The 43,236-nt window shown below is 49.2% G+C and carries 45 protein-coding genes, 1 tRNA gene and 1 other annotated feature (1 of these 47 only partly in view); of the genes, 43 read left to right on the top strand and 3 right to left on the bottom strand.

The genetic code is table 11. The features are described from left to right. From WMO65_RS06650 to WMO65_RS06580, 15 genes are all read left to right on the top strand, one after another. Window positions 1-134, top strand: a 134-nt coding sequence (locus WMO65_RS06650; RefSeq protein WP_349063884.1) for a hypothetical protein, incomplete at its 5' end; no start/stop codon positions are given. A 242-nt stretch (window positions 135-376) separates the two neighbouring features. Next, entirely contained in the window at window positions 377-1,027 is a 651-nt protein-coding gene (locus tag WMO65_RS06645; protein ID WP_033142554.1) for a DUF3786 domain-containing protein, read from the top strand. A 73-nt stretch (window positions 1,028-1,100) separates the two neighbouring features. Continuing rightward, on the top strand, window positions 1,101-1,628 hold the full coding sequence (locus WMO65_RS06640; protein ID WP_148392153.1) for a GNAT family N-acetyltransferase: 528 nt from the start codon (window positions 1,101-1,103) through the stop codon (window positions 1,626-1,628). Continuing rightward, complete coding sequence (locus WMO65_RS06635; protein ID WP_103731293.1) at window positions 1,625-2,320, top strand: HD domain-containing protein; 696 nt, start codon at window positions 1,625-1,627, stop codon at window positions 2,318-2,320. Before WMO65_RS06640 ends, WMO65_RS06635 begins: the two co-directional genes overlap by 4 nt. 2 nt (window positions 2,321-2,322) lie before the next feature. Next, window positions 2,323-2,694 (top strand): ACT domain-containing protein, encoded by a 372-nt coding sequence (locus WMO65_RS06630; RefSeq protein WP_033142556.1) that lies wholly within the window; start codon window positions 2,323-2,325, stop codon window positions 2,692-2,694. A gap of 8 nt (window positions 2,695-2,702) precedes the next feature. Continuing rightward, complete coding sequence (locus WMO65_RS06625) at window positions 2,703-3,587, top strand: SPL family radical SAM protein (RefSeq protein WP_148392155.1); 885 nt, start codon at window positions 2,703-2,705, stop codon at window positions 3,585-3,587. 203 nt (window positions 3,588-3,790) lie between these two features. Next, entirely contained in the window at window positions 3,791-4,387 is a 597-nt protein-coding gene (locus WMO65_RS06620; protein ID WP_033142558.1) for a methyltransferase family protein, read from the top strand. Window positions 4,388-4,443: 56 nt separating this feature from the next. After that, a complete protein-coding gene (locus WMO65_RS06615) occupies window positions 4,444-5,373 on the top strand; it encodes a GNAT family N-acetyltransferase (RefSeq protein ID WP_349063879.1) in 930 nt (309 codons plus the stop codon). A gap of 53 nt (window positions 5,374-5,426) precedes the next feature. Further along, window positions 5,427-5,867 carry an NUDIX hydrolase gene (locus tag WMO65_RS06610; protein WP_148392158.1) on the top strand — a complete coding sequence of 147 codons (441 nt, stop codon included), beginning with the start codon at window positions 5,427-5,429 and terminating at the stop codon, window positions 5,865-5,867. Next, window positions 5,864-6,544: a TIGR00266 family protein gene (locus tag WMO65_RS06605; protein WP_033142559.1), complete on the top strand. Its 681-nt coding sequence runs from the start codon at window positions 5,864-5,866 to the stop codon at window positions 6,542-6,544. Before WMO65_RS06610 ends, WMO65_RS06605 begins: the two co-directional genes overlap by 4 nt. A gap of 50 nt (window positions 6,545-6,594) precedes the next feature. Further along, on the top strand, window positions 6,595-7,617 hold the full coding sequence (locus WMO65_RS06600) for a DUF7309 domain-containing protein (RefSeq protein ID WP_148392160.1): 1,023 nt from the start codon (window positions 6,595-6,597) through the stop codon (window positions 7,615-7,617). A 201-nt stretch (window positions 7,618-7,818) separates the two neighbouring features. Continuing rightward, complete coding sequence (locus WMO65_RS06595; protein WP_148392162.1) at window positions 7,819-8,925, top strand: GntR family transcriptional regulator; 1,107 nt, start codon at window positions 7,819-7,821, stop codon at window positions 8,923-8,925. Between the two features lie 12 nt (window positions 8,926-8,937). Beyond that, window positions 8,938-10,608: a ribulokinase gene (locus tag WMO65_RS06590; RefSeq protein ID WP_148392164.1), complete on the top strand. Its 1,671-nt coding sequence runs from the start codon at window positions 8,938-8,940 to the stop codon at window positions 10,606-10,608. Window positions 10,609-10,611: 3 nt separating this feature from the next. Next, window positions 10,612-11,301, top strand: coding sequence for an L-ribulose-5-phosphate 4-epimerase (locus WMO65_RS06585; RefSeq protein WP_033142563.1), 690 nt, complete (start codon window positions 10,612-10,614; stop codon window positions 11,299-11,301). A 23-nt stretch (window positions 11,302-11,324) separates the two neighbouring features. Further along, complete coding sequence (locus WMO65_RS06580; protein WP_148392166.1) at window positions 11,325-12,932, top strand: xylulokinase; 1,608 nt, start codon at window positions 11,325-11,327, stop codon at window positions 12,930-12,932. 76 nt (window positions 12,933-13,008) lie between these two features. Here the strand turns inward: WMO65_RS06580 and WMO65_RS06575 are convergent, their stop codons facing one another. Next, the gene (locus WMO65_RS06575) at window positions 13,009-13,479 is read right to left on the bottom strand and encodes a DUF1648 domain-containing protein (RefSeq protein ID WP_148392168.1); all 471 of its coding nucleotides are present in this window, start codon (window positions 13,477-13,479) and stop codon (window positions 13,009-13,011) included. Between the two features lie 186 nt (window positions 13,480-13,665). Here WMO65_RS06575 and WMO65_RS06570 point away from each other — a divergent pair, with 186 nt between their 5' ends. From WMO65_RS06570 to WMO65_RS06470, 21 genes are all read left to right on the top strand, one after another. Next, window positions 13,666-14,466, top strand: coding sequence for an MBL fold metallo-hydrolase (locus WMO65_RS06570; protein WP_033142566.1), 801 nt, complete (start codon window positions 13,666-13,668; stop codon window positions 14,464-14,466). Between the two features lie 236 nt (window positions 14,467-14,702). After that, window positions 14,703-14,990, top strand: coding sequence for a DUF2325 domain-containing protein (locus WMO65_RS06565; RefSeq protein ID WP_033142567.1), 288 nt, complete (start codon window positions 14,703-14,705; stop codon window positions 14,988-14,990). A gap of 6 nt (window positions 14,991-14,996) precedes the next feature. Beyond that, window positions 14,997-15,548, top strand: coding sequence for a DUF3793 family protein (locus tag WMO65_RS06560; RefSeq protein WP_148392170.1), 552 nt, complete (start codon window positions 14,997-14,999; stop codon window positions 15,546-15,548). 41 nt (window positions 15,549-15,589) lie between these two features. Then, window positions 15,590-16,015, top strand: a complete 426-nt coding sequence (locus WMO65_RS06555) for a flavodoxin (RefSeq protein ID WP_148392171.1) — start codon at window positions 15,590-15,592, stop codon at window positions 16,013-16,015. Window positions 16,016-16,357: 342 nt separating this feature from the next. Beyond that, window positions 16,358-17,134, top strand: a complete 777-nt coding sequence (locus WMO65_RS06550) for a ZIP family metal transporter (RefSeq protein WP_033142570.1) — start codon at window positions 16,358-16,360, stop codon at window positions 17,132-17,134. Window positions 17,135-17,161: 27 nt separating this feature from the next. Continuing rightward, entirely contained in the window at window positions 17,162-18,190 is a 1,029-nt protein-coding gene (locus WMO65_RS06545) for a DUF2804 domain-containing protein (protein ID WP_033142571.1), read from the top strand. A gap of 175 nt (window positions 18,191-18,365) precedes the next feature. Beyond that, a complete protein-coding gene (locus WMO65_RS06540) occupies window positions 18,366-18,629 on the top strand; it encodes a metal-sensing transcriptional repressor (RefSeq protein ID WP_033142572.1) in 264 nt (87 codons plus the stop codon). Window positions 18,630-18,725: 96 nt separating this feature from the next. Beyond that, the gene (locus WMO65_RS06535; protein ID WP_148392173.1) at window positions 18,726-21,323 is read left to right on the top strand and encodes a heavy metal translocating P-type ATPase; all 2,598 of its coding nucleotides are present in this window, start codon (window positions 18,726-18,728) and stop codon (window positions 21,321-21,323) included. A gap of 283 nt (window positions 21,324-21,606) precedes the next feature. Then, on the top strand, window positions 21,607-22,140 hold the full coding sequence (gene ispF, locus WMO65_RS06530; RefSeq protein ID WP_279238053.1) for a 2-C-methyl-D-erythritol 2,4-cyclodiphosphate synthase: 534 nt from the start codon (window positions 21,607-21,609) through the stop codon (window positions 22,138-22,140). 26 nt (window positions 22,141-22,166) lie between these two features. Further along, window positions 22,167-23,720 (top strand): ABC-F family ATP-binding cassette domain-containing protein, encoded by a 1,554-nt coding sequence (locus WMO65_RS06525; protein WP_054352568.1) that lies wholly within the window; start codon window positions 22,167-22,169, stop codon window positions 23,718-23,720. A gap of 222 nt (window positions 23,721-23,942) precedes the next feature. Beyond that, window positions 23,943-25,277, top strand: a complete 1,335-nt coding sequence (gdhA, locus tag WMO65_RS06520; RefSeq protein ID WP_148392177.1) for an NADP-specific glutamate dehydrogenase — start codon at window positions 23,943-23,945, stop codon at window positions 25,275-25,277. Between the two features lie 251 nt (window positions 25,278-25,528). Then, on the top strand, window positions 25,529-27,619 hold the full coding sequence (locus tag WMO65_RS06515; protein WP_033142577.1) for a two-component system response regulator: 2,091 nt from the start codon (window positions 25,529-25,531) through the stop codon (window positions 27,617-27,619). Window positions 27,620-27,670: 51 nt separating this feature from the next. Next, window positions 27,671-27,884 (top strand) — a binding site (T-box leader). A gap of 63 nt (window positions 27,885-27,947) precedes the next feature. Next, window positions 27,948-28,619: a serine O-acetyltransferase EpsC gene (gene epsC, locus WMO65_RS06510; protein ID WP_103732416.1), complete on the top strand. Its 672-nt coding sequence runs from the start codon at window positions 27,948-27,950 to the stop codon at window positions 28,617-28,619. 4 nt (window positions 28,620-28,623) lie between these two features. Then, window positions 28,624-30,030: a cysteine--tRNA ligase gene (gene cysS / locus WMO65_RS06505; protein WP_033142579.1), complete on the top strand. Its 1,407-nt coding sequence runs from the start codon at window positions 28,624-28,626 to the stop codon at window positions 30,028-30,030. Next, entirely contained in the window at window positions 30,015-30,464 is a 450-nt protein-coding gene (locus WMO65_RS06500) for a Mini-ribonuclease 3 (protein ID WP_033142580.1), read from the top strand. Before cysS ends, WMO65_RS06500 begins: the two co-directional genes overlap by 16 nt. Then, the gene (gene rlmB, locus WMO65_RS06495; RefSeq protein ID WP_148392180.1) at window positions 30,439-31,188 is read left to right on the top strand and encodes a 23S rRNA (guanosine(2251)-2'-O)-methyltransferase RlmB; all 750 of its coding nucleotides are present in this window, start codon (window positions 30,439-30,441) and stop codon (window positions 31,186-31,188) included. Before WMO65_RS06500 ends, rlmB begins: the two co-directional genes overlap by 26 nt. Before the next feature lie 3 nt (window positions 31,189-31,191). After that, the gene (locus WMO65_RS06490; RefSeq protein WP_148392182.1) at window positions 31,192-31,776 is read left to right on the top strand and encodes a sigma-70 family RNA polymerase sigma factor; all 585 of its coding nucleotides are present in this window, start codon (window positions 31,192-31,194) and stop codon (window positions 31,774-31,776) included. Between the two features lie 273 nt (window positions 31,777-32,049). Next, window positions 32,050-33,363, top strand: coding sequence for a hemolysin family protein (locus WMO65_RS06485; RefSeq protein ID WP_033142583.1), 1,314 nt, complete (start codon window positions 32,050-32,052; stop codon window positions 33,361-33,363). A 56-nt stretch (window positions 33,364-33,419) separates the two neighbouring features. After that, window positions 33,420-34,394 (top strand): D-2-hydroxyacid dehydrogenase, encoded by a 975-nt coding sequence (locus WMO65_RS06480; RefSeq protein ID WP_148392184.1) that lies wholly within the window; start codon window positions 33,420-33,422, stop codon window positions 34,392-34,394. 197 nt (window positions 34,395-34,591) lie between these two features. Then, window positions 34,592-34,664, top strand: a tRNA-Thr gene (locus WMO65_RS06475). Window positions 34,665-34,758: 94 nt separating this feature from the next. Further along, on the top strand, window positions 34,759-35,067 hold the full coding sequence (locus tag WMO65_RS06470; protein ID WP_148392186.1) for a nucleoside triphosphate pyrophosphohydrolase: 309 nt from the start codon (window positions 34,759-34,761) through the stop codon (window positions 35,065-35,067). Window positions 35,068-35,115: 48 nt separating this feature from the next. Here the strand turns inward: WMO65_RS06470 and WMO65_RS06465 are convergent, their stop codons facing one another. Continuing rightward, window positions 35,116-35,820 (bottom strand): FadR/GntR family transcriptional regulator, encoded by a 705-nt coding sequence (locus WMO65_RS06465; protein WP_148392187.1) that lies wholly within the window; start codon window positions 35,818-35,820, stop codon window positions 35,116-35,118. 81 nt (window positions 35,821-35,901) lie between these two features. Further along, window positions 35,902-36,624: a FadR/GntR family transcriptional regulator gene (locus WMO65_RS06460; RefSeq protein ID WP_103733231.1), complete on the bottom strand. Its 723-nt coding sequence runs from the start codon at window positions 36,622-36,624 to the stop codon at window positions 35,902-35,904. A 271-nt stretch (window positions 36,625-36,895) separates the two neighbouring features. Here WMO65_RS06460 and WMO65_RS06455 point away from each other — a divergent pair, with 271 nt between their 5' ends. The 7 genes from WMO65_RS06455 to WMO65_RS06425 all read left to right on the top strand — a co-directional run. Continuing rightward, window positions 36,896-37,975 (top strand): TRAP transporter substrate-binding protein, encoded by a 1,080-nt coding sequence (locus tag WMO65_RS06455; RefSeq protein ID WP_033142598.1) that lies wholly within the window; start codon window positions 36,896-36,898, stop codon window positions 37,973-37,975. Between the two features lie 18 nt (window positions 37,976-37,993). After that, window positions 37,994-38,506: a TRAP transporter small permease gene (locus tag WMO65_RS06450; protein WP_033142599.1), complete on the top strand. Its 513-nt coding sequence runs from the start codon at window positions 37,994-37,996 to the stop codon at window positions 38,504-38,506. Then, window positions 38,503-39,786 (top strand): TRAP transporter large permease, encoded by a 1,284-nt coding sequence (locus WMO65_RS06445; protein ID WP_207727950.1) that lies wholly within the window; start codon window positions 38,503-38,505, stop codon window positions 39,784-39,786. The genes WMO65_RS06450 and WMO65_RS06445 overlap by 4 nt, the downstream gene beginning before the upstream one ends. 42 nt (window positions 39,787-39,828) lie before the next feature. Further along, window positions 39,829-40,650: a transketolase gene (locus tag WMO65_RS06440; protein WP_033144144.1), complete on the top strand. Its 822-nt coding sequence runs from the start codon at window positions 39,829-39,831 to the stop codon at window positions 40,648-40,650. Next, window positions 40,650-41,582 carry a transketolase family protein gene (locus tag WMO65_RS06435; protein WP_148392189.1) on the top strand — a complete coding sequence of 311 codons (933 nt, stop codon included), beginning with the start codon at window positions 40,650-40,652 and terminating at the stop codon, window positions 41,580-41,582. Before WMO65_RS06440 ends, WMO65_RS06435 begins: the two co-directional genes overlap by 1 nt. 65 nt (window positions 41,583-41,647) lie before the next feature. Continuing rightward, window positions 41,648-42,511, top strand: a complete 864-nt coding sequence (locus WMO65_RS06430) for a phosphogluconate dehydrogenase C-terminal domain-containing protein (RefSeq protein WP_033142941.1) — start codon at window positions 41,648-41,650, stop codon at window positions 42,509-42,511. Between the two features lie 35 nt (window positions 42,512-42,546). Beyond that, window positions 42,547-43,236, top strand: partial view of a D-2-hydroxyacid dehydrogenase gene (locus WMO65_RS06425; protein WP_033142942.1) — the 5' portion only. Its footprint extends 276 nt past the window's final position; only the first 690 of its 966 coding nucleotides appear in the window; it begins with the start codon at window positions 42,547-42,549; its stop codon lies off the right edge, out of view.

Below are 43,236 nucleotides of genomic sequence, written 5' to 3'. Positions count from 1 at the left end.
CAAAAGAATTATACGGTATCGACAACTTCACAGACATGGTTGGTGATGAGACCATCGCAACAGATCCGGAAGAATTAATTACATTCTTAACAGAGAAGGGACATCCGGCTCTGGAGCTTGATCCGATGATGTGATCTTGTAAAATGTTTTAACTGAAAAAGGGCGTGTACCTCCCAAAGAATAGGGGGTATGCGCTTTTTAGCGTGCTGCGCTTTCAAAAGGTGAGGCTGCCGGCAGTCTTTTTCCGGTATTTAGGGCGAGGTAAAGGCGCACCGGGATTTGATTGTAATCATCCACAGAATCCGTTATAATGAGAAAAAGGAAACCGGCAGATTGCCGTCTGCCCCGGAGAAACAGGACAGAAAGGAGAAATAATATGCAGAAGACACAGCAGTCCAATTATGATAAGCTCTGCGAAGACTGGAGAGAAAAATTTCTGCAGATGGACCAGGAGATATTGATGAGAAAGCTGCCGGAAATAAAGGCTGAGGGAGAATATCTGACCATTGTCCATTTCGGAAAAAAGTACGGAATCCACAGAAAAGAAGGATATATCAGAGCAATGGAGGATGACATTCCTCTGCGCAACGGAACGAAAATGAATATTTACAATCTGTTCTGGTATTCCAAAGAGAATGTCAGCCTCCAAGAGCGCTGGGTGCCCTTCAGGGACGTGAGAAACGCGGGACCCTTTGCGCCGGCTTTTGAGAGCAACATACTGAAACCTTTTGCCATGACCTTTGAAGGGAAAACAGAAAAGCTCAGGCGTGCAGCCGAAAAGATGGGCGGACAGCCTGTACGGCAGGGCGATGCAGGATATATCGTCCATGCGTTTTCCTGTATCCCCATGCAGTATCTGTTCTGGGACGGGGATGAGGAGTTTCCGGCCCAGGGAAATATATTATTTGATTACAGTGTGACGGATTTTATCCATGTGGAGTCCACCGTGACGCTGGCGGAGGAGGGGATCATCCGGCTGGCAGAACTGGCAGGCATTGAGTTAAAGAAGAAAATGTTCGGAATGTAAAGCCTGGGGCGCGCAGATTGTCGGAATGAATTTTCAAATATGCTCTAAGCACAGGATGAAAAAAGGAGAACAGATGCAGATAGAGACAGAACGATTGATCATAAGGCCGTTTCGGGCAGAGGATGAACCAGCATTGTACGAATATCTTTCGGATGCGGAAGTAGTGCGTTATGAGCCGTATCACCCCATGAGTATGGAGGAGGTCAGGGCCGAGGCAGTCAGAAGAGCGGAGGATAAAAGCTTTTGGGCGGTCTGCAAAAAGAATGGAACGCTAATTGGAAATTTGTATTTCGACAAAGGTGACCTTAATACCTGGGAGCTGGGGTATGTGTTTAACCGCAGGTACTGGAAACAGGGATATGCGTATGAGAGTGCGTGGGCACTGCTTGACCTGGCCTTCAGGGAATGGGATGTCAGGCGGGTGACAGCCATGTGTGACCCGGAAAATACGGCATCCTGGCGGCTGATGGAGCGCCTTGGCATGCGCAGGGAAGGGGAATTGAAGCAGAATGTATACTTTTTCTGTGATGAGGCGGGAAATCCAATCTGGAAAGATACTTATGAATATGGTCTGCTCAGGGAGGAATGGAAACAGAGATGACGAAAAAGACATATGAACAGCTTGAAGCTTATATGAAATCCTGTATGCAGGACAGTGCCCACGATATGGAGCATATTTACCGGGTCCTGTATACCGCGCTGGATATTGCGGATCATGAAAAAGACGTGGATTACGATGTTTTGATATGTGCCTGTCTCCTGCACGATATTGGCAGGAAAGCGCAGTTTGAAAATAAAAAAGTCTGTCATGCTAAGGCCGGGGCGGCAATGGCCGTAAGATATCTGACGGAACAGGGTTTTGACAAAGATTATACTGCGAAGGTGGAACACTGCATACTGGCACATCGGTTCAGAAAAGGAAAGGGGAATCAGCCGGACAGCACAGAGGCAAAAATCCTGTTTGACGCGGATAAAATAGACGTTACCGGCGCGGTGGGCGTTGCCAGAACGCTTCAGTATGGCGGCCATGCATCCGAACCCATATACACGCGTCTGCCTGACGGACGCATCGCCGATGGGGAGGAGGAGTCAGCTGATTCCTTTTTTCATGAATACAGACATAAACTATGTAATATCCATGAAAAACTCTATACGAAAAGAGGCCGTGAAATTGCCGGGGAGCGAAAAGCCGCGGCAGAGGCATTTTATAAAAGTCTGTACAGAGAAGTCACCGGTGCTTTTCAAACCGGACCGGAATTATTGGAGCGCAGCTTAAAAGCAGGAGGACAATAGAAATGGAGCTTAAAATCATTGACCAGGATTTTTCCGTCTGTAAAATAAAGGAATTTTCGCCGGATCTGCTGAAAGACGGCTTTTGTTTTATCGGCAGGACAGACGAAGAGCTTTCACTTGTATGTGCTGCGAAACATGTGCCAAAAGACGCACTGGAACGCGATGACGGCTGGAGGGCGTTTCGGATCCAGGGGGTTCTTGATTTTTCCCTCATAGGCATCCTGTCCGCAATTTCCGCTGTTCTGGCGGAGAATCATATAGGTATCTTTGCAGTCTCCACTTATAATACGGACTATATCCTCACAAAAGAGGAAAATTTCCAAAAGGCCGTAGAGTGTCTGAAACAGGCCGGTTACCGGTTCGCCGCGTCATAGGAGGAGATATGCATAAGGTAAATGCAAAATCCATTTTGTCTGCCCAGAACGGCATGAATCTGTACCGCGGCTGCAGCCATGGCTGTATTTACTGCGATTCCAGGAGCACATGCTATGGAATGAAGCATCCGTTTGAGGATATAGAGGTGAAAATAAATGCTCCGCAGCTTTTGGAAGCAGCCCTGAGAAGCAGACGGAAGAAATGTATGATCGGCACAGGTGCCATGACCGACCCCTATCTGCCGCTGGAAAAGGAACTCTGCCTGACCAGAAAATGCCTGGAATTGATTGAACACTACGGATTCGGCGCAGTGCTGCAGACGAAATCCGATCTGGTGCTGCGGGATTTGGATCTGCTGAAGAAGATCAATGAGAAGACAAAATGCGTGGTGCAGATGACGCTGACCACAGCAGATGAGGAGCTGTGCCGTATTCTGGAACCCAATGTGTGCACCACAAAACGGCGGGCAGAGGTGCTGGATATCCTTCGGGACGAGGGGATTCCCACGGTTGTCTGGCTTTGCCCGATTCTGCCCTTTATCAATGACACAGAAGAAAACATAAGGGGTGTTATGGATTACGCGGTCAGAGCAAAGGTGTACGGTGTCCTGAATTTTGGCATGGGCGTTACCCTGCGGGATGGGGACAGGCAGTATTTTTATGAGAAGCTGGAGCAGCATTTTCCGGGACTTCGCAGGAAATATATAGAAAACTACGGAAATGCCTATGAGGTGGACAGCCCCAGCGGGAAAAAGCTGATGTCCGTCTTTTACCAGATCTGCAGGGAAAATGGTCTGGAGTGCAGCATAAACAGGATTTTTGCATGGCTGCACACATTTGAAGAGAAAAATACAGCCAGTCAGATAGAGCTTTCAGATTTCATGGAGCTGTAGCGATAAGAAGAGACCGGCCGGACGCTGTTTCGGCCGGTTGGCTGTGTGTTATAAAAGCCCGGAAATGACCGGCAGCCGCGGACAGCAACTAACAATTGCAATCCCGGAGCATGTAGGGTATACTGTATTGAAAGAATTCAGCTATGTTTGTAACAGGACAGAAAGTGGATTCGGACAATAACATAACAGAGGAGATACCACAAATGGACAAGTTTCAGTCAGGCAGCATTGTTATCATGCTTGTATTTTATGGCATCTATTTCGGCAAAATGCTGGGTCAGAAAAAGAAAGGGATCAGGACGAACCAGATTGCTAAGGGGGACAAAGCAGAGGAGCTTCTATACATAGAGTTCATCATGAAAATAGCAACCATCGGCGTACCTGTTTATGAATTGGTATCTATCTTTTGGGGAATTAATCAGGCATCTGAAAATGTGCGGATCGCGGGTCTGATTATTGCCACAGCAGGTGTTATGGTATTTGCACTTTCCGTATATACCATGCGCGACAGCTGGCGTGCAGGCATTCCGGAGCACGGCAGAACAAAAATGGTGTCAGAGGGAATCTATTCTGTCAGCAGAAATCCTGCGTTCTGCGGATTTGATCTGACGTATATCGGCATTTTACTTATGTTTTTCAATATTCCGCTGCTGGCATTTACCTGCTTTGCTATTTTTACCCTGCATCTGCAGATCCGGCAGGAAGAAAAATATCTGGAAAAGGTGTTTGGCAGGGAATACAGGGAATACAGAAGAAAAGTTTTCCGCTATGTGGGCAGAAATTTCCGGGCGGACCGATAGGCGGATAAAGTAAGGCGGGGTACACCCTGCAAAGGGAAAAGGAGCAGTGGAAGGATATGGCATTCGTGATCAGGGAGTTTACCCCCAAAGACATACAGGCGTTAATGGAAATCTGGCTGCAGGCCAACTGCCGGGCGCACAGCTTTATCCCTTCTTCCTATTGGGAAGAAAATTATGAGTATGTGAGCCGGGAGCTTTTGAAGGCGGAAATCCTTGTGTGTGAGGTTGAGGAGCAGATTGCGGGTTTTATCGGCATGCAGGAGGACTTCCTTGCGGGTCTTTTTGTCCGGATAGAGAAGCAGGGACAGGGAATCGGCACAGCGCTTTTAAAGGAAGCATGCAGGCGCCATGAGGAGCTGTCGCTCAGAGTGTATGAAAAGAATGAAAATGCGGTCCGTTTTTATAAAAAATACGGTTTTCTCCTCCGGGAGTCAGACACCGATGCGGAAACCGGGGAAACGGAATATCTTATGCGATATACAGGAAAGAAAGAACTCCTGTTTGAACAGATAACCTTACAGGATGGCAGGCGGGTGGAGGAATTGTCACAACTGGCGTCCTCTGTGGTAAAGGAAGTGTTCGACCCCATGATCGGGGCAGAACAAAATGATTATATGATACATTTATTCCAGACGGTTCCCGCCATAAAAGGACAGCTTGAAAACGGATACACATATTATATGGTAAAGGACGCATCCGGGGATGTGGGATTTCTGGCCTTTTATCCCAGGGACGGAATGCTTTATCTGAGCAAATTCTATCTGAAAAGCAGTGCAAGAGGCAGAGGATATGCGGGCCGGATGTTTGATTTTGTAAAGGAAAAGGCAGTTGAGGCGGGATATGGAAAAATTTTTCTGAATGTAAATAAAAAGAATCCGGCAGCAGCTGTCTACAGGCATATGGGATTTCAGCTTCTGCGGGAAGAGAAAAATGATATCGGCAATAGATTTTATATGGATGATTATGTATTTCTGTATCAAATCTGAGGCGGCAAAGCGGTGCGGTTTAAAAGCCAGGGCGCTGAAGGGGGGAAGCTTTTGTGCTGGAGGTAAAGTTTTACAGTGAGGCCGAGGACCGGCTTTTAAAATTCGCGGTGATCTACGCCGTAGCAGGAGAGAAAATGGTCCTGGTCAAACACAGGGAACGCCGGACTTATGAGATTCCGGGCGGTCACAGGGAGCCGGGAGAGACCATAGAAGAGACTGCGGCAAGGGAGCTTAAGGAGGAGACAGGTGCAGAGACATTTACCTTGAAGCCGGTGTCTGTCTATTCTGTCACAGGCCGAAACCGGGTCAATGATACGGGGGAGGAGACTTACGGAATGCTGTTCTATGCTGAGATCACTTCTTTCGGGAAAATCGAAAGCGAGATTGAACAGATCGGCTTTTTCGACAGTCTGCCGGAGGCTCTGACTTATCCGGAGATACAGCCGAAACTGGCTGAGAGAGTAAGGAAAGAAAAGGAGGCGTATGTATTATGAGATATAAGCTGGAGGGCAGTGTTATGCCGGCAGTGGAAGTGCTGCTGAACAGAGGAGAGAGTATCTATACACAGACCGGAGGTATGTGCTGGATGAGTGACGGCATCAGCATGAGCACCAATGCCAGAGGCGGTTTTATGCGCGGCCTGGGCCGTATGTTTTCCGGGGAATCCTTTTTCATGACAAGTTACCAGGCGGAGATGGACGGTGCCATGGTTGCGTTTTCTTCAACCGTACCCGGAGAGATCGTCCCGGTGGACTTAAGGGAATACAGAGGATTTTACTGCCAGAAAGGATCTTTTCTCTGTGCGGAAAGCGCAGTGGAGACAAAAGTGGCATTTACAAAGAAGGTATCTTCCGGATTCTTTGGCGGTGAGGGATTTATCCTTCAGGAGATGCAGGGGAACGGCATGGTATTTTTGGAAGTGGACGGTAATAAAGTGGAGAAAGAACTTCTTCCGGGAGAAGTGATCAAGGTGGATACCGGAAATGTGGTGGCCTTTGAGGGCAGTGTGCAGTATGAGATCGAGATGGTAAAAGGCGGCATGAACATTTTTCTGGGCGGTGAAGGACTGTTCCTCACAAAGCTGACCGGACCGGGCAAGGTGATTCTGCAGACCCAGAACTTCGGGGAATTCTGCGGCAGGATACGCCAGTATATACCATCCCACGACTGAGTTCCAGTAAGTAAGACAGAAGGGCCGGGAGGATAAGAGGAGGATCGTGTATGAGAGAAGAGGCATCGCCAAAGCAGTGGGAGAAATTGTATGAGGTAACCTGTAATCTGAAGGCCCTGGAGCCGTGGAAATATTTCTGGGATACCCAGCTTGTGGCTATATTTTTAAAGGACAGTGAGGAGCCTGTTTTCGCAAGTATTATGGGATGCGGCGGAAACTGTTACGGAATCAGTGTCTACGAAGGGCTGGAGGGGCTCAGGGATTTTGATATGATCGCTTCCACGGAAGAGACCGGTCTTCCTCCCGATTATGCAATGCTGGAACAGCATTCTCTTACCTGTTATTTCGGAGACCGGGAAGAGGTTCCCCCGGACCAGAAAAAGATGATCAAAGAACTGGGATTCCGGTTTCGGGGACGCGGGGAATGGCCTTTCTTCCAATCCTGTGTGCCCCGGTTCGTGCCCTGTACGCCGGATGCCAGGGAGGTGGAGGTGCTTACGGGAACCTTTCAGAATCTATTCATGGCTGTGCGGGCCGTGATAGAGGAAAAAATCTTTGTAGACTGGGATAAGGGGGAGATACTCTTTCGGGCCTACAATGAGAAAACCGGGATGTGGAATATGTTTGCAGAGTCCATTCCCATGGTGGAGAGGGAATATCCGGTGGTTCAGCTTCAGGACGAGGTACTGAGAAGGCGCCTGAAAAAAAGGCCCAAGGTTGGGACAGAGATATCGGTTGACTTTGCCTACGTCCATGCAGGCATAGAGATGGAAGAATATGAGCGCCCCATCAGCCCTCTTCTGTTTGTTACCCTGGACCATGCATCCGGGATGGTTCTGGATATGAAGATGGTGAATCCGGAGGAATCCGAGATTGATGTTGTTCTTGATTTCTTTGTGGATTATCTGCAGAACAAGGGCAGGATGCTGCGCATCAAAGCCAGAAACCCATGGGTGTTTGCCGCCATTCAGGACATCTGCAGGGAGTGCGGTATCCAATTGGTAAGAGATGAGATGGAGGAGATGGACCAGATCATCAGTGAGATCAGGGAGCATATGTTTGAACATTTTTGACAGAAATCCGCTGCCCCGGGCAGTTGTGGTTTGAAATTTGAGTCCGGTTTACCGGGCTCTTTTTAGTTTCGGCACCGGCTCCGGTTCACTCTGTGCCAAGCAGCATACTTCGCGCATGTGCAGCAAAAGGTATTTTTATACGGAAACAACTTGTGAAGAGAACCATACAAGTTGTACAATGAAAACCATAAGGAGGGGCATATGACAAACGAAAACGGAAAGACAAAATATTATGTGCTCATGGAGGAATTAAAGCAGTCCATACTGAGCGGAGAAATCAAGCCGGGGGAGAAGCTGCCCTCGGAAAATGAACTGTCTGCCCGCTATCAGATCAGCCGCCATACGGTGCGCAAGGCCCTGTCGATTCTCATAAACGAAGGCTATATCGAGGCGGAACACGGCCGCGGAACCTTCTGCTCCCAGCGCATGGGGCATATGAAGAATTCAAGGAATATCGCGGTTGTTACAACCTACATATCCGACTATATTTTTCCCCGCCTGATACAGGGCATGGACAAGGTGATGACAGCCAACGGATACAGCATCATCCTGAAGAACACAGCCAACAGCCGGACCAAGGAAGAGCGTGTCCTGGAGGATATTCTGACCAAGGATATTGAGGGACTGATCATTGAACCCAGCAAGAGCCAGATTTTCTGCAGACACATGAACTTGTATGCAATGCTGGACCAGTATGAGATCCCCTATGTATTTATCCAGGGGGTATACCCCCAGATGATGGACAGGCCCCATATCCTCATGGATGACTGCAGGGGCGGTTATCTTGTCACGAAACATCTGCTGGATCTGGGGCACAGTAGGATACTGGGTATCTTCAAGGCAGACGATTTTCAGGGAAAAGAACGGCACAAGGGGTATGTAAAAGCACTCCAGGAGGCCGGGCTGTCCTATGATCCCGATATGGTGGTGTGGTTTCACACAGAGGACCGGAAAATGAAGCCGGCGCAGATGATAGAGATCCTTCTGAAGCAGCAGGTGGAGATGGACGCAGTTGTATGCTATAACGACCAGATCGCGCTGGAGGTCATCCGTTCCCTGCAGAAGAACGGGAAACGGGTGCCGGAAGATATTTCTGTGACAGGGTATGACAACTCCGTCATCGCGGAGGGGACCGTAGGGTTGACAACCATTGCGCATCCCCAGGAAAAGCTGGGCGAGATGGCAGCGGAGCTGCTTCTTGAGAAAATCCGTAAGGTGCCGGAGGAAAAAAGCCGGATTCCCCGTCTGATCCAGCCTGAGCTGATCGTGCGGGGCTCTACCAAAGACAGGAATACGGAGAATGAATAGGAGATAAGGCGGATGAACAGAAAATACGCAATCGGTGTGGATTACGGCACACAGTCCGGCAGGGCAGTGCTGGTGGATGTATCTGACGGAACCGTAATTGCACAGAGCACCAAAGCTTACACCCATAAAGTGATGGAGGAATACCTGCCGGACGGAACCAGACTGCCCCCGGACTGGGCTCTTCAGCATCCCCTGGATTATCTAGAGGTGCTGGATATGACCATACCTGCTGTTCTTAGGGAAAGCAGGGTGAAACCTGAGGATATCATAGGTCTGTCCATAGACTTTACCGCTTGTACTGTCATGCCGGTGGACAAGGAGGGCACCCCTCTCTGTATACAGAAGGAGTGGGAGCATGTTCCCCACGCATGGCTGAAACTGTGGAAACACCACGCGGCGCAGGAGGAGGCCAATATCTGCACCCGTATTGCGAAGGAACGGGGCGAGACATTCCTCTCACGATACGGCGGAAAGGTTTCCTCAGAATGGATGATCCCAAAGCTCATGGAAATCCTGAAAGAGGCACCGGAGGTCTATGAAGAGGCAGACCGGTTCGTGGAGGCTGCGGACTGGGTGGTCTTAAGGCTGACCGGGCAGGAAAAGCGCAGCGGATGCGCAGCCGGGTACAAGGCTTTCTGGAATAAAAAGGAGGGGTATCCTTCCCCCGCATTTTTCAAAGCACTGGATGCGCGCCTGGAGCATGTGGCCCAGGAGAAGCTAGGGGCAGAGGTCTATCCCCAGGGGGCAAAAGCGGGTGAGCTGACAAGAGAGATGGCAGAGCGCCTGGGTCTCAAAGAGGGCATGGCAGTGGGGACAGCCAATGTGGATGCCCATGTGTCTCTGCCGGCTGTGGGAATCACAGAGCCGAATAAGCTTCTGATGATCATGGGCACTTCCACCTGCGGCATTATGTGCAGCAGGGAGGAGAAAATGGTTCCCGGAATCTGCGGCGTTGTGGAGGACGGCGTTCTCCCGGGCCTCTATGGATATGAGGCTGGACAGCCCTGTGTGGGGGACCATTTTGAGTGGTTTGTGAAAAACTGTGTGCCCGCGGGATATGTCAGGGAAGCAGAACAAAGGGACATGAATATCCACGAGCTGCTCACTGAGAAGGCATCCCGGCTGAAGGTCGGAGAGAGCGGCCTGATTGCCCTGGACTGGTGGAACGGCAACCGCTCCGTTCTGGTGGACGCGGACCTGACAGGCATGATCCTGGGCCTGACACTGACCACAAAACCGGAGGAAATCTACAGGGCATTGATCGAGGCCACAGCCTACGGCATGCGCACCATTATTGATAATTTTGAGCAGGCAGGTGTACCGGTGGAGGAACTTTACGCCTGCGGAGGCATTTCCAAGAAAAATGCCATGATGATGCAGATTTATGCGGATGTGACTAACCGGGAGATTTTCATCGGTGCCTCTGACCAGTCTCCGGCCCTTGGCTCAGCCATGTTCGGCGCCGTGGCGGCAGGAAGGGAGAAGGGCGGTTATGATACCATCTTTGAAGCAGCCAAAGCCATGGGACGCGTGGAGGAGAGAACCTACAGGCCGGACCAGGAACATGCGGCAGCTTATGAAAAGCTGTATCATGAATTTAAGATCCTGCACGACTATTTCGGGCGGGGCGGCAACGATGTGATGAAGAGACTGAAAAAAATAAAAGCGGAAGCGAGGAGATAAATTATGTTGGAAGAACTGAAAAAAGCGGTATACGAGGCAAATATGCTGCTGCCAAAATACGGACTGGTAACCTTTACCTGGGGAAATGTAAGCCAGATTGACCGCAGTACCGGTTATTTTGCCATCAAACCAAGCGGTGTGGATTATGATAAACTGACACCGGAAGACATGGTGATCATGGATTTAAACGGTAACAAAATTGAGGGGAAATATAATCCATCCTCCGATACACCCACACATGTTGAGCTGTACAAGGCATTTCCAAACATCGGCGGAATCGTACATACACATTCTTCCTGGGCTACAAGCTGGGCACAGGCGGGAAGAGGCATTCCCTGCTACGGCACCACCCATGCAGACTATATGTATGGGGAGATTCCCTGCGTCAGATGCCTGACAAAAGAGGAGATTGACGGGGCGTATGAGAAGAACACGGGCCTTCTCATTGCGGAATATTTCCAGGACAGGGACTATGAAGCGGTTCCTGCAGTCCTGTGCAAGAACCATGGACCCTTTACCTGGGGCAAAGACGGACACGAAGCAGTCCACAATGCAGTCGTTCTGGAGGAAGTTGCCAAGATGGCAGCCCGCTGCGAGACCATCAACCCGCAGGTACAGCCGGCTCCCCAGGAACTGCAGGACAAGCATTATTACAGAAAACACGGTGCAAATGCCTACTACGGACAGAAATAAAAATATATCGGAGGTAAGATTTCATGGGTTTTGATTTGGAAAAGGCAAAAAGTGTAATTGAAAGCGGCAACGCGGTTCTGGGGATTGAATTTGGTTCTACCCGCATCAAGGCAGTGCTGATCGGCGAAGACAACGCCCCCATCGCATCCGGAAGCCATGACTGGGAAAACCGTCTGGAAAATAATATCTGGACCTACACCCTGGAGGACATCTGGAAAGGACTGCAGGACAGCTATGCCAAAATGGCGGAGGATGTAAAGGAAAAATACGGCGCTGTCATCACAAAACTGGGCGCTGTGGGTTTCAGTGCCATGATGCACGGCTATATGGTATTTGACGAGAAGGATGAACTGCTGGTACCGTTCCGTACATGGAGAAACACCATGACGGAGGAAGCTTCGGATAAGCTGACAGAAGTATTTAATTTTAATATTCCCCAGAGGTGGAGTATTGCCCATCTGTACCAGGCTGTCCTGAACCAGGAGGAGCATGTGGCAAAAATCAAATTCCAGACAACACTGGCCGGATACATCCACTGGAAACTGACTGGACAGAAGGTGCTGGGCGTAGGCGAGGCCTCCGGTATGTTCCCTATTGACATGAACACAGGAGATTTTAATGCCCGCATGATAGAGCAGTTTGACGCCCTTGTCGCTGATAAAAAATATCCCTGGAAACTGAGAGAAATCCTTCCGAAAGTATTAAGTGCAGGCCAGGATGCCGGTGCTTTAACAGAGGAGGGCGCAAAACTTCTGGATGTGAGCGGAAATCTGCAGGCAGGTATTCCGGTTTGTCCTCCGGAGGGAGATGCCGGTACCGGTATGACTGCAACGAACAGCATCGCAAAACGTACAGGTAATGTTTCTGCCGGAACATCTGTATTTGCCATGGTCGTTTTGGAAAAGGAGCTTTCCAGGGTATACAAGGAGATTGATATGGTGACAACACCCACCGGCAATCACGTGGCAATGGTGCACTGCAACAACTGCACCTCTGATCTGAATGCCTGGGTATCCCTGTTCAAGGAATTCGCAGAGGCATTCGGGGTGGAAGTGGACATGGATAAGCTGTTCAAAACCCTGTATAACAAAGCTCTTGAGGGAGATGATGACTGCGGCGGCCTGCTGGCTTACAACTATTTCTCAGGGGAGCACATCACCGGATTTGAGGAGGGACGTCCCCTCTTTGCCCGTATGCCGGAGAGCAGATTCAATCTGGCTAACTTTATGAGAGTACACCTGTTCACAGCCCTTGGCGCTTTGAAGACAGGTCTTGATATTCTGTTAAAAGATGAAGGCGTGAAACTGGACAAGATTCTGGGTCACGGCGGTCTGTTCAAGACAAAGGGCGTGGGACAGAAGATCATGGCAGGAGCCATTGACGTTCCGGTGTCTGTTATGGAGACTGCAGGAGAAGGCGGAGCCTGGGGAATTGCCCTGCTGGCTTCCTATATGGTCCACAAAGAGGAGAATGAAACTCTGGATGAGTATCTGACCAATAAAGTATTTGCAGGAGAAACGGGAAGCGAGATGGCTCCCGACCCGGCAGATGTGGCCGGATTTAATAAATTTATCAAACGGTATCAGAAAGGACTGGCTATTGAGAGGGCGGCTGTTGATGCTATGAGATAAGTGATAAGAGGCACACAGAGGCAGTAAGATGCGTTTGTGTGCCTCTTTTATGCGCGTTTTGGCAGGGAAGAAGAAGCTATTTAAAATGTACGGCTCTCCGGAGAAAGAAAATCATAGTGCCTGCAAGATAGAGCATCGATACAGGCAGGAACCACGCCCCTATATCGCGGCAGAATACGGTGCAGTAATTTATATAGAAGAAGATAAAACAGACACCGAACTTTTCGGAGACAAGCATACTTTTTACATTTCCATAGATCCATCCGATGTTCTCAGGCGTCACATGACCGGGCACATTCCAGAGTTCGGGAAATTTTTCCACAAATATCATCAGCAGATAGATTAAAATACTTATGACCGGCAGAAGGATCACAGACCCTTTGGAACCGTAGGCATCCGCCTGTCCACTCAATCCAAAATGGGTGGGAATCTCATCAGGCAAATGATTCCAGCGCAGAATAAGACATAAGATCTGTCCGGCCAGAAGCAGGAAGGACAATATGCTTAAAATACGCTGGTAAAGTGTAACCGGTAATTTGATTTTCATGAAACAGCCCCCTTCACAGCTACTTTTACTGTTACTATAGAGAATCGAAATCAAAGAGTCAAGAGAGACATCATAAGAGACAGAAATGAGAGGATAAAAGAAAAAAGCAGAGAAAGAAATTGATTTTCTTCGGAAAACTGTCTATGATATTTAAGGATACATTGTTTTTACAAAGGGAGGTTACATATGAAACTTACAATGCTGGGCACCGGTCATGCTACGGTGACAAAATGCTACAATACCTGTTTTGCCCTTACTGAGGGAAACCGGCACTTTCTGGTAGATGCAGGAGGCGGTAACGGAATTCTGGAAAGACTGAAAGCGGCAGAGATTCCGGTTACAGATATACATGATATTTTTGTAACCCATGAACACGTGGACCATCTTCTGGGAGTTGTGTGGATGATACGCATGATTGGCACAGCCATAGAGCAGGGAAAGTATGAGGGAGAACTGCGGATCTACTGTCATGAGGACTTGAAGCGGATTCTCACCACCATCACGGAAATGACCATACAGAAGAAAGTAACCAGGCATCTGGGAGAACGCATCCGTTTTGTCACAGTGGAACACGGAAGCCGGGCAGAGATTCTGGGATGCGAGACTGTATTTTTTGATATTTTTTCCACCAAGGCAAAACAATTCGGATTCACTCTGAAAACAAAAGAGGGTATCAGACTGACCTGCGCCGGAGATGAACCTTATAACGAAAAAGATGAGGAATTTATAAAAGGCAGCGACTGGCTCATGCATGAGGCGTTTTGCCTCTACGCACAGAGGGATATTTTCAAACCTTATGAAAAACACCACAGCACGGCAAAAGACGCCTGCATAACCGCCCGGGAACTGGAGGTGCCGAATCTCATCCTGTACCACACGGAGGACAGAAACCTGGCTGACAGAAAACGCCTCTATACAGAGGAGGGCAGGGAATACTACAGCGGAAATCTTTTCGTACCGGAAGATCTGGAGACATTTGAAATTTAGGCGGTTATGCACAGGCGGGCAGTGGCGGATACAAGACGGCAATCTTTTTCACAAATCTTCTTGACACACGCTATGAAACTGTGTATAGTATATGACATAAGTTAGCTGTAGCTAACTAAAAGAAACACCACTCCACATAAACATACACAACCCAATCAGCGGATGTACGCAGTTGCATCCGCTCTAATAAAAACTATGAGTTAGATACAACTAACTGAAAAAAGGAGAATTTGCCCATGAGTATTGTCATTGTAGGCGGAAATGAGAGAATGGTCTGTCAGTATGAAACTATCTGTAAGTGCCATGGCTGTAAGGCCAAGGTTTTTGCCAAGGAAAAAGGCGCCCTGAAGAAAAAACTGGGCTGTCCGGATTTGATGATCCTGTTCACCAACACGGTTTCCCATAAAATGGTGGTGAGCGCTCTTCAGGAGGCAAAGAAGAATCAGATTCCGGTGGCCAGGGTGCACACGAGCAGTGCCGCGGCCCTGCACAATGTCTTAGAAGAATATGCAGGAAAGGAATAAAACCATATGCTGGAACGTTATCTGGTAGAACATTGTTCACCGACGCTGGCATCCATCAAGACGGCAAATCTTTTTAATATGCCTTATGCTTCCTGGAAGGAGCTGGATGGCCAGCTTAAAAGCCTGAAACAACAGTTTGCCGAGAAAGGAATCTCCCTTTCCGTGGTGAGAAAACGGGAAGGGACAGCGCTGATTTACGTCTACAGAAGGCAGAAGCTGAAAGAAGATCTGACAAAACCCGGTGTGGCAGAATTTTTACAAACATACGGATATGAGAATACTGACGTTGACCAGGCAATTGAACGGCTGCACATGCGGCTTGAGAAAGGTGGGAACTTCCCTCACGAGATAGGCCTGTTTTTGGGATATCCCTTAGGCGATGTGAAAGGATTTATTGAAAACGCCGGGAAAAACAGCAAATGTGCAGGCTGCTGGAAAGTGTACTGCAACGAGTGTGAGACCATGAAGCTGTTTGAGAGATTCCGGAAATGCAGGGAAATCTATCTCAGGCTGTGGCAGCAGGGAAAACCTGTCTGGAAACTGGCAGTGGCGGCATAAAAAGCTTCTGCCCAAGATGATGCGATATGGAGGATATTATCATGAGTAAAATAGCAGTTGTATACTGGAGCGGAACCGGAAATACCGAGATGATGGCTGAGGCGGTGACAGAAGGTGCAAAAGAAGCAGGGGCGGAGGCCTTTTCTTTCACTCCTGAAACATTCAGCGCAGAGAAAATGGATGAATTTGACGCAGTGGCCTTCGGATGCCCGTCCATGGGAGATGAGGAGCTTGAGGATACAGAATTTGAACCTTTATTTACGGACTGTGAACCAAAGCTGAAAGGCAGGAAAATCGCTTTGTTTGGCTCTTACGGCTGGGGTGATGGAGAATGGATGCGCACCTGGGAGGAAAAATGCAGAAAGGACGGCGCAGAGCTTGTCTGCGACAGCGTGATCTGCAGCGAGGAACCCGGTGATGATGAAAAAGAAGCCTGCAGAAAACTGGGGAAATCACTGGCTTTATAAGCTAAAGGTTACAGATTTCAAAGGTTACAGACGCAGACCCTGTAAAAGAGAACGGCCGCACAGCTGTTTCTTTACAGGGTCTTTTTCTGTAAAGAATATTCCCCTGTACGGCTGCCCGGGTGTTTCTATGCTTTTGTCCTGAAAACACCTGACGGGACAGCGGCGTGTGAACCGTTAGGAAAGGAATGGAAGCTAACAGAAAACTTAACAAAATTAGTGCAAATTAGTCTGGATTATGCTACAATAATTTTAACATTTGCCGGTATCCTATAAACCGCAGAACAGAGCTGCGTAAACAGACATCGGCAAATCTACGAATAAAAGAAAAGCAGGTGATAAAATATGAATACATTTCTGGGAATCTTAATTCCCTTTGCCGGAACTACACTGGGAGCTGCCTGTGTGTTCTTCCTGAAAAATGAGATCAAACCCCTGGTGCAGAAAATGCTTCTGGGATTTGCGTCAGGTGTTATGATAGCCGCTTCCGTGTGGTCGCTGCTCATTCCCTCCATGGATATGTCGGAGCATATGGGAAAACTGGCTTTCATACCGGCGGCTGTAGGCTTTGGACTCGGAATTTTGTTTCTGCTTGCCATGGACCGCCTGATTCCCCATCTGCATCTGGGATGCAGCGAGCCGGAGGGAAAAAAATGCAGTCTGAAGAAGAATACCATGCTGGTCCTGGCAGTCACCCTTCATAATATACCGGAAGGTATGGCAGTGGGCGTGGTGTTTGCCGGTATGCTGGCGCAGAATTCAGACATCAGTATGATGGGAGCTTTTGCCCTCTCCATCGGTATAGCCATCCAGAATTTCCCGGAGGGAGCCATCATATCCCTTCCGCTGAAAAGTGAGGGAAATACCAGAGCACGGGCCTTTACCATGGGAACCCTCTCCGGAATCGTGGAGCCTATCGGAGCGCTTTTGACAATACTTCTGGCTTCCTATATCACACCGGTTCTTCCGTATCTGCTGTCTTTTGCAGCAGGTGCCATGGTATACGTGGTGGTGGAGGAGCTAATCCCTGAGGCCAGTGAGGGAGATCATTCCAATATTGCGACCATCGGATTTGCCGTTGGATTTGTAGTCATGATGATTCTGGATGTAGCACTGGGATAAAAGGACTGTGTGAAAGGGGGATTTTGTATGCAGAAAAAACTGGAACCCGGGAATCTGCTGGACGAATACGGAAATCTGGCGCAGGCCGGATATGCCCTGTCACTGGTAAAAAAATACGACAGGGATAAGATTCAGGCCAATCCTTTCCGAATTAAGGAATGGGATTACTATCTGATCCATAATTCTCATTTCGGGGTGGCTCTGACTGTGGATGACAACAGTTATATGGGGCTTATGAGCATTTCTTTTCTGGACTTTGATGCCCGGACAGAACGGACCGTGAGCCCTATGACGGTTTTCCCTATGGGAAAGACCAATCTGCCGCCGGATTCGGGATACGGGGAGACAAAATATCACGACAAAAAGTGTTATTTCTCCTTCCGTGTCGAGAAAGGCAGACGTGTTTTGAGGGCCTGGATGAAGAACTTTGAGGACCATGAGCCGATCAGAATGAAAATCATCCTGGATAAGGAGCCGGAGGACAGCATGGTGATCGCCACTCCTTTTGAGAAGGAGAAGGCGTTCTACTACAACCAGAAGATCATCGGCATGCGGGCCAGAGGCGTAGTGGAATACAAAGGCCGCCGCCATTACCTGAACCCGGAGGACAGTTTCGGACTTCTGGACTGGGGACGCGGTGTCTGGACCTACAGCAACACCTGGTACTGGAGTGCCATGCATGGATGGATCGACGGTAAAGTGTTCGGCTTTAATCTGGGGTATGGTTTTGGTGATACCTCCGCAGCGTCTGAAAACATGCTGTTCTATGACGGTCACGCCCATAAGCTAGAACAGGTCAGGTTCCATATTCCGGGGGAGAAGGAGGGCAGGGAGCAGTATCTGAAACCCTGGTACTTTACCTCCTCAGATGACAGGCTGGATCTGACCTTCACGCCGGTCCTGGACCGCAGGGCATATACCTCGGCAGGAATTATCTTAAGTGACCAGCATCAGGTGTTCGGCCATTTCGACGGTACAGCAGTTCTGGATGACGGTACAGAGCTGAAAATCCATCACATGCTGGGATTTGCGGAAAAAGTAAGAAATAAATGGTGACGAGGCAGCAGCGTGGGAACAGTAACATTAAAATAAAATACTGCCGTAGGAAAGAAAATGGAGTAAAAGTGTTGACTTTTGCTCCGTTTTTTGTTATTGTATTTTTGAAAGAGATAACACCCCCCAGGGGTGTAGTGGTAAAATGGAATTCCACATAGGGAAAGGAGCTGTGCAAATGCAGGCAGATAAAGCGAAGATCAGCCGTCTTCTGAAAACAGCCCGGGGGCAGATAGACGGGATTCTGAAGATGGTGGAGGAAGACAGGTACTGTATTGATATTTCCCAGCAGCTCATGGCAACAGAAGCCATTCTGAACAAAGCGAACAAGGAGATCCTCACAGCCCATCTGAAAAACTGTATTCGAAATGCAGACACTGATGAGGAAAGAGAAGAAAAGGTGGATGAACTGGTGACTATGCTGGGTAAAATATTAAAATAACCCATATACCGCTGTGGTTTCCGTGCAGGCCATGGTCTGCCGTGTCGGAATCCGTACAGCAGTGTAACGGGAGCACGCGGAAGGGAGCGAAATATTATGAAACAGAAATTTGACGTGACAGGCATGACCTGTTCCGCCTGCTCGTCCCGGGTAGAGAAATGTGTCAGAAAGCTGCCCGGCACGAAGGATGTCAGCGTAAACCTGCTGACAAACAGCATGCAGGTGGATTTCGATGAGTCCGCCCTGTCTGTGCAGGATATAGAAAATGCGGTGGAACACGCGGGTTACGGCGCCGCTGCCGCAGGAGATCACAAGGCAGCAGAAAAGACCCAAAACGTCTCCGAAACAAAGACATCCCGGGCAGATGCCGCTGAGCCGGGAGAGTCACCGGTGGAAAAACATATGCATGAGATGAAGAACCGGATGATTCTTTCCTTCCTGTTCCTGATCCCGCTTATGTATGTCTCCATGGGGCATATGGCAGGGCTGCCGCTGCCGGGATTCTTAAGCGGGCCTGAGAATGCGGTGGGATTTGCCATGACCCAGTTCCTTTTATGTCTTCCGGTGGCATATGTGAACCGGGCTTATTACACAAAGGGCTTTTCCACCTTAATGCACGGGGCGCCCAATATGGATACCCTGATCGCCATCGGCTCAACCGCGTCTTTGGTTTACGGCATCTTTGCCATATACCGCATAGGCTACGGCCTGGGCGTGCAGGATACCGCTTTGGTGAACCAGTACAGGCATGACCTTTATTTTGAGTCTGCCGTGATGATCCTGGCATTTATCAATGTGGGAAAATACCTGGAGGCCCGTTCCAAAGGAAAGACCAGCGAGGCGATCCGGAAACTGATGGATATGGCACCAAAAACGGCTGTTGTGGAACGTGACGGCCGTCAGATAGAGATTCCGGCTGAGGAGGCTGTGGCCGGCGATATCTTTATCGTAAAACCGGGCAGCAGCATTCCCGCTGACGGCATTATAATCGAGGGCAGCACCAGCGTGGATGAGGCCGCCATCACAGGGGAGAGCATTCCCGTGGAGAAGAACGTGGGAGATACCGTGATCGCAGCGACCATGAACAAGGCGGGATTTATCCGTTTCCGGGGAACAAAGGTAGGGGATGACACCACCTTTTCCCAGATCATCCGCCTGGTGGAGGAGGCCAGTTCCAGTAAAGCACCCATTGCCAAGATCGCGGATAAGATAGCAGGTATTTTTGTGCCGGTGGTCATGGGAATCGCGCTGATCACAGCGGCTGCCTGGATCATTGCGGGGGCCACCTTTGAATTTGCGCTCTCCTGCGCCATTGCCGTGCTGGTCATCTCCTGTCCCTGCGCACTGGGACTGGCGACACCGGTTGCCATCATGGTGGGAACGGGAAAAGGCGCGGAAAACGGAATCCTTATCAAATCCGGGGAGGCACTGGAGATCACCCACAATATAAAGAGCGTGGTGCTGGATAAAACAGGCACCATCACCCAGGGCAAACCCCAGGTGACCGATATCCTTCCAAATAAACGGACAGAAGAGGAGCTCCTTCAAGTGGCGGCTGCCCTGGAAGAAAAAAGTGAACATCCCCTGGCAGAGGCGATCCTTGAAAGAGCCGGAGCACAAGGGATAAAAGCTGCCAGAGCGGAGAATTTCCTTGCCATATCAGGCCGGGGCGTGCAGGCAGAGATAGGCGGAAAACTGTACTTTGCAGGTAATGAAAAGTTCGCCGGGGAAAAGGGACTTGCCACAGAGACGCAGGCGCGTGACATGGAACGCCTGGCAGAGGAGGGCAAGACACCGCTTCTGTTCTTTGACGAAAAGGAGATCCTGGGCATCATCGCCGCCGCCGATGTGGTGAAGGAGACAAGCGCCCAGGCCATCCGGGAGATGAAGAAGCTGGGCATAGAGGTCATCATGCTCACAGGGGACAATAAAAGGACTGCAGAGGCCATCAAACGGCAGCTGGATATAGATACCGTCATTGCCGAGGTACTGCCTCAGGACAAGGAACGGGAAGTGGCAAGGCTTCAGGAGGGCGGAAGGACAGTGGCCATGGTAGGCGACGGAATCAACGATGCCCCCGCGCTTGCCAGAGCTGATGTGGGAATCGCCATCGGCGCAGGTACGGACGTAGCCATTGAGAGCGCAGATATTGTGCTGATGAAGAGTGATCTTCTGGATGTGGTGACCGCCGTGGGCCTTAGTAAAGCGGTGATTCGCAATATTAAACAGAATCTGTTCTGGGCATTTTTCTATAACGCCTGCGGAATCCCGCTGGCGGCAGGACTTCTCTATCCCATGTTTGGGTTAAAGCTAAGTCCCATGTTCGGCGCGGCGGCTATGAGTCTCAGCAGCTTTTTCGTTGTGACCAATGCCCTGCGGCTCCGCTTCTTCCATGTACTGAAGAAACCCGTCAAAAAAGAACAGACAGAAACCGTCAACACAGCAAATAAAGGCAGAACACTGCCGGAAAATAAGGAGGAAACCAATATGATCACCATGAAAATCGAAGGAATGATGTGCCCGCACTGCCAGGCAGCAGTGACAAAAGCCCTGAACGCAGTGGAGGGTGTGACTAAGACAGAGGTAAGCCTGGAGGACAAAGCCGCGTATGTGGAAGCAGGCGAAGGCGTATCCAGGGACGCACTGAAAAAAGCGGTTGCGGATGCAGGCTATGAAGTGACAGGAATAGAGTAGGCGTTCGGAGCATGCACACAGACTACAGAGGGCTGAACAGCAAGAAACAGACATTTCATAGAACAGAATGAGGAAAAGAGGCAGAATATCCAAAAAAGCGGTATTCTGCCTCTTTTTGGCCATGTACAGAACGGCCTTGTCATGCAGACAGCTTATCTGTTATACTTTGCGTATGGCCGAAATCTGCGCAGACAAGCGCAGGGCCGGATAGTTACAAATCGAGCATGCGGGCAGTCTGTCCGCAGAACAGATAAAACGACGGCGGGAAAGGAGAACCACTATGATACGTGTAGGTATGGGATATGATGTACACAAACTGGTAGAGGGAAGGGATTTGATACTTGGAGGCGTGAAGATTCCCTGGGAGAAGGGACTTCTGGGGCATTCCGACGCGGATGTGCTGCTGCATGCCGTTATGGACGCACTTTTGGGCGCTGCGGCCCTTCATGATATCGGCAGGCATTTTCCGGATACGGACCCAAAATACGAGGGGGAATCCAGTATGAAACTTCTGGCGCATGTGGGGAAGCTTCTGGAGGAAAACATGTATGTGATCAATAATATCGATGCCACCATCATTGCGCAGAAGCCCAAGATGCTGCCCCATATAGATAAAATGACAGAGAACATCGCGGAGGTCCTGCATCTGGAGACAAACCAGGTCAATATAAAAGCGACCACAGAGGAGGGACTCGGCTTCACGGGAGCCGGCGAGGGAATTTCCGCCCAGGCCATCTGCGCGCTGACTGACGCAAGGGATTTGATGCCGGATGACCGCACAGGCGGCGGCTGCGGCGGATGCTGCCAGCGGCAGTAATAAACAACAGGAGAGGATCAGGAAACATGAGTATTTTAAACGTAGAACATCTGTCCCACGGCTTCGGTGACAGGGCTATTTTTCAGGACGTATCTTTCCGCCTTTTAAAAGGCGAGCATATTGGCCTTGTGGGTGCCAATGGGGAGGGAAAATCCACTTTCATGAATATCATCACCAACAAACTGATGCCCGATGAGGGTAAGATCGAGTGGGCGAAGAATGTCCGGGTTGGCTATCTGGACCAGCACACAGTGCTGGAAAAAGGCATGACCATCCGTGATGTGCTGAAATCCGCATTTGCCTGGCTTTTTGAGATGGAGGAGAATATGAATTCCATCTGCGACCGTATGGGGGACGCCTCTGAGGAGGAGCTGAACCAAATGATGGAGGAACTGGGCACCATCCAGGATATGCTCACCATGCACGATTTTTATATCATAGATTCCAAGGTGGAGGAAGTGGGAAGGGCACTGGGACTTTCAGACATCGGGCTGGACAAGGATGTGACGGATTTGAGCGGCGGACAGAGGACCAAGGTGCTTCTGGGCAAGCTGCTGCTGGAAAAACCGGACATTCTGCTGTTGGATGAGCCAACCAACTATCTGGACGAGGTGCACATTGAATGGCTGAAACGGTATCTCCAGGAATATGAGAATGCGTTCATCCTCATTTCCCATGACATCCCCTTTTTGAATCAGGTGGTGAACCTTATCTATCATATGGACAATCAGCAGCTTAACCGGTATGTGGGGGATTATGACCACTTCCAGGAGGTCTACGCAGTGAAGAAGGCCCAGCTTGAGGCGGCATACCAAAGGCAGCAGCAGGAGATCAGTGAGCTGAAGGATTTTGTTGCCCGCAATAAAGCCCGTGTGGCTACCAGAAACATGGCCATGTCCAGGCAGAAGAAGCTGGATAAGATGGATGTCATTGAGCTGGCAAAGGAAAAGCCGAAGCCGGAATTTCATTTTCTGACAGCCAGGACACCCAGCCGTTTTGTGGTGGAGACAAAAGAGCTGGTGATCGGCTACGAAGAGCCGCTGTCAAAGCCTTTGACTCTCACGGTGGAGAGGGGAGAGAAGATTGCCCTTGTGGGTGCCAACGGCATCGGCAAGACCACACTTCTTAAGAGCATTCTGGGCCTGATCCCCGCGCTGTCCGGCAAAGTACATCTGGGTGATTATCTGGAGATCGGCTATTTTGAGCAGGAGATGCCCCAGGGAAATAAACGTACCTGCATTGAGGAAATCTGGGAGGAGTTCCCTGCCTATACCCAGTATGAGGTGAGAGCAGCCCTGGCAAAATGCGGTCTGACTACCAAGCATATCGAGAGCCTGGTGCGGGTACTGAGCGGCGGGGAGCAGGCCAAAGTCCGCCTCTGCAAGATTTTGAACAGGGAGACCAACCTGCTGCTTCTGGATGAGCCTACCAACCATCTGGACGCGGATGCCAAGGCAGAATTAAAGCGCGCCCTAAAGGAATATAAAGGGACGATCCTCATGGTATGCCACGAGCCTGAGTTCTATGACGGCCTGGTTTCCAAGGTATGGGACTGCTCAGAGTGGACGACCAGAATCTGACATTTGTTTTGTATTGTCAATACGCTACAAATAAATCACTTTAAATAGAAGAAGTATATGACACTTTCACGAAAGAAAGATTCACTTTTCTTTAGAAAAGTCCGGAAAAAGTAAAATTTATGAAAAAATCTGCAGGAACTAAAAATAAAACTTGCAAAATCTGGCAACAGGTTTTATAATAACCTACATAAGTTTTACACATATCACTATAGGAGGATCGTCATGTCATACGTAGATGAGGTAATTGAATCAGTAGTTAAGAAAAATCCAGGTGAACCGGAATTCCATCAGGCTGTCAGAGAGGTCCTGGAGTCCCTGAAACCTGTTGTTGAAGCAAACGAAGAAAAGTACCGCAGAGAAGCACTGCTGGAGCGTCTGGTTGAGCCGGAGCGCGTGATCATGTTCCGCGTACCGTGGGTAGATGACAACGGCAATGTGCAGGTGAACAAAGGTTACCGCGTACAGTTCAACAGTGCCATCGGACCGTACAAGGGTGGTCTCCGTTTCCATCCGTCCGTATATCTGGGAATCATCAAGTTCCTGGGATTTGAGCAGATTTTCAAAAACTCACTCACCGGACTTCCCATCGGCGGCGGCAAAGGCGGTTCTGATTTTGATCCGAAAGGAAAATCAGACAGAGAGGTTATGGCATTCTGCCAGAGCTTCATGACAGAGCTGTACAGACACATCGGTGCAGACACTGACGTACCTGCAGGTGATATCGGTGTAGGCGCAAGAGAAATCGGCTATATGTTCGGCCAGTATAAGAGAATCCGCAACGCTTACGAAGGCGTTCTCACAGGAAAGGGCCTCACATACGGCGGTTCCCTGGTGAGAACACAGGCTACGGGATACGGTCTGTTATACCTGACAGAAGAGCTGCTGAAATTAAACGGCAAAGAGCTGGCCGGCAAGACCGTTGCCGTATCCGGCGCAGGAAATGTTGCCATTTACGCTATTGAAAAAGCATACCAGTTAGGTGCAAAACCGGTGACCTGCTCCGACTCCGCAGGCTGGATCTATGATCCCGAAGGCATTGACCTGGCAGCGTTAAAAGAGATCAAAGAAGTAAAACGTGCCCGTCTGACGGAGTACAAGAACTACAGACCGAATGCAGAATACCACGAGGGCAAAGGTGTGTGGAGCGTAAAAGTGGATGTTGCCCTTCCTTGCGCGACACAGAACGAGCTGCAGCTTGAGGATGCAAAACAGTTGGCAGCTAACGGATGCTTTGCAGTATGCGAGGGCGCCAACATGCCTACCACACTGGAAGCTACCGAATATCTGCAGGAGAACGGCATTATCTTCGCACCGGGCAAAGCTGCCAATGCAGGCGGTGTTGCCACATCCGCACTTGAGATGTCCCAGAACAGCGAGCGTCTGAGCTGGAGCTTTGAAGAAGTGGATGCAAAATTACAGGGCATCATGGTTAACATCTGCCACAACATGGTAGATGCAGCTAAGAAATACGGCCACGAGGGCAACTATGTAGTCGGTGCCAACGCAGCCGGATTTGAAAAAGTTGCAGAAGCAATGCTCGCTCAGGGCATCTGCTAAGTTTTGTGATTTGAACAGCCTTCCTTGAAAATAAAAATACAAAAATCAGCCTCTTGTAAGAAACGGGTGCAGAATCGCAGGATTTTGTACCCGTTTTTGTCCGGAAAAATCTTGTTTGCAGGCGTACTGTGAGCTATAATAAAAGATAGTGAGGACTGCAGAGAAGATGCAGGATATGATAGAAAGATTCTGCAGGGCACCAAAAGCTTTTGAGAACAGACAGGAGAAAAACGAGGAAGGGTTATAAACAGATGCAGAGAGAAAAGACCATGCTGATTGCAGATGACGTAGAATTGAACAGAGCGCTCTTGGAGAATATCTTTGATGACGAGTACAGCATTCTTCAGGCTGCAGACGGAGTGGAAGCCATGGAGATCCTTCGCAGCCAGCCGGTGGATGTTGTCCTGTTGGATATTGTCATGCCGCGCATGGACGGGTTCGAGGTCCTGAAAACCATGAAGGAGGAGGAGACACTTTCGGGTATTCCGGTCATCATGGCAACCTCAGAGAAGGAAAATTCGGAGGAGCGGGCCCTGCTGCTTGGGGCGGACGATTTTATCAACAAGCCGTACCGGGCCATGGTGGTAAAAAAGCGTGTAGAAAATATTGTGGTTAAGCATATTCTGGAGCGGAAACGGCTGGAAAATGCCCTTTTTGAGACCAGGAATGAATTGAACTCCCTGATCGACTCTGTCCCGGGCGGCATTGGTGTCTGGAAGGTGACGGATAAGGTGCAGGTGGAGTATTTTAATGACGGATTCTGCCGGCAGTTCGGCTATGACAGGGAGGAGTTCCAGGAGAAATTCAGCAGTGATCTGACTGCTCTGTGGGTTGGCGGCGATACAGAATATATTCTTAACCGGCTGCGGGAAAACAAGGACAGTAATGACAGGATCTCCCTGGTCCATCAGGTGAGAAGAAAGGACAAAAGCCTTCGGTGGTTCAGTCTGAATGCCCTGAAATACAAGGTGGAGGACGGGGTACCTGTCTTCCGCATCGTGAATATCGACGTGACGGAGAGCAGGGAGAATGAACTTCTCATTGAGCAGAAGAATGAGGAGCTCAGGTACCTGCTGGATCATGATGCCCTCACAGGCCTTTATAACCGCTCCACTTTCTGTCGGAAGACCGCGGATTTCCTGAGACAGAATCCTGAGGGGACCTACAATATGGTGCAGTTTGATATTGAGCGCTTTAAGGTGATCAACGAGCTTTACGGCAATTTTATGGGAGACAGGATACTGCTTCTGATTGCCGAGGGGCTTCAGAAATGCCTGAAAAGTAAGGGGACCTACGGAAGACTGGAGGCAGACCATTTTGCCGTATGCCTTCCGGCAGGGACAGAGGAGCTGCAGCAGGTGCGGGACCAGATGGAGAAAAGCCTGGCGTCTGTGAAGATAGAGCAGAAGATCAATCTCTATTACGGGGTTTACACCATTGAGGACAGGGGCATGTCCGTGGATCTCATGTGTGACAGGGCAAACCTGGCCCTGCGTACAGTCAAGGGAAATTCAAACCGCGCTTACGCAGTGTACAATGACGAGCTCCATCAGGTCGTTTTAAGTGAGCAGCAGCTTACCAACTCCATGGAGGAGGCACTTCTCCAGAGACAGTTTGAGGTTTATTACCAGCCGGTTGTGGACCTGAACACAGGAGATGTGGTGAGCGCTGAGGCGTTGGTGCGGTGGAACCATCCGGAAAAGGGTATGGTGTCGCCCGGATTTTTCATTCCGTTTTTTGAGCATAATGGCTTTATCATCAAGCTGGACGCCTACATCAGGGAGGAAGTCTGCAGGAATATGATGGAGCTCAGGCGCCGCGGCTTAAGAAACATTCCGGTGTCTGTAAATGTATCCAGGCTGGAGTTCTATGATCCCAATCTCTGCAGAAGCATCATAGACCTGACAGAAAGGTACCGGCTGGAGCCGCAGATGATGCGGCTGGAGATCACGGAGAGTGCCTATACGGACAATCCCCAGCAGCTTCTGGCAGCCATGAAGGAACTGCAGAACTATGGGTTCCAGGTGCTGATGGATGATTTCGGAAGCGGATATTCCTCTCTGAACATGCTGAAGGATGTGCCTGTGGATATCCTGAAAATGGACATGAAATTCTTGGAAGACCAGGGGATCTCCGGCAGAGGCCCTGAGATCCTGGCCTCCCTGGTACGCATGGCAAAAAAACTGGGCATGCGCACCATTGCAGAGGGTATCGAGACGAAGGAACAGGGAGATTTTCTGCGCTCTGTGGGATGTGAATACGGACAGGGCTATTACTATGCAAGACCTATGCCGGCAGATTCCTTTACCAGTCTGCTGATGGCAAGAGAAAACGTAAAGTGAAAAAATCCATTGACAAACAGTCCATTTATGCATAAACTAGAGAAAGATATGGAAAAAGCTGTGAACGGAAAGAGTAACCTGGGAATTTTTACAGAGAAGGACAGTCACCGGCTGAGAGCTGCCCAAAAAGGAAAAGGTGAAAGTGCATCCGGGAGCTGACCTGCCTGTCATACGGGAAGGTCCGTGTACCTGCGTTAAAGGTGTGAGCGGGGGACTGATGTCCTCAAATAGAGTGGAACCGCGGAGTGATTTCTTCGTCTCTATATGGCAGCAACAGCCATATAGAGGCGTTTTTTATTCCATATTTACCATAGAAAGGAAATAAACCATGGGATTTGTCAAACATATAAAAGAAGAATTTCAGGTTATCCGGGAAAGGGACCCGGCCATCAAAACGCCGCTGGAAGTCCTTCTGTATCCCAGTTTCCGGGTCATGATCCAGTATAGAAGGGCGCATAAGCTCTATGAAAAAGGCCACTATTTCCTTGCCAGATGGATTTCCCAGAGGGCAGCCAGAAAAACAGGTATTGAAATCCATCCCGGGGCAAAAATAGGAAAGGGACTGTTTATTGACCACGGCACCGGTGTTATCATCGGTGAGACAACAGTCATAGGCAACAATGTGACGCTTTACCAGGGCGTGACCCTGGGCGGTACCGGCAAAGAGACCGGCAAGCGCCATCCCACCCTGAAGGACAATGTGATGGTAAGTGCCGGGGCGAAAATACTGGGCTCCTTCACCATTGGGGAAAATTCCAAAATCGGTGCGGGAAGCGTAGTGCTGGAGGAGATTCCTCCCAACTGTACCGTAGTCGGTGTTCCGGGCCGTATTGTGAAGCGGGAGAACCAGAAAGTGCCAAGAAGTGATATGGACCAGGTTCATCTGCCTGACCCGGTACTGGAGGATATCAGAAAACTGCAGAGTGAGAATGAACACCTGAAGTCAAAGCTGCAGAAGCTGGAATACGAACTTCAGGAATTAATAGAAGAAAAGGAGTAGAGACATGAAGATTTACAATACCCTGACAAAGAGAAAAGAAGACTTCGTTCCCCTGGAGGAAGGAAAAGTAAAAATGTATGTGTGCGGCCCTACCGTATACAATTTTATCCACATCGGAAATGCCAGACCCATGATCGTCTTTGACACAGTGAGAAGATATATGGAGTACAAGGGATATGAAGTAAACTATGTATCCAATTTCACGGATGTGGATGACAAGATCATTGCAAAAGCCATCGAGGAGGGTGTACCTGCGGAAGAGATCTCCGAGCGCTACATCAAAGAGTGCAAAAAGGATATGGCTGATATGAATGTAAAGCCTGCCACCACACATCCCCTGGCAACCCAGGAGATAGACGGCATGATCGACATGATCCAGACGCTCATTGACAAAGGATTTGCCTATGCGGTGAACGGCACTGTCTACTTCCGGGTAAAGAATTTCAGCGAGTATGGAAAACTCTCCCACAAGAATCTGGATGACCTGCAGTCAGGATTCCGTTCTATCCAGGTATCAGGGGAGGACCAGAAGGAAGATCCCCTTGACTTTGTTCTCTGGAAGCCGAAAAAAGAAGGGGAGCCTTACTGGGTATCACCCTGGAGTGAGGGAAGGCCGGGCTGGCACATTGAGTGCTCTGTCATGTCTAAAAAATATCTGGGCGAGGAGATTGATATCCACGCAGGCGGTGAGGACCTGGTATTCCCGCACCACGAGAATGAAATTGCCCAGTCTGAGTGCTGCAACGGCAAAATCTTTGCAAAATACTGGATGCACAATGCATTTCTGAACATTGATAACAGAAAGATGTCAAAATCTCTGGGCAATTTCTTCACAGTCCGTGAGATCGGCGAGAAATATGACCTGCAGGTACTGCGCTTTTTCATGCTGAATGCCCATTACAGAAGTCCTTTAAACTTCAGCGCCGAGCTGATGGAGGCTTCCAAGAATGCGCTGGACCGTATTGTGACCTGCGTGGACCAGTTAAAGCATCTGCTTGAAAATGCCCGGGATGAAGAGCTTACGGAGGCGGAAAAGGCGCAGCTTCCGGAAATCGAAGGCCTTGTGAAGAAATATGAGGAGTCCATGGAAGATGACTTCAATACAGCAGATGCCATTGCGGCTGTTTTTGAGCTTGTAAAATTCACCAACACCCAGGCGGGAAGCGGCAGCACAAAAGCATTTGTAAAACTTCTCTTTGACAAGATCACAGGCCTGTGCGATGTACTTGGCCTGATCGTGAATAAAAAAGAAGAAGTGCTGGACTCTGTAGTGGAAGGCCTGATCGAGGAGCGCCAGGCAGCCAGAAAAGCAAAAGATTTCGCGCGGGCAGATGAGATTCGTGACCAGCTTGCCTCCATGGGCATCATCCTGAAGGATACAAGAGAAGGTGTACAATGGAAGAGAGCTTAAGAAAGTTAAAAGACATGTTCTGTCTGGAGGATACGGATATCAGAACGTATTCTCCCCTGACCCTGGCTTATATCGGGGACGCTATCTACGAGCTGGTGATCCGCACCATACTGGTGGAAAAGGGCAATACACAGGTGAATAAACTGCACAACCGGGCAAGCAGGCTTGTAAAGGCCTCTGCCCAGTCCTCCATGATCGAGAAGCTGAAACCGCATCTCACAGAGGAGGAGGCAGCCGTATTCAAGCGCGGCAGAAATGCGAAATCTTATACCATGGCGAAAAATGCCAGTATGTCAGATTACAGAAGAGCAACCGGTTTTGAGGCACTGATGGGATATCTGTATCTTACGGAGCAGTGGGACAGAATGCTGGAGCTGATAAAAACAGGTTTGGAAGAAGGAGAAGCAGATGGAAGAGAAATTCCAGGAGAGTAAAGTAGAGGGCCGCAATGCAGTGCTGGAGGCATTCCGTTCAGGCCGCGTGGTGGACAAGCTGTTTGTGCTGGAGCGATGTGAGGACGGTCCTGTCCGCACAATTTTGAGAGAGGCGAAAAAGCACGATACCATGGTGCGGTTCGTGAAAAAGGAGCGTCTGGACCAGATGTCAGAGACCGGAAAACACCAGGGAGTCATTGCCGTGACAGCGGCCTATGACTACGCGGAAGTGGATGATATTCTGAATAAGGCCAGGGAAAAGGGAGAGGCTCCCTTTGTGGTGCTCCTTGACAACATCGAAGATCCCCACAACCTGGGAGCAATCATCCGTACTGCCAATCTGGCAGGCGCCCACGGAGTGATCATACCGAAAAACAGAGCAGTGGGCCTTACCGCCACCGTTGCCCGCACCTCAGCGGGAGCCCTGAATTACACGCCTGTGGCGAGAGTGACCAACATTGCCAGGACCATAGAGGAGCTGAAAAAAGAAGGACTGTGGTTTGTCTGCGCAGATATGGGCGGCACCAGCATGTACCAGCTTGATTTGAAAGGGCCGATCGGTCTTGTGATTGGAAATGAAGGGGAAGGCGTATCCCGCATGGTTAAGGAGAAATGCGACTTTGTGGCATCCATACCCATGAAAGGTGATATTGATTCCCTGAATGCTTCCGTGGCTGCGGGAGTTTTGGCTTATGAAATTGTGAGACAGCGGCTTTTGGGATAAAATATGGATAATTACGAACAGTTTACGGACGAAGAATTGATTGAGCGGCTGAGGGACGGTGAGCAGGAGCTGGAGGACTATCTCATGGAGAAATACAAGGGGATGGTACTGAAAAAGGCCCATGCCATGTTCATTGTGGGCGGCGAGCGGGAGGATCTGATCCAGGAGGGCATGATTGGCCTGTTCAGGGCTTTGAGAGATTACCAGCCGGGGAAAAGCGCCACCTTTGCCACCTTTGCCAACCTGTGTGTGGAGCGGCAGATCTATAAGGCCATAGAAATGTCGGGAAGGCTTAAAAATAAGCCGCTGAACTCCTACATTTCCCTCAGCGAGGAGGAAAGTCCCATTCTTGACAGTCTGGCCTTTGAGCAGCAGGACCCTGAGGCCATTGTCATTGACAGGGAGAACGTAAATGTCATGCAGGAGAAGATCCGGCAGCATCTGAGCCGTTTTGAAACCCGGGTGCTGGACTCTTATCTGGAAGGTATGACCTACACCCAGATTGCGGAGGCTATGGGGAAAAGCCCCAAGTCCATTGACAATGCCCTGCAGAGAATCCGGGGGAAGATCAGGGAATTCTTAGAGTGAACAGTCACAAAAGAACAGCATTGACAGGTGCGCGTTTTAGTGGTATCTTAATACACAATAAGAGGAAAGGATGTGATTGCGCACATGGAGGATAGCGACGATAGTGATAGTGCATTTAGCAGATTAGCTGCCCCATGTCGTATTATGGATAGATAAGGCGTGGTCTGTATACGGAGAGATCCGGATACAGGCTGTGCCTTTTTGTGTTTTTTCATACTTCCCATACAGATGGGGAGAAAGATTCCATAATACGATTTCAGGAGGTATAGGATAATGATAGGAGCTTTACTTTTACAGGTTGTTTTGATATTTTTAAATGCGACTTTTGCCAGTGCGGAGATCGCGGTGATCTCTATGAATGAGACACGGCTGCGCAAGCTGACTGCGGATGGGGATAAGAGGGCTGTGAAGCTGTCTGCCCTGACGGAACAGCCCGCCAGGTTTTTAGCCACCATTCAGGTTGCCATCACGCTGGCAGGACTGCTGGGAAGTGCGTTTGCAGCGGAAAACTTTGCCGGACCCCTGGTGGGGTGGCTGACGGCAGCAGGGGTGGCCATTCCGGAATCCGTGCTGAAATCCATTGCCGTATTTTTGATCACACTGATACTGGCTTATTTTAACCTGGTATTCGGAGAGCTGGTTCCAAAGCGTATTGCCATGAAAAAGGCGGATTCCATGGCGCTGTCCATGTCGGGCATGCTTTATGGAGTGTCCAGGGCATTTGCGCCGCTGGTATTTCTCTTGACAGTATCCACGAACCTGATCCTGAAGCTGATGGGTATTAACCCGGAGGAAGAGGAGGAGAAGGTTTCTGAGGAGGAGATCCGTATGCTTCTCATGGAGGGAAATGCCCAGGGAACCATTGATGCCCGGGAAAATGAGATGATACAGAATATATTTGATTTTGACGATATGGATGCGGAACAGATCTGTACCCACCGTATTGATGTGGATGCGCTGTATCTGGAAGATGATATGGCAGAGTGGGAGGATATGATAAGACGTACCCGCCATTCCTTTTATCCTGTGTGCGGTGAGAGCTGTGACGATATTGTGGGTATTTTGGATACCAGAGATTATTTCCGCATGGAGGACAGATCGCGTGAGGCTGTCATGGCGCAGGCTGTGGATAAGGCCTGGTTTGTGCCGGACGGCATGAAGGCGGATGTGCTTTTTTCCAATATGAAGAAGAACAGGACATATTTTGCCGTGCTGGTGGACGAATACGGCGGTGTCTCCGGCATCATCACGCTTCATGACCTGATGGAGGCCCTGGTAGGGGAGCTGTGCGAGGAGGAGGAAGCGCTGCGCCCCAGGGAAATCGAGAAGATCAGTGACAAGGAGTGGAAGGTACAGGGCTGTGCCCCGCTGGACGATGTGGCGGAGGCGCTGGGTGTTCATCTTCCCACAGACACGTATGACACATTCAACGGATTTATCTGCAGCATCATAGGAAGGGTGCCGAAAAACGGCGAGAGATTTGAATGTGAATTTTCAGGCGTGCGGGTCTTGGTCCACTCTGTGGAAAATCACAGAATCGGCACTACCACACTCCATTTGATTGACGAAAATCCTTTGCCCTGTTAAAATAGTAATAATTAAAACATTAAAGTGTTACAGCAGAAAGAACGGGAGGTAGCAACATGAGGGAAAAAACAATTCTGGTAGTGATACCTGTGAGAGAAGAACATAGAGAGCTTCTGGAGGAGGCGGCACCGGGGAATCATTTTGTATATTCCTCGATCAGGGAAGTGAGCAGGGAACAGGTGCAGGAGGCGGATATCATTCTGGGAAATGTCCCGGCAGATAAAATCAGAGCTTCCAAAAAACTACAGTGGCTGCAGTTAAACTCTGCCGGAGCTGACGCTTATACAGGCCAGGGCATTCTGGATGAAAATACAGTTGTCACAACAGCAAACGGAGCCTACGGAAAGACTGTTTCCGAGCATATGTTTGCCATGCTGTTAGCCATGCAGAAGAAACTGCATCTCTACCGTGACAGTCAGAATAAGCATATCTGGGACGAACACGGAACCGTGACTTCCATTGCGGACTCTACAGTGCTGATCTTCGGAATGGGGGATATCGGCCGCCACTTTGCCAAGATGGCCCATGCCCTGGGCGCTTATGTCATTGGTGTGAAGAAAAGTCCGGGAAACTGCCCGGAGTACATTGATGAGCCGCATCTGATGAAGGACTGCAGAGAACTGCTGCCTCATGCCGATGTGGTGGTCTCCTTCCTGCCCAGTACACCGGAGACGAGGGGCCTGTTTGACAAGGAACTGTTCCATCTCATGAAGCCGGGTGCCTTCTTTTTGAACGGCGGCCGCGGCGATGCGGTCTGTACAGAGGACCTCTGCGATGTGCTGGATGAGGGCCGTCTGGCAGGCGTGGCCCTGGATGTGACAAAGCCCGAGCCGCTTCCGGCTGACCACAGACTGTGGGATTATCCCAATGTATTTATCACGCCCCATGTGTCAGGCTTCTATCACCTTCCGGAAACCCTGGATAAGGTGGTAAATATCTGCACGGAGAACCTGAAACGGTACATGCAGGGACAGAAGCTCAGAAACATCATGGATTTCCAGGCAGGCTACTGCAGCGGAAACAAAAAATAAAGCGCTGCATTGATAAACAGCAGTGACAATATGACCTGTGCGGTGCACAAACCGGGCACCGCACAGGGGCATATTACACCGTTCTGGCTGCTGCGACAAAAAAATAAAAAAGTTTTCAAAAATATCTTGACATTTGACACAACTTTTGTTAGAATTCTTAATTGTGATGACGAGTTACACAGCACATCACTAGGAATGCTGCCTTGGCTCAGTTGGTAGAGCGTCGCCTTGGTAAGGCGGAGGTCGGCGGTTCAAATCCGCTAGGCAGCTCGATGAAAACCCTTGAATTTTCAAGGGTTTTTTTGTTATTTACGGAAAATGAAAACCGTCCGGAGTGGGCGGTGTGTTTATACGGAGGTGAGTAATGAAAATCTTTAATAAACTGGTGCGGGATAAAATTCGGGATATCATAAGAGAGGGAGGCGGAATACCCTATACAGAAATTTTGTCCGCGGCCGCATACATAACAGAGCTTGACAAGAAGCTGGATGAGGAGATTGCAGAATACCAGGAGAGCAAGGAGCTGGAAGAGCTCGCCGACGCCCTGGAGGTCATCTATGCCATATGCGAAGCCAGGGGATATACCGTGGAAAAACTGCAGGAAGTCCGGGAAGAAAAACGGCGGCTGCGGGGCGGGTTTGAGAAACGGGTTTTGTTGGTTTCCAGGGATTGAGAGAAAAGCAAAAGAGCCGTCCGCTTTTAAGCCGGATGGCTCTTTTGATCAGGCGTCCTGAAGTTTAAACCAAACCTCCACCGTCCTGTCCACAACTTCATCAATCCTGGTGTGATCCCTTTTCTCAATGACCTCATAAACCGCCATATGGGTATTGTACACATACTCCCCATTCTGATGCTTGTGGGTATTGGTGATAGATGCCTGCATAAAATCCATGACAAAAGCATAAATCCTGGCAGCAATCTGGTTATGGCAGGCAAGTCCTAAGAGGCGGTGAAAATCCAGATCATTTTCTGTTATTTTAGACTGGGGAGCACCGCTGTCGATCAGCGCTTTTAACTCTTCCAGGTTTTCTGCAAGCTTTTTGCGTTCTGCGGCATTCTCGTCATAGTGCTCCAGAATCAATTCAAGAATATCGGTCTCGAATATTTTCCGGAATTCATAGAGATTGGAGATGTCAGGATTGGACACGAAAAAGCTGAACAGAAGAGAGTCAATCAGCTCATTTCCCGGTGTTTCACAGACATAAGTGCCGTTACCCACCCGGATGTCCACCAGCCCGAAGGCTGACAGGATTTTCATGGCTTCCCTTACGGAACCTCGGCTGACACCTAATCCTTCGGAAATTTCCAGTTCATTGGGGAGTTTATCCCCCGGTTTCAGACGCCTTTCCATCAATAACTGCTTGATACTGTTCACTACAATATCTACAGCAGATTCACGCTTGCTGGCCTCAAACAAATTACTCATAATGTATTCCACCCCGATCGTTGTTAATTATAGTTATTCTATCAAAAAAAACATAATACGTCAAACAAATGGCGGAAATCCTTATTCTCCCCATGGATTCAGGGAAGGCTGGAGTATGGACCAGGTATCTACGGATTTTGTGATGGCTTCATCAATTCTGCCCGCGTCTTTTGATTCGATCAAATCCACAATATCGCGATGAATTTCATAGACAATCTCTCCGCTGCGGCCCTTATGGGTGGCAGCAATGGAGGGTTCCATAAAGTCTATGATAAAATTATAAACCCGTTCAGCCAGGAGATTTTTGGATGCCTGGCCTAAAATTCTGTGGAATTCCAGGTCATTTTCTGACAGCTTTTTGTCGGATGCGCTGTTGGCCATCAGGCGCTCTAACTGCTCCAGATTATCACGGAGCGCTTTTCTCTCTTTTCCATTGTCATCGTAGTGTTCCAGAATCATAGTAAGAATATCGTTTTCAAAGATATGTCGGAACTCATAGAGGTCATCAATCTGCGGATTGGAGATAAAGAAACTGAACAGAAGGGAATCCATAGTGGTATTTCCCGGTGTTTCACAGACATAAGTACCGTTGCCCACCCGGATATCCACCAGTCCGAAAGCAGAAAGAATCTTCATCGCCTCCCGGACGGACCCGCGGCTCACCCGCAGTTCTTCGGATATCTCCAACTCACTGGGAAGTTTATCGCCTGGTTTTAAGGTCCTTTCCATTAAGAGCTGTTTAATACTGTTTACAACCAGATCGACAGCGGATTCCCGTTTGCTTGCTTCAAATAAATTACTCAAATATTCACCTCCGAATCTATTATTATTCTCAAAAGTCAAAAATGTTTAGTTGTTGTAACTATCTTATCATGGAGAATCATCATACGTCAAATATTAGATATAAGATATTATGCATAAGATTTCCATGGGTAATTTATTTATATTTAACAAAATACACATATAATAGAAAAAAGTTTGGAAAATTCATTGACAAATCAGTCGATAAATGATATACATAAAACATCAGATGTTTAACGAACGACAAATGAAATGAGAGAAAAGGAGAATGGACATGAAAAACAAGATCTTAGCAGCAATTCTGACTGTAACATTGGCAGGCGTTATGACTGCATGTGGAAATAACGGCGGAGGAGGAACCGCAGATGCCTCTGGGACGCAGTCCTCCAAAAGTACATCCGACAGCGGGACGAAAAGTGAAGACACCATGCTTGGGGCGGACAGCGCCACACTGCGCCTGAAGGTGGGAACCACCACAGCTCCCGAAGGTCATTATGTGAAAGGTCTGCAGGAAATGCAGAAGCTGTTGGAGGAGTACAGCGACGGTGAGATGACACTTGATATCTATCCAAACTCCCAGTTGGGAAATGAAAGAGACATGATGGAAAATGTGGGGATGGGAGTACAGGAGATGTGCCTCATATCCACAGGACCCATACCGAACTTTGTCTCTGACTTTGCGGTGCTGGACCTCCCTTACTTATTTGAAGATGAACAACATGCCTATGAAGTATTGGACGGTGAAATCGGAACTTCCCTTCTGGGTCAGCTGGAGAGCCAGGGAATCAGGGGCGTTGGCTTCTGGGAGAATGGTTTCCGTGAGGTGACCAACGACAAAAAGGAGATCAAAACACCGGAAGACTTAAAAGGAATGAAGATCCGTACCATGGAAAACAGCGTACATATGGCAACCTACCAGACATTGGGTGCCACAGCAACACCAATGGCATGGAGTGAGATCTTCACAGCGCTTCAGCAGGGAACCGTGGACGGACAGGAAAACCCCATTGCCATCATAGAATCCGCCAAGGTGTATGAAGTGCAGAAATACGTTTCCATGATTGATATTTTCTATTCCCCCTGTGTGCTGATGATCGCCCAGAGTACCTACGATGGGTTTACGGATGCACAGAAGGAAGCTTTCGACAAAGCAGCAGAGGAGGCAAAGGATTATCAGAGGGAATACAGCAGCAGCTATAATAAAGAAGCAATTGAAAACATGAAAGAAGCAGGCGTTACGGTGACAGAAGTGGATAAAGAAGTGTGGAAGAGTGCAGCGGATGCGGTCTATGACCAGTTGGACAGCCTGAAGCTGAACAAGGAGCTGGTAGAGAAAATTCAGTCATCTAACTAAACAGAAGGAGTGGACATTTTGGAAAAGCTATTTAACGGACTAAAGAAAGCGGAAGAAATACTTCTGGTAGTGTTAATGGTTATTATGTGCGCAGTTATATTTATTGCCACAGTGGCACGTTTCACCGGTTTGTTTGTGATCCCATGGGCAGAAGAGCTGGCAAGGTACTGTATGATATGGGTGATTTTTCTCGGAATCGGTGTTGCGGCATGCAATGGGGAACATTTCTGCGTGGAGGCCCTGGAGTTGTTCTGCTCCGGGACAGTGCTGAAAATCATTTATGTGCTGGACTCTGTCCTGGTGGTTGCGTTCAGTATCTTCGCTTCCTATTATGGAGTGACCATTCTGCAGAAACAGATGGCAAGCGGGCAGGTGACGCCGAGCCTTCGGTGGCCTATGTGGATCATGTATCTCTCCATTCCTCTGGGATTGATCCTTATGGCTCTCTGCTACGCATGGCATACATTTGAGAAGGTCACGGGAAAAGAAAAACCAGAAGAGATCGGGCAGAAGGAGGAAGAGAAAAAATGATTATAGGAATGTTGTTCGGAGTTTTATTTGTCATGCTGTTTCTGGGAGTCCCCATTGCCATCTGCCTGGGAATAGCCGTGTGCGTGGCGATCGTAGCCAGCGGGAACCTGAATCTGCTCCCTGCAGTTGCCCAGAGAATGTTTACCCAGGCGGATAATTTTACTCTGATGGCTGTTCCCTTCTTTATACTGGCCGGAAACATTATGGAAAAGGGAGGCATTTCCAAACGGCTCATAGATTTTATTGAAATACTGATGAGAAGAATACCCGGGCGTCTGTCCTGTATCACAGTCGTGGCCTCCGCATTCTTTGGTGCCATCTCCGGTTCCAATCCGGCAACAGTCGCTGCCATCGGCGGTATCACAGTTCCGAGGATGAAGCAGAAGGGGTACCCGGAAGATGTGGCTGCAGCCGTTGCAGCATCCGGCGGAACACTGGGAGTTGTCATTCCGCCCAGTATTCCCATGGTAACCTATGCGGTGACAGCATCCGTATCTGTGGGAACCATGTTCATGGCAGGTGTCATTCCGGGGCTTTTGCTTGCGGCAGTGCTGATTGCAACCAATATTGTGATCTGTAAAAAATACGACGCCGCAGAGAATGGCAAGGTTACTTTAAAAGCCTTTGCTCACTCTTTTAAAGAGGCACTCCTCGCCATTTTTATGCCTGTGATCATTCTGGGAGGCATTTACGGCGGTTTATTTACACCTACGGAATCCGCGGCGGTTGCCTGTGTGTATGCTTTTATCATCAGTGTATTTGTATATAAAGAACTGACATTAAAGGATATCTACGAGATTTTCCGTAAATCTACCGTGAGTTCAGCGGTGGTATTGTTTGTGGTCAGCATGTCAGCACCCTTTGCCTGGTTTATGACGAACCAGAATATCCCCACTTTTATCGCGTCCAGCGTACTGGGCCTGTTTACCAATAAGGTGGCACTGCTGCTGATGATCAATGTGATCCTGCTGTTTTTGGGATGTTTCCTGGAGACACAGTCCATCATTCTGCTGGTAACCCCGATTCTGCTGCCCATTGCAGCTTCCCTGGGATTATCACCAGTCGCTTTAGGTATCATCATTATTATCAATACCTCCATCGGTATGATCACACCGCCGATGGCAGTGAACCTGTTTGTCGCTTCGGGTATAGCCAATACCAGTATAGGGAAGATCAGTAAACGGATTATTCCCTACCTGTGCATTGAAGTGGCAACACTGCTGGTAATGACCTTCATTCCGGCAATTATCACCTGGCTTCCGGGTATTATGGGAGTTTGATAGTAACTGATAAAATATATAAAAATTCAAGGAGGTTTTCGTATGAACAGCGCAGAACTGAAACAGGTGGCAGATCATCTTCGGATGACAGCCGTGGATATGGTCTATAAAGGAAAGGACGGACATCCGGGTCCGGCACTGTCAATAGCGGACATTATGGCAGTCCTCTTCTTCGATGAGATGAGAATAGATCCTGCCAACCCCGACTGGGAGGACAGAGACCGTTTTATCCTGTCAAAAGGCCATGCATGCCCTATTTACTATGCGGCATTATCTGAGAGAGGTTATTTCGGAGAGAAAATTGAGGACTTTAAGCTGAGAGCACTGGGAAGTAAATTCCAGGGGCATCCGGTCATGAACAAGACAAAAGGTGTGGATATGACATCCGGCTCCCTGGGGAACGGTATTTCCATCGCCGGAGGTATGGCACTGGCGGGAAAATACAGAAGGAAAGACTACAATGTGTATGTGATTGCCGGGGACGGTGAGCTTCAGGAGGGTGTGTGCTGGGAGGGAATCAATTCCGCAGCGGCCCACAAGCTTGATAACCTGATCGTATTCGTGGACAAGAACGGATGGCAGAGCGGTGCTTCTGTACAGGAGACCATTGGCTCCAACAATATAAAAGAGCGTTTTGAGGCGTTCCAGTGGGATGCCCAGGAGATTGACGGCCACGACGCGGACGCGATCAAAGCGGCCATTGCAAAAGCAAAAGAGACAAAGGGAAAACCAAGTGTCATTGTATGCGACTGTGTGAAGGGAAAAGGACTCTCCTTTATGGAAAATGATAACGCATGGCACAAGGGCGTTCCCACAGAGGAACAGTATCAGCAGGCAGTAAAAGAATTAGGAGGTGCAGAATAATGGCAGAATTCAAGGGAACGCGGGAGGCCTTTGCTGCGGCGCTTATAGATCTGGCAGCAAATGACGATAAGATCATGTTTGTTTCACCCGACTCATTAAAAGCGATGCGTGCAACAAAATTTGCAGAGCTGTATCCTGAGCAGTATGTGGAAGTGGGAATATCAGAGCAGAATGCAGTGGACACCGCAGCAGGTCTGGCGGCGGCAGGATTGACCCCTTTTGTAGGTACATATGCAGGGTTTATGACCATGCGTGCCTGTGAGCAGATGCGCACCTTTGTTGCGTATCCGAATCTGAACGTAAAGTTTGTGGGCATCAATTCCGGCCTTTTGGGAGGCGAGAGAGAGGGGGTTACCCATCAGTTCTATGAAGACCTGGGGATCCTTTCCAACATTCCCAATTACACGATCCTGACTCCGGCAGACGGTTACCAGACATACAAAGCAGTACAGATGGCAGCTAAGATCAATGGACCTGTATATGTAAGGGCAGGCAGCGGAAGAGAGGCAAATGTGTATGAAAAAGACGCACCCTTCTCTTCGGACGGCATTACTGTCTTAAGAGAATACGGAAATGACACACTTCTGTTATCCAGCGGATTTGTTCTGGACCGTGTCCTGGCAGCAGCGGATCTGTTAAAAGAGCAGGGTGTAAATGTAACGGTTGGGGATATTAACATCTTATATGGAAAGAATCCGGAGAAGATCATTGAGGCTATCAGGAAAGCGGAGAAGATCGTGACAGTGGAGGACCACAATATTAACGGCGGTCTGGGTGCATACATAAGCAGGCTTTCAGCAGAGAACGCGCCGAAATTCGTAAAACGCATAGGTCTAACCACTTTCGGGGAATCCGGCCCTGCAAAAGAGCTGGCTGATGCCTATGGATTCTCTCCCGAGAACATTGCAAAGACAGTAAAAGAAAATCTGTAACAGGCAGGATCGTTCCGGACAGGAATGAAAGACAGAATATAGGAATTGGAAAAGAGGAAAATAAAATGAGTAAAATCGTAGTTAGTGTAATCGGTGCAGGCGGTAAAATGGGAACAAGGACAAGCAACAATCTGGCAAAGAAACCGGAAGAATTTGAGCTGCTTCTGGTGGAAGCCACGGACGCGGGAATTAAGAGCATCAAAGAAAGGGGATTTGAGCCTGTTCCTGTGGAGGAGGCCCTGGCAAAGGCTGATGTGGTGGTATTTGCTGTGCCGGATACTCTGATCGGCAAACTCTCCGCTGTTTATGTGCCACAGTTAAAACCGGGAACCGGATTCATTATCCTGGACCCTGCAGCAGCGGTTGCAAGAGAACTGACCCTGAGAGAAGACTGCACCTTTGGTGTGGCTCATCCCTGCCACCCGTCCTATTTCCTGGATCAGGATACCTTTGAGGCGCGCCAGGACCGCTTTGGCGGAATGGGCGGAAAACAGGACATTGTCATGTCAAAGATCCAGGGCGATGATGACCGTTTTGCCCAGTGTGTAGAGGTGGCAAAACAGATGTATGCCCCTGTGGAGCATGCATATGTCATGTCCTCAGAGCAGATCGCATTTTTGGAGCCAACCCTTGTGGAGCTTTTGGGAGCCACCTGTCTGTATGCCATGGCGGAGACCGTGGAGGAAGCAGTGAAGAGGGGAATACCCAAGGAGGCAGCAGTCTCCTTCCTGACAGGCCATATTTATAATCTGTCCGCAAACTTCCTGGGATATATTCCCGGAAATCCGCCGGTTTCAGATGCCTGCAAAGTGGCGATCGGACTGGGGAACCGTCTGGTCATGAGGGAAAACTGGAAAGATATCTGGAAAGATGAAGTGCTGGATAAGGTCATTGCCACCATGCTGCATCCGGAGAATCCACAGATCTGACACAAAGAAGCTTTTTTGGAAAGGAAGAAATGAGTATGAAAATTGTTGTTTTGGACGGTTATACGGAAAATCCGGGAGATTTATCCTGGAAAGATATGGAGGCACTGGGGGAACTGACGGTTTATGACCGCACATCCCTTACGGATATGCAGGAGGTCATAGACAGGATCGGTGATGCGGAGGCTGTTATAACCAATAAAACACCGCTTCCCAGGGAAGTGTTTGATGCCTGCAGAAATATCAGGTATGTGGGAGTCCTTGCCACAGGATACAATGTGGTAGATGTGGAAACGGCAAAGGAGAGAGGCATTCCGGTGTGCAACATTCCAACCTATGGTACAGCGGCTGTGGGACAGTTTGCCATTGCCCTGCTGCTGGAAATCTGCCATCACATCGGTCATCATGACAAAGCTGTCCATGAGGGCAGATGGGAAAATAATCCTGACTGGTGCTTCTGGGATTATCCGCTGATCGAGTTGGCTGACAAGACCATGGGTATCGTGGGATTCGGAAGAATCGGACAGGCAACAGGGCGTATTGCCAAGGCTCTTGGAATGAAGGTCATTGCCAATGATGAATACCCGAATGACAGCGGGAGAGAGATCGCGGAATATGTGACCAGGGACGAGTTATTTGCCAGGTCGGACGTGATCGCCCTGCACTGCCCTCTGTTTCCCTCCACACAGGGGCTGGTGAACAAGGAGAGTATCGCAAGGATGAAAGAC

This window comes from Blautia caccae (assembly GCF_040095955.1).
Lineage (GTDB): Bacteria > Bacillota > Clostridia > Lachnospirales > Lachnospiraceae > Blautia > Blautia celeris.
The sequence above is the reverse complement of the archived record's forward strand: the minus strand, read 5'-3'. Positions and strand labels throughout refer to the sequence as shown.

Bases quoted from the DNA above. Each gene is read 5' to 3' on its own strand.
- WMO65_RS06645 (WP_033142554.1), top strand. From the start codon at position 377: ATGCAGAAGACACAGCAGTCCAATTATGATAAGCTCTGCGAAGACTGG.
- WMO65_RS06640 (WP_148392153.1), top strand. From the start codon at position 1,101: ATGCAGATAGAGACAGAACGATTGATCATAAGGCCGTTTCGGGCAGAG.
- WMO65_RS06635 (WP_103731293.1), top strand. From the start codon at position 1,625: ATGACGAAAAAGACATATGAACAGCTTGAAGCTTATATGAAATCCTGT.
- WMO65_RS06630 (WP_033142556.1), top strand. From the start codon at position 2,323: ATGGAGCTTAAAATCATTGACCAGGATTTTTCCGTCTGTAAAATAAAG.
- WMO65_RS06625 (WP_148392155.1), top strand. From the start codon at position 2,703: ATGCATAAGGTAAATGCAAAATCCATTTTGTCTGCCCAGAACGGCATG.
- WMO65_RS06620 (WP_033142558.1), top strand. From the start codon at position 3,791: ATGGACAAGTTTCAGTCAGGCAGCATTGTTATCATGCTTGTATTTTAT.
- WMO65_RS06615 (WP_349063879.1), top strand. From the start codon at position 4,444: ATGGCATTCGTGATCAGGGAGTTTACCCCCAAAGACATACAGGCGTTA.
- WMO65_RS06605 (WP_033142559.1), top strand. From the start codon at position 5,864: ATGAGATATAAGCTGGAGGGCAGTGTTATGCCGGCAGTGGAAGTGCTG.
- WMO65_RS06600 (WP_148392160.1), top strand. From the start codon at position 6,595: ATGAGAGAAGAGGCATCGCCAAAGCAGTGGGAGAAATTGTATGAGGTA.
- WMO65_RS06595 (WP_148392162.1), top strand. From the start codon at position 7,819: ATGACAAACGAAAACGGAAAGACAAAATATTATGTGCTCATGGAGGAA.
- WMO65_RS06590 (WP_148392164.1), top strand. From the start codon at position 8,938: ATGAACAGAAAATACGCAATCGGTGTGGATTACGGCACACAGTCCGGC.
- WMO65_RS06585 (WP_033142563.1), top strand. From the start codon at position 10,612: ATGTTGGAAGAACTGAAAAAAGCGGTATACGAGGCAAATATGCTGCTG.
- WMO65_RS06580 (WP_148392166.1), top strand. From the start codon at position 11,325: ATGGGTTTTGATTTGGAAAAGGCAAAAAGTGTAATTGAAAGCGGCAAC.
- WMO65_RS06575 (WP_148392168.1), bottom strand. From the start codon at position 13,479: ATGAAAATCAAATTACCGGTTACACTTTACCAGCGTATTTTAAGCATA.
- WMO65_RS06570 (WP_033142566.1), top strand. From the start codon at position 13,666: ATGAAACTTACAATGCTGGGCACCGGTCATGCTACGGTGACAAAATGC.
- WMO65_RS06565 (WP_033142567.1), top strand. From the start codon at position 14,703: ATGAGTATTGTCATTGTAGGCGGAAATGAGAGAATGGTCTGTCAGTAT.
- WMO65_RS06560 (WP_148392170.1), top strand. From the start codon at position 14,997: ATGCTGGAACGTTATCTGGTAGAACATTGTTCACCGACGCTGGCATCC.
- WMO65_RS06555 (WP_148392171.1), top strand. From the start codon at position 15,590: ATGAGTAAAATAGCAGTTGTATACTGGAGCGGAACCGGAAATACCGAG.
- WMO65_RS06550 (WP_033142570.1), top strand. From the start codon at position 16,358: ATGAATACATTTCTGGGAATCTTAATTCCCTTTGCCGGAACTACACTG.
- WMO65_RS06545 (WP_033142571.1), top strand. From the start codon at position 17,162: ATGCAGAAAAAACTGGAACCCGGGAATCTGCTGGACGAATACGGAAAT.
- WMO65_RS06540 (WP_033142572.1), top strand. From the start codon at position 18,366: ATGCAGGCAGATAAAGCGAAGATCAGCCGTCTTCTGAAAACAGCCCGG.
- WMO65_RS06535 (WP_148392173.1), top strand. From the start codon at position 18,726: ATGAAACAGAAATTTGACGTGACAGGCATGACCTGTTCCGCCTGCTCG.
- WMO65_RS06525 (WP_054352568.1), top strand. From the start codon at position 22,167: ATGAGTATTTTAAACGTAGAACATCTGTCCCACGGCTTCGGTGACAGG.
- gdhA (WP_148392177.1), top strand. From the start codon at position 23,943: ATGTCATACGTAGATGAGGTAATTGAATCAGTAGTTAAGAAAAATCCA.
- WMO65_RS06515 (WP_033142577.1), top strand. From the start codon at position 25,529: ATGCAGAGAGAAAAGACCATGCTGATTGCAGATGACGTAGAATTGAAC.
- epsC (WP_103732416.1), top strand. From the start codon at position 27,948: ATGGGATTTGTCAAACATATAAAAGAAGAATTTCAGGTTATCCGGGAA.
- cysS (WP_033142579.1), top strand. From the start codon at position 28,624: ATGAAGATTTACAATACCCTGACAAAGAGAAAAGAAGACTTCGTTCCC.
- WMO65_RS06500 (WP_033142580.1), top strand. From the start codon at position 30,015: ATGGAAGAGAGCTTAAGAAAGTTAAAAGACATGTTCTGTCTGGAGGAT.
- rlmB (WP_148392180.1), top strand. From the start codon at position 30,439: ATGGAAGAGAAATTCCAGGAGAGTAAAGTAGAGGGCCGCAATGCAGTG.
- WMO65_RS06490 (WP_148392182.1), top strand. From the start codon at position 31,192: ATGGATAATTACGAACAGTTTACGGACGAAGAATTGATTGAGCGGCTG.
- WMO65_RS06485 (WP_033142583.1), top strand. From the start codon at position 32,050: ATGATAGGAGCTTTACTTTTACAGGTTGTTTTGATATTTTTAAATGCG.
- WMO65_RS06480 (WP_148392184.1), top strand. From the start codon at position 33,420: ATGAGGGAAAAAACAATTCTGGTAGTGATACCTGTGAGAGAAGAACAT.
- WMO65_RS06470 (WP_148392186.1), top strand. From the start codon at position 34,759: ATGAAAATCTTTAATAAACTGGTGCGGGATAAAATTCGGGATATCATA.
- WMO65_RS06465 (WP_148392187.1), bottom strand. From the start codon at position 35,820: ATGAGTAATTTGTTTGAGGCCAGCAAGCGTGAATCTGCTGTAGATATT.
- WMO65_RS06455 (WP_033142598.1), top strand. From the start codon at position 36,896: ATGAAAAACAAGATCTTAGCAGCAATTCTGACTGTAACATTGGCAGGC.
- WMO65_RS06445 (WP_207727950.1), top strand. From the start codon at position 38,503: ATGATTATAGGAATGTTGTTCGGAGTTTTATTTGTCATGCTGTTTCTG.
- WMO65_RS06440 (WP_033144144.1), top strand. From the start codon at position 39,829: ATGAACAGCGCAGAACTGAAACAGGTGGCAGATCATCTTCGGATGACA.
- WMO65_RS06435 (WP_148392189.1), top strand. From the start codon at position 40,650: ATGGCAGAATTCAAGGGAACGCGGGAGGCCTTTGCTGCGGCGCTTATA.
- WMO65_RS06430 (WP_033142941.1), top strand. From the start codon at position 41,648: ATGAGTAAAATCGTAGTTAGTGTAATCGGTGCAGGCGGTAAAATGGGA.